Annotated in this window: 58 protein-coding genes and 1 riboswitch (1 of these 59 running past the window's edge); of the genes, 39 read left to right on the top strand and 19 right to left on the bottom strand. The window is 36.8% G+C overall.

Going from position 1 to position 57,671, the window contains the following annotated elements:
* The first annotated feature begins 48 nt into the window (after positions 1–48).
* Positions 49–1,896 (top strand): anaerobic ribonucleoside-triphosphate reductase, encoded by a 1,848-nt coding sequence (nrdD, locus tag ACFCT9_RS07055; RefSeq protein ID WP_412518092.1) that lies wholly within the window; start codon positions 49–51, stop codon positions 1,894–1,896.
* 2 nt (positions 1,897–1,898) lie between these two features.
* The gene (nrdG, locus tag ACFCT9_RS07050; RefSeq protein ID WP_412518091.1) at positions 1,899–2,426 is read left to right on the top strand and encodes an anaerobic ribonucleoside-triphosphate reductase activating protein; all 528 of its coding nucleotides are present in this window, start codon (positions 1,899–1,901) and stop codon (positions 2,424–2,426) included.
* A 71-nt stretch (positions 2,427–2,497) separates the two neighbouring features.
* Here the strand turns inward: nrdG and ACFCT9_RS07045 are convergent, their stop codons facing one another.
* A complete protein-coding gene (locus ACFCT9_RS07045; protein ID WP_412518089.1) occupies positions 2,498–3,118 on the bottom strand; it encodes a DNA-3-methyladenine glycosylase in 621 nt (206 codons plus the stop codon).
* Positions 3,119–3,377: 259 nt separating this feature from the next.
* On the opposite strand from ACFCT9_RS07045, the gene ACFCT9_RS07040 reads away from it, so the two are divergent.
* The 9 genes from ACFCT9_RS07040 to ACFCT9_RS07000 all read left to right on the top strand — a co-directional run bounded on the left by ACFCT9_RS07040 (position 3,378) and on the right by ACFCT9_RS07000 (position 10,101).
* On the top strand, positions 3,378–3,998 hold the full coding sequence (locus tag ACFCT9_RS07040; protein ID WP_412518087.1) for a DUF805 domain-containing protein: 621 nt from the start codon (positions 3,378–3,380) through the stop codon (positions 3,996–3,998).
* Positions 3,999–4,077: 79 nt separating this feature from the next.
* Positions 4,078–4,581 (top strand): DUF805 domain-containing protein, encoded by a 504-nt coding sequence (locus ACFCT9_RS07035; protein ID WP_412518086.1) that lies wholly within the window; start codon positions 4,078–4,080, stop codon positions 4,579–4,581.
* Between the two features lie 142 nt (positions 4,582–4,723).
* Entirely contained in the window at positions 4,724–4,930 is a 207-nt protein-coding gene (locus ACFCT9_RS07030; protein ID WP_412518084.1) for a helix-turn-helix transcriptional regulator, read from the top strand.
* On the top strand, positions 4,923–5,645 hold the full coding sequence (locus tag ACFCT9_RS07025) for a DUF3169 family protein (protein ID WP_412518083.1): 723 nt from the start codon (positions 4,923–4,925) through the stop codon (positions 5,643–5,645). The genes ACFCT9_RS07030 and ACFCT9_RS07025 overlap by 8 nt, the downstream gene beginning before the upstream one ends.
* 115 nt (positions 5,646–5,760) lie before the next feature.
* A complete protein-coding gene (locus ACFCT9_RS07020; protein ID WP_412518081.1) occupies positions 5,761–6,660 on the top strand; it encodes an ABC transporter ATP-binding protein in 900 nt (299 codons plus the stop codon).
* Positions 6,653–7,882 (top strand): ABC transporter permease, encoded by a 1,230-nt coding sequence (locus ACFCT9_RS07015; RefSeq protein ID WP_412518079.1) that lies wholly within the window; start codon positions 6,653–6,655, stop codon positions 7,880–7,882. The genes ACFCT9_RS07020 and ACFCT9_RS07015 overlap by 8 nt, the downstream gene beginning before the upstream one ends.
* 130 nt (positions 7,883–8,012) lie before the next feature.
* Positions 8,013–8,339 (top strand): YnfA family protein, encoded by a 327-nt coding sequence (locus ACFCT9_RS07010; RefSeq protein ID WP_412518077.1) that lies wholly within the window; start codon positions 8,013–8,015, stop codon positions 8,337–8,339.
* A 37-nt stretch (positions 8,340–8,376) separates the two neighbouring features.
* A complete protein-coding gene (locus ACFCT9_RS07005) occupies positions 8,377–9,393 on the top strand; it encodes an aldose epimerase family protein (protein ID WP_412521632.1) in 1,017 nt (338 codons plus the stop codon).
* A gap of 21 nt (positions 9,394–9,414) precedes the next feature.
* The gene (locus ACFCT9_RS07000) at positions 9,415–10,101 is read left to right on the top strand and encodes a ribose 5-phosphate isomerase A (protein WP_412518075.1); all 687 of its coding nucleotides are present in this window, start codon (positions 9,415–9,417) and stop codon (positions 10,099–10,101) included.
* A 102-nt stretch (positions 10,102–10,203) separates the two neighbouring features.
* Here ACFCT9_RS07000 and ACFCT9_RS06995 read toward each other — a convergent pair whose 3' ends face one another.
* Positions 10,204–11,172, bottom strand: coding sequence for a CPBP family intramembrane glutamic endopeptidase (locus tag ACFCT9_RS06995; RefSeq protein ID WP_412518073.1), 969 nt, complete (start codon positions 11,170–11,172; stop codon positions 10,204–10,206).
* Between the two features lie 340 nt (positions 11,173–11,512).
* On the opposite strand from ACFCT9_RS06995, the gene hutG reads away from it, so the two are divergent.
* Positions 11,513–12,442 carry a formimidoylglutamase gene (gene hutG / locus ACFCT9_RS06990; RefSeq protein WP_412518071.1) on the top strand — a complete coding sequence of 310 codons (930 nt, stop codon included), beginning with the start codon at positions 11,513–11,515 and terminating at the stop codon, positions 12,440–12,442.
* 52 nt (positions 12,443–12,494) lie between these two features.
* Here hutG and ACFCT9_RS06985 read toward each other — a convergent pair whose 3' ends face one another.
* Positions 12,495–13,376, bottom strand: a complete 882-nt coding sequence (locus ACFCT9_RS06985) for a LysR family transcriptional regulator (protein ID WP_412518069.1) — start codon at positions 13,374–13,376, stop codon at positions 12,495–12,497.
* Between the two features lie 496 nt (positions 13,377–13,872).
* Between ACFCT9_RS06985 and ACFCT9_RS06980 the strand changes: the two genes are divergently transcribed.
* The 9 genes from ACFCT9_RS06980 (at position 13,873) to ACFCT9_RS06940 (ending at position 24,544) form a co-directional block, all read left to right on the top strand.
* Entirely contained in the window at positions 13,873–15,198 is a 1,326-nt protein-coding gene (locus tag ACFCT9_RS06980) for a YjiH family protein (protein WP_412521631.1), read from the top strand.
* 56 nt (positions 15,199–15,254) lie between these two features.
* The gene (hutU, locus tag ACFCT9_RS06975; RefSeq protein WP_412518068.1) at positions 15,255–16,943 is read left to right on the top strand and encodes a urocanate hydratase; all 1,689 of its coding nucleotides are present in this window, start codon (positions 15,255–15,257) and stop codon (positions 16,941–16,943) included.
* Positions 16,936–18,177: an imidazolonepropionase gene (gene hutI, locus ACFCT9_RS06970; protein WP_412518066.1), complete on the top strand. Its 1,242-nt coding sequence runs from the start codon at positions 16,936–16,938 to the stop codon at positions 18,175–18,177. Before hutU ends, hutI begins: the two co-directional genes overlap by 8 nt.
* Before the next feature lie 129 nt (positions 18,178–18,306).
* Entirely contained in the window at positions 18,307–19,482 is a 1,176-nt protein-coding gene (locus tag ACFCT9_RS06965; protein WP_412518065.1) for a SulP family inorganic anion transporter, read from the top strand.
* Positions 19,479–20,594, top strand: a complete 1,116-nt coding sequence (locus ACFCT9_RS06960; RefSeq protein WP_412518063.1) for an amidohydrolase — start codon at positions 19,479–19,481, stop codon at positions 20,592–20,594. The genes ACFCT9_RS06965 and ACFCT9_RS06960 overlap by 4 nt, the downstream gene beginning before the upstream one ends.
* A 70-nt stretch (positions 20,595–20,664) precedes the next feature.
* Positions 20,665–21,546: an SDR family oxidoreductase gene (locus tag ACFCT9_RS06955; RefSeq protein ID WP_412518061.1), complete on the top strand. Its 882-nt coding sequence runs from the start codon at positions 20,665–20,667 to the stop codon at positions 21,544–21,546.
* A gap of 132 nt (positions 21,547–21,678) precedes the next feature.
* Positions 21,679–22,290: a flavin reductase family protein gene (locus ACFCT9_RS06950; RefSeq protein ID WP_412518059.1), complete on the top strand. Its 612-nt coding sequence runs from the start codon at positions 21,679–21,681 to the stop codon at positions 22,288–22,290.
* Positions 22,291–22,379: 89 nt separating this feature from the next.
* Positions 22,380–22,490, top strand: a riboswitch (SAM riboswitch).
* 68 nt (positions 22,491–22,558) lie between these two features.
* Positions 22,559–23,866 carry a Na+/H+ antiporter NhaC family protein gene (locus ACFCT9_RS06945; RefSeq protein ID WP_412518058.1) on the top strand — a complete coding sequence of 436 codons (1,308 nt, stop codon included), beginning with the start codon at positions 22,559–22,561 and terminating at the stop codon, positions 23,864–23,866.
* Between the two features lie 156 nt (positions 23,867–24,022).
* On the top strand, positions 24,023–24,544 hold the full coding sequence (locus tag ACFCT9_RS06940) for an SRPBCC family protein (RefSeq protein WP_412518056.1): 522 nt from the start codon (positions 24,023–24,025) through the stop codon (positions 24,542–24,544).
* Positions 24,545–24,624: 80 nt separating this feature from the next.
* On the opposite strand, the gene glpT is transcribed toward ACFCT9_RS06940, so the two are convergent.
* Together glpT and ACFCT9_RS06930 are read right to left on the bottom strand one after the other, a co-directional pair.
* A complete protein-coding gene (glpT, locus tag ACFCT9_RS06935) occupies positions 24,625–25,980 on the bottom strand; it encodes a glycerol-3-phosphate transporter (protein ID WP_412518054.1) in 1,356 nt (451 codons plus the stop codon).
* Positions 25,981–26,115: 135 nt separating this feature from the next.
* On the bottom strand, positions 26,116–26,652 hold the full coding sequence (locus ACFCT9_RS06930; RefSeq protein WP_412518052.1) for a hypothetical protein: 537 nt from the start codon (positions 26,650–26,652) through the stop codon (positions 26,116–26,118).
* Positions 26,653–26,855: 203 nt separating this feature from the next.
* Between ACFCT9_RS06930 and ACFCT9_RS06925 the strand changes: the two genes are divergently transcribed.
* Positions 26,856–27,488 (top strand): HAD-IA family hydrolase, encoded by a 633-nt coding sequence (locus ACFCT9_RS06925; RefSeq protein ID WP_412518050.1) that lies wholly within the window; start codon positions 26,856–26,858, stop codon positions 27,486–27,488.
* Between the two features lie 297 nt (positions 27,489–27,785).
* Here the strand turns inward: ACFCT9_RS06925 and ACFCT9_RS06920 are convergent, their stop codons facing one another.
* From ACFCT9_RS06920 to ACFCT9_RS06910, 3 genes are all read right to left on the bottom strand, one after another.
* A complete protein-coding gene (locus tag ACFCT9_RS06920; RefSeq protein WP_412518049.1) occupies positions 27,786–27,968 on the bottom strand; it encodes a hypothetical protein in 183 nt (60 codons plus the stop codon).
* Positions 27,965–28,318, bottom strand: a complete 354-nt coding sequence (locus ACFCT9_RS06915; RefSeq protein ID WP_412518047.1) for a hypothetical protein — start codon at positions 28,316–28,318, stop codon at positions 27,965–27,967. Before ACFCT9_RS06915 ends, ACFCT9_RS06920 begins: the two co-directional genes overlap by 4 nt.
* A gap of 68 nt (positions 28,319–28,386) precedes the next feature.
* On the bottom strand, positions 28,387–29,229 hold the full coding sequence (locus ACFCT9_RS06910) for a formate/nitrite transporter family protein (protein WP_412518045.1): 843 nt from the start codon (positions 29,227–29,229) through the stop codon (positions 28,387–28,389).
* Positions 29,230–29,883: 654 nt separating this feature from the next.
* Between ACFCT9_RS06910 and ACFCT9_RS06905 the strand changes: the two genes are divergently transcribed.
* A complete protein-coding gene (locus ACFCT9_RS06905) occupies positions 29,884–31,275 on the top strand; it encodes an amino acid permease (RefSeq protein ID WP_412518043.1) in 1,392 nt (463 codons plus the stop codon).
* Between the two features lie 47 nt (positions 31,276–31,322).
* On the opposite strand, the gene ACFCT9_RS06900 is transcribed toward ACFCT9_RS06905, so the two are convergent.
* Together ACFCT9_RS06900 and ACFCT9_RS06895 are read right to left on the bottom strand one after the other, a co-directional pair.
* On the bottom strand, positions 31,323–32,195 hold the full coding sequence (locus ACFCT9_RS06900) for a MurR/RpiR family transcriptional regulator (protein ID WP_412518041.1): 873 nt from the start codon (positions 32,193–32,195) through the stop codon (positions 31,323–31,325).
* 297 nt (positions 32,196–32,492) lie between these two features.
* Positions 32,493–32,837, bottom strand: coding sequence for a hypothetical protein (locus ACFCT9_RS06895; protein WP_412518039.1), 345 nt, complete (start codon positions 32,835–32,837; stop codon positions 32,493–32,495).
* A 100-nt stretch (positions 32,838–32,937) separates the two neighbouring features.
* Between ACFCT9_RS06895 and ACFCT9_RS06890 the strand changes: the two genes are divergently transcribed.
* Positions 32,938–33,654, top strand: coding sequence for a CPBP family intramembrane glutamic endopeptidase (locus ACFCT9_RS06890; RefSeq protein ID WP_412518037.1), 717 nt, complete (start codon positions 32,938–32,940; stop codon positions 33,652–33,654).
* Positions 33,655–33,680: 26 nt separating this feature from the next.
* Here the strand turns inward: ACFCT9_RS06890 and ACFCT9_RS06885 are convergent, their stop codons facing one another.
* Complete coding sequence (locus tag ACFCT9_RS06885; protein WP_412518035.1) at positions 33,681–34,367, bottom strand: helix-turn-helix transcriptional regulator; 687 nt, start codon at positions 34,365–34,367, stop codon at positions 33,681–33,683.
* A gap of 399 nt (positions 34,368–34,766) precedes the next feature.
* Between ACFCT9_RS06885 and ACFCT9_RS06880 the strand changes: the two genes are divergently transcribed.
* The 8 genes from ACFCT9_RS06880 to ACFCT9_RS06845 all read left to right on the top strand — a co-directional run bounded on the left by ACFCT9_RS06880 (position 34,767) and on the right by ACFCT9_RS06845 (position 43,410).
* Complete coding sequence (locus ACFCT9_RS06880) at positions 34,767–35,576, top strand: inositol monophosphatase family protein (RefSeq protein WP_412518033.1); 810 nt, start codon at positions 34,767–34,769, stop codon at positions 35,574–35,576.
* A gap of 64 nt (positions 35,577–35,640) precedes the next feature.
* Positions 35,641–36,597 (top strand): LCP family protein, encoded by a 957-nt coding sequence (locus tag ACFCT9_RS06875; RefSeq protein WP_412518031.1) that lies wholly within the window; start codon positions 35,641–35,643, stop codon positions 36,595–36,597.
* Between the two features lie 118 nt (positions 36,598–36,715).
* Positions 36,716–37,015 (top strand): hypothetical protein, encoded by a 300-nt coding sequence (locus ACFCT9_RS06870; RefSeq protein ID WP_412518029.1) that lies wholly within the window; start codon positions 36,716–36,718, stop codon positions 37,013–37,015.
* A gap of 564 nt (positions 37,016–37,579) precedes the next feature.
* Positions 37,580–40,537: a formate dehydrogenase subunit alpha gene (fdhF, locus tag ACFCT9_RS06865; RefSeq protein WP_412518027.1), complete on the top strand. Its 2,958-nt coding sequence runs from the start codon at positions 37,580–37,582 to the stop codon at positions 40,535–40,537.
* Positions 40,530–41,000, top strand: a complete 471-nt coding sequence (locus ACFCT9_RS06860; RefSeq protein WP_412518025.1) for a DUF1641 domain-containing protein — start codon at positions 40,530–40,532, stop codon at positions 40,998–41,000. Before fdhF ends, ACFCT9_RS06860 begins: the two co-directional genes overlap by 8 nt.
* Positions 41,001–41,125: 125 nt before the next feature.
* A complete protein-coding gene (locus ACFCT9_RS06855; RefSeq protein ID WP_412518023.1) occupies positions 41,126–41,377 on the top strand; it encodes a hypothetical protein in 252 nt (83 codons plus the stop codon).
* A 25-nt stretch (positions 41,378–41,402) separates the two neighbouring features.
* Positions 41,403–42,179: an N-acetylglucosaminidase gene (locus tag ACFCT9_RS06850; protein ID WP_412518022.1), complete on the top strand. Its 777-nt coding sequence runs from the start codon at positions 41,403–41,405 to the stop codon at positions 42,177–42,179.
* 106 nt (positions 42,180–42,285) lie between these two features.
* The gene (locus tag ACFCT9_RS06845; protein ID WP_412518020.1) at positions 42,286–43,410 is read left to right on the top strand and encodes an FAD-dependent monooxygenase; all 1,125 of its coding nucleotides are present in this window, start codon (positions 42,286–42,288) and stop codon (positions 43,408–43,410) included.
* A 117-nt stretch (positions 43,411–43,527) separates the two neighbouring features.
* Here the strand turns inward: ACFCT9_RS06845 and ACFCT9_RS06840 are convergent, their stop codons facing one another.
* The 4 genes from ACFCT9_RS06840 to ACFCT9_RS06825 all read right to left on the bottom strand — a co-directional run bounded on the left by ACFCT9_RS06840 (position 43,528) and on the right by ACFCT9_RS06825 (position 45,739).
* Positions 43,528–44,496 carry a 2-hydroxyacid dehydrogenase family protein gene (locus tag ACFCT9_RS06840; RefSeq protein WP_412518018.1) on the bottom strand — a complete coding sequence of 323 codons (969 nt, stop codon included), beginning with the start codon at positions 44,494–44,496 and terminating at the stop codon, positions 43,528–43,530.
* A gap of 87 nt (positions 44,497–44,583) precedes the next feature.
* Positions 44,584–44,898, bottom strand: a complete 315-nt coding sequence (locus ACFCT9_RS06835) for a DMT family transporter (RefSeq protein WP_412518016.1) — start codon at positions 44,896–44,898, stop codon at positions 44,584–44,586.
* Positions 44,898–45,230 (bottom strand): DMT family transporter, encoded by a 333-nt coding sequence (locus tag ACFCT9_RS06830; protein ID WP_412518014.1) that lies wholly within the window; start codon positions 45,228–45,230, stop codon positions 44,898–44,900. Before ACFCT9_RS06830 ends, ACFCT9_RS06835 begins: the two co-directional genes overlap by 1 nt.
* 128 nt (positions 45,231–45,358) lie before the next feature.
* Positions 45,359–45,739 carry a DUF4870 domain-containing protein gene (locus tag ACFCT9_RS06825; RefSeq protein WP_412518012.1) on the bottom strand — a complete coding sequence of 127 codons (381 nt, stop codon included), beginning with the start codon at positions 45,737–45,739 and terminating at the stop codon, positions 45,359–45,361.
* A 429-nt stretch (positions 45,740–46,168) separates the two neighbouring features.
* Here ACFCT9_RS06825 and ACFCT9_RS06820 point away from each other — a divergent pair, with 429 nt between their 5' ends.
* From ACFCT9_RS06820 to ACFCT9_RS06810, 3 genes are all read left to right on the top strand, one after another.
* Positions 46,169–47,239 carry an NAD/NADP octopine/nopaline dehydrogenase family protein gene (locus ACFCT9_RS06820; RefSeq protein WP_412518011.1) on the top strand — a complete coding sequence of 357 codons (1,071 nt, stop codon included), beginning with the start codon at positions 46,169–46,171 and terminating at the stop codon, positions 47,237–47,239.
* A gap of 23 nt (positions 47,240–47,262) precedes the next feature.
* Positions 47,263–48,681: a Na+/H+ antiporter NhaC gene (nhaC, locus tag ACFCT9_RS06815; RefSeq protein ID WP_412518009.1), complete on the top strand. Its 1,419-nt coding sequence runs from the start codon at positions 47,263–47,265 to the stop codon at positions 48,679–48,681.
* Between the two features lie 509 nt (positions 48,682–49,190).
* Positions 49,191–49,421: a hypothetical protein gene (locus ACFCT9_RS06810; protein ID WP_412518007.1), complete on the top strand. Its 231-nt coding sequence runs from the start codon at positions 49,191–49,193 to the stop codon at positions 49,419–49,421.
* A 227-nt stretch (positions 49,422–49,648) separates the two neighbouring features.
* On the opposite strand, the gene ACFCT9_RS06805 is transcribed toward ACFCT9_RS06810, so the two are convergent.
* Entirely contained in the window at positions 49,649–50,383 is a 735-nt protein-coding gene (locus ACFCT9_RS06805) for a CHAP domain-containing protein (protein ID WP_412518005.1), read from the bottom strand.
* A gap of 569 nt (positions 50,384–50,952) precedes the next feature.
* On the opposite strand from ACFCT9_RS06805, the gene ACFCT9_RS06800 reads away from it, so the two are divergent.
* Both ACFCT9_RS06800 and ACFCT9_RS06795 read left to right on the top strand, forming a co-directional pair.
* Positions 50,953–52,005 carry an LLM class flavin-dependent oxidoreductase gene (locus ACFCT9_RS06800; protein ID WP_412518003.1) on the top strand — a complete coding sequence of 351 codons (1,053 nt, stop codon included), beginning with the start codon at positions 50,953–50,955 and terminating at the stop codon, positions 52,003–52,005.
* Between the two features lie 13 nt (positions 52,006–52,018).
* On the top strand, positions 52,019–52,375 hold the full coding sequence (locus ACFCT9_RS06795) for a DoxX family protein (RefSeq protein WP_412518001.1): 357 nt from the start codon (positions 52,019–52,021) through the stop codon (positions 52,373–52,375).
* Between the two features lie 74 nt (positions 52,376–52,449).
* Here ACFCT9_RS06795 and ACFCT9_RS06790 read toward each other — a convergent pair whose 3' ends face one another.
* Positions 52,450–54,711, bottom strand: coding sequence for an ATP-binding cassette domain-containing protein (locus ACFCT9_RS06790; RefSeq protein WP_412518000.1), 2,262 nt, complete (start codon positions 54,709–54,711; stop codon positions 52,450–52,452).
* A 338-nt stretch (positions 54,712–55,049) separates the two neighbouring features.
* Here ACFCT9_RS06790 and ACFCT9_RS06785 point away from each other — a divergent pair, with 338 nt between their 5' ends.
* Positions 55,050–55,406, top strand: coding sequence for a transcriptional regulator, SarA/Rot family (locus tag ACFCT9_RS06785; protein ID WP_412517998.1), 357 nt, complete (start codon positions 55,050–55,052; stop codon positions 55,404–55,406).
* An 84-nt stretch (positions 55,407–55,490) separates the two neighbouring features.
* On the opposite strand, the gene ACFCT9_RS06780 is transcribed toward ACFCT9_RS06785, so the two are convergent.
* Complete coding sequence (locus ACFCT9_RS06780) at positions 55,491–55,925, bottom strand: very short patch repair endonuclease (protein WP_412517996.1); 435 nt, start codon at positions 55,923–55,925, stop codon at positions 55,491–55,493.
* A 166-nt stretch (positions 55,926–56,091) separates the two neighbouring features.
* Here ACFCT9_RS06780 and ACFCT9_RS06775 point away from each other — a divergent pair, with 166 nt between their 5' ends.
* Complete coding sequence (locus ACFCT9_RS06775) at positions 56,092–56,946, top strand: patatin-like phospholipase family protein (RefSeq protein ID WP_412517995.1); 855 nt, start codon at positions 56,092–56,094, stop codon at positions 56,944–56,946.
* Between the two features lie 103 nt (positions 56,947–57,049).
* Here ACFCT9_RS06775 and ACFCT9_RS06770 read toward each other — a convergent pair whose 3' ends face one another.
* Positions 57,050–57,671 carry the 3' portion of an urease accessory protein UreD gene (locus ACFCT9_RS06770; RefSeq protein WP_412517993.1) on the bottom strand. 218 nt of this gene lie beyond the right edge of the window, so 622 of the gene's 840 nt are visible here — the last part of the coding sequence; its start codon lies off the right edge, out of view — the gene reads right to left on this strand; it ends in the stop codon at positions 57,050–57,052.

Below are 57,671 nucleotides of genomic sequence, written 5' to 3'. Positions count from 1 at the left end.
GGTAACTTAATATTTAGAACACAAGATATAGTAGAAAAGGGGAATTCTATGTTGAAACTAGAAGAAAGTTTAAGTCGATTAATTAGTAAAGATCCAACAGTTGTTAATGAAAATGCGAATAAAGATAGTGAAACATTTACAACGATGCGTGACTTGACTGCAGGTGTCGTTTCTAAATCATATGCGTTAGAACATTTATTGCCTAAACATGTGGCAGAAGCGCATTTAAATGGCGATATTCATTTCCATGATTTAGATTATCATCCATTCCAACCCTTAACAAACTGCTGTTTAATTGATATTAAAGGTATGTTAGAAAGAGGATTTGAAATTGGCAATGCGCAAGTAGAGTCACCGAAATCAATCCAAACTGCCACTGCACAAATCGTTCAAATTATCGCGAATGTCTCAAGCAGTCAATATGGTGGTTGTACGGTTGATCGTATTGATGAAGTGTTAAGTCAATATGCACAATGCAATGCGCAAAAGCATCGTGAAATCGGAAAGAAATTTGTGTATCCTGATCAATTAGAAGATTATGTTCGAACACAAACTGAAAAAGATATTAAAGATGCGATGCAAAGTTTAGAATATGAAATTAACACATTATATACATCTAATGGACAAACACCTTTTGTAACTTTAGGTTTTGGCTTAGGCACAGATACATACAGTCGGATGATTCAAAAGGCTATTTTAAAAACGCGTATTCAAGGCCTAGGACATCATCATGTGACAGCAATTTTCCCAAAATTGGTTTATTCAATTAAAAAAGGGGTTAATTTTGCGCCAAAAGATATCAACTATGATGTGAAACAATTAGCGCTTGAATGTTCGACTAAACGTATGTATCCAGACATTTTAAACTATGACAAAACAGTTGAAATTTTAGGGGATTTCAAGGCGCCAATGGGATGTCGTTCTTTCTTGCCTGCATGGCAAAATGACAAGGGCGAGAATGAAAACAGCGGCCGTTGTAATTTAGGTGTTGTCACATTGAACATTCCACGTATTGCGATTGAAACAGAAGGAGACCTTGCGGCGTTTTGGAGATTACTTGATGAACGTATGACATTGATTCATGATGCGTTAGTCTATCGTATTCAACGCATTCAATCTGTTATCCCCAATAATGCGCCGATACTTTATAAAAGCGGTGCTTTCCATAAACGCTTGAATGAAGATGACAATGTGGTGGACTTATTCAAACATAAACGTGCTACCATCTCTATGGGTTATATTGGCCTTTATGAAGCAGCCACAATCTTTTATGGCCCTAATTGGGAAACGAATCCTGAAGCGAAAACATTCACTTTAGATATTTTAAGACGTATGAAAGATTTCCAATATCAATGGACAGAGGATTATGATATCTTCTTCAGCTTATACAGTACACCTAGTGAATCATTGACAGATCGTTTCTGCCGTTTAGACACAGAACGTTTTGGCTTAATTCCTAATATTACAGATAAAGGTTATTACCAAAATTCATTCCATTATGATGTACGTAAAGCTGTGTCTCCTTTTGAAAAACTTGATTTCGAGAAAGACTATCCGTTCCTCGCAAGCGGCGGCTATATTCATTATTGTGAGTATCCGAAATTGACACATAATACAAAGGCGTTAGAAGCAGTATGGGACTATTCATATGATAAAGTCAGCTATTTAGGTACAAATGCGCCAATTGATAAATGCTATGAATGCGGTTTTGACGGTGACTTTAAAACTACAGCACATGGCTATGAATGTCCGCATTGCGGTAATCATAATCCTGACACAGTAGACGTGGTTAAAAGAACATGCGGTTACTTAGGCAATCCAGTTCAAAGACCAACGATTGAAGGGCGTCATAAAGAAATAGCGGCACGTGTGAAACATATGAAAGGAAACGAATAACGATGTTATATGCACAAGTTGAAACAGGACAAGGGTATCTCGCAAAAATTGAAGAGGAGTCATTTGTGGATGGTGAAGGGGTCAGATGCAGTGTATATGTATCAGGATGTCCATTTGCGTGTGCAGGTTGTTATAATGTTGCGGCACAAAAATTTAAATATGGTACACCGTTTACAGATGATACTTTAACGCATATCCTTGATGCTTGTGCACCAGATTACATTGCAGGATTAAGTTTGTTAGGCGGCGAACCATTTTGTAATGTAGATATCATCCAACCGTTAATAGAGGCTTTCAGAGCTCGCTTTGGACATACAAAAACGATTTGGGTCTGGTCTGGCTTTATGTTTGAGAATTTAAAACATAACACACAAGCACGCAGACAAATCTTAAACCAAATTGATGTTTTAGTAGATGGTCCATTTGTGCAACAACTCTATCAACCGGGTCTAGCCTTTAAAGGATCATTGAATCAACGTGTCATCAATGTACCATTATCTCTACAAGCGAATACAATTATAGAAATTTGAAAAAAGTGGTTTCTCCTAAATAAAAGGAGAACCACTTTTTTATATGAAACACATTATTAAATTGCGCTCGTTTATTCGCTAGCTTTCCAAGTTTCATGCGCAGGTTTCATATCTGATTTACGCATGCGTGAAACATACGGATTGCCTGCTACTGTAAAGCGTAAAGGTTTATGTGTCCATTCACCTTTGTTTGGGATACCAACACGCGGACCTTCGACAATTTCAACGGGATAACGGCGATGTTCGGTATCTATAGTCAATGGGCCTTCATTTAATTTAAAGCCGTCTAAGTCCATTGACATATTAAAGGCACGTGTCCATTTGCCTGGTCCATTCGTTAATTCTATACCATCTTTACCATTTCGATTCTCTCTCATTTGATCAGTAATCGTTTCAGGTTCTATCGCACGAATCAACACACCTTGAGCAGTACCTTTGGGCTGTGTCACAAAGTTGATTAAGAGATGTGTATGCATGACATGCGCATAAATCGTGCCGCCATCTTTATACATGGATTGTACACGCGGTGTATTACGTCCATTATAGCTATGCGCAGCTTGGTCAATATCACCTAAATAAGCTTCAGTTTCAACGATGTAACCTGAAAAAGTTTGTTCGCCATCATTGAATTGTACTTTGACGCCTAACAAATCACGTGCGATTTCCTCAGTAGGACGATGAATAAAATCCATGATTTTCCTCCTCATCTAATTGATACAGTACTTTCTATTTTACGTAAAGAAAACACAGAATGACAATGTTATGTTTAAGCATACACTTTAAAGACTTTGTAGATTGTGTAAAGTTTGGAAATGGTATGCTAATTTTACTGTAAATCTGTTAAAATTAAAAAGAATAGTTTTGAATAACTATTACCTTTTAAAAGATTTAAATAAGAAGTTGTAATACATAAAAGTATCGTAAATTAGTAAGTAAGAGAGGAGGAAGGATATGATACGACGCGTTAGGTTTTTAGAAGCGTTTAAACTTTTCTGGAAGAATTATGCTAATTTTAAAGGAAGGTCGACACGCGCGGAATATTGGTTTGTGGCGTTATGGATGTTGATTTTATATGCGCCTTTAACCTTTGTCATGATTTTGGGAACCATTTTTTTAGTTGGAGGAGCAGCAGTTGATTCTGGTGAGCTGGCATTTATGGGTCTCATTTTATTCTTTATTTGTATGTTAGTTTACTTGTTATTTGCTATAGCAACTTTTATTCCTGCATGGGCCATAATGATTAGACGTTTTCATGATACTGGCAGAACAATGGTAATTCCGATTGTTATGTTCGTATTAAGTATTGTGATGAACGTGTTGAATTTTGTCATTAATAGTGATGCATCAACACAACTGACATTTGTTGGAATAATGTATTTAATCTTCAGCTTGGTTTATCTAGGATTATGGATATATGTGATTGTAGTACTATGTCTGCCGAGTCAAGATAAGGATAATAAGTACGGACGCATTCCATATGTACATCACATCAATCGCTCAGACTCTCATACATCTCATGCTCAATCGACAAAAGGTAATATGATCAATCATGATTCAGGTTCTGAAGTTTAAGTTAGCGGAGATTTGATGGGAAGAATATCTATTAGGAATAGTGTTCACATCGAATTCTAATGAATGGAGGAATAATACAATGCAAGAACAACAAAAAAAGAGTGTAGGATTTGTAGAAGCCTTTATTTTATTTTGGAAACGCTACTTCGATTTTAAAGGCAGATCACGTCGTTCAGAGTTTTGGTTTATGGTGCTTTGGACAATGATTATTCAAATTCCATTGAATGGACTTGATGCCTTATTAGGTTTAAATCAAAATTTTGACAACATATCATTTGGATTCACAACGGTTTATGAAATCGCAAGTTTTATCCCATGGATTGCTTTGCTTTCTAGACGTTTCCATGACACTGGCAATACAATGGTGGTCCCAATCATCTATGTGGCGATACTATTCATAGAACGTATCCTATCATTTGTAGATTTAGGAGAAAATACTTTAAGTCTGATTATTCATTCGGTTATCACTATTGGTGAACTTGTCTTTACGATTTATGTGATTGTTGTAGGTGTACAAAAATCACAAGAAGGACAAAACAAATATGGTCCAGAACCTATCGGACAGCGTTATAGAACAGCATAAAACCCAATATATAAATCATAATAAAGACGATACTTTTAAGTTGAAGTATCGTCTTTTTGTTTAGGATATGTGTCAAGTTGACTAATATACTTGTCAAAATGACTATTATCATATAGTATATGAGTTAACGGAGGTCAGGCTCATGAAAACACGATTAAAAGAACTGCGGGCACGAGATGGCTATAATCAAACGCAACTTGCCAAAAAAGCAGGCATTTCTCGGCAGACTGTCTCATTAATTGAACGGAATGAATTTATGCCTTCCGTTTTAACAGCTGCAAAAATTGCACGGATATTCGGAGAACGTATTGAAGACATTTTTATTTTTGAGGAGGAGGACTATGAGTAATAGCAAAAAGAACTGGAAATATGCCGGGAAGATTGCGTTAGGTGGACTATTTGGCGCATGTATCAGTCTATATTTCAGCTCACTGAGTAGTCACTCAAGATTACAATTCTTTGGACCAAATGAAACCATCCTTTCAACAGCGATAACGTTATTTTTGTCAATAGTTGTTGGCATTGTAATGATTCGTCAGTTATCTCAAGCGAAGCATTTCAAACAGTTATCGGAAGAAGATGAAACATTAGCTGATCATTATGATGCACAAGCCAATCAAAAGCAATTTTATGCTTCGATATTAAATCACGCTGGACTGTTCGTTGTGCTTTTGAACATCATTATCGTAACCATTTTTAAAACGAGTGATAATCATTGGGGAATTACGGTTATTCCATTTTTAGTCACATCTATTTTTAGTGTGTGGTATCAAATTTATTTACCTAAATTAGACGAAAGAATGCCTAAACCGAATGATGAGCATTATGTAGATAAATTGATTGAAGCGATGGATGAAGGAGAAAGATATATTACATTTTCATCATTATATAAGTTATTTCAATTCAATTTAACAGCATTTATGGTGATTATTTTATTTTTAGCATTCTACTCAGCAATAACAGGTCAGTCTCAAACATTAGCGTTAATCCTATTGTTTATGGCATTCGTCTATAATATTGTTTTTTATTACGCAAAAATCTATAAGTATTATAAAAGCAGATGATTGTAAAGAATTTGTGAAATTAATATGAATAATAGGATTTTAAAAGAAGTATGCAATAAAATAAATAATAATAATTAGGAAATGCACTAAAATCAAAGAAGAGGAGTGATGGAGTATGGCGTTAGTTTTACAAGATGTAACGAAACAATATGGTGAAAAGACCGTCGTCAATGATATTTCTTTAACACTTGAAAAAGGCAAAATGTTAGGTTTTCTAGGACGTAACGGTGCAGGTAAGACCACAACGTTCCGCATGATTTTAGGACTTACACCTTTAACGCAAGGCACAGTTACATATAATGGTGAGAAGATGGGTGAACATATGTTTAACCAAGTCGGTTACTTGCCGGAAGAACGTGGATTGCATCCAAAGATGAAAGTCGCAGATGAATTACGATATCTTGCGACATTAAAGGGGATGTCGAAAAAGGACTTTAATCAAGCATTAAACTATTGGTTAGAACGCTTTGAGATTACTGAGAATAGAGATAAAAAAATCGAATCGTTATCTAAAGGTAACCAACAAAAAATCCAACTGTTAGCCAGCTTGATTCATAAACCAGAGTTGTTGATTTTAGATGAACCTTTTAGCGGATTAGATCCAGTGAACGTAGAATTATTGAAATCTGCGGTTAAAGATTTGAACGAACAAGGGACAACGATAATTTTCAGTTCACATCGTATGGAGCATATTGAAGAACTATGTGACGACATCTGTATTTTGAATCATGGAGATTTAGTGTTGCAAGGGGATATTCAATCTATTAAAGATCAATTTGATATGAAGAAAATTGTTATCGAAACGGAAAATCCTTTAGAAGAGTTAGATGAAGTTGAAGGTGTGACACGTGTGGAACGTGCAAAACGGATGATTACAGTATCTGTAGAAAATCAAGAAGCGGCCAAACGGGTCTTTGATGTCGTAGCACAGCACGGCTTTGTGAAACGATTCCAAGTGCTAGAGCCTTCAATACAAGATATCTTTATTCAACAGGTAGGTGATATTCATGAATAAGTTTTTAGCAACGTTTAATCTGACGTATAAGAATAAAGTGAAATCACGCGCATTTATCATTATGACTGTTATTTTAGCAGTGATTATTATTGCGGCAGCTAACTTAAACAAGATTATCGACTTATTTGACAATGGTCCGGATAAAATCGGTATTGCATCGAATGAACCGCACATTGCGCAGATGGTCAAAGCACAAAGTAAACATATTGAGGACAAAGGTACAGAATTTAAAATCTTATCTAAAGAAAATGCGTTAAAAGAAGTTAAGAATGAAAAGTTAGATAAAGCTTATATTATTGAACTGTCAGGCCAACAAATTAAAGGTGAAGTCGTAGGTAAAGATGCACCTTCAGATGAAAGTGTTCAAAAATTAGAAAGTATTTTAACACCTATTCAAACACAAGCAGTCGCACAACAAATGAATCTAAGCTCAAAAGAGCTTTCTGATCTACAACAAAAAAGTAAAGTGACTTCAAAAGCAATCGGTAAAAATGGTGCAGAGACAACGAAAAGTAATAAATTCCTCAATTGGATTATTTTATATGCAGGAATTATGTTGATGTTCATTGTGATTATGAACTATGCCAATCAAGTGGCAATGGAAGTTGCGACTGAAAAAACATCACGAGTGATTGAAATGGTTATCACAAGTATTTCACCTGTTAAACATATCTTGGCTAAAATTGCGGCAATGATTTGTGTGGCTTTCACACAAGTTCTGATTTTAGTCATCATAGGCGCTGCAGCATTGTATTTCTCAGATGCGAAAGACTTAATGAAACAATTTGATATGACGATGACACCGACGACAACAAGATTGATTATTGTTGGTGTACTGTCTATTATTATCGGGGTTGTTTCTTATACAGTACTAGGTACGATTTTAGGTACTTTAACAACGCGTATTGAAGATTTAAACCAAGCAGTGATGCCGATGACAGTCATCAGTTTAATCGCATTTTATATTGCGCTGTTCAGCATGAATAACCCAGATATGCCATTCACAAAGATAGCAAGTTTCATTCCATTATTATCACCTTACTTATTATTTGTACGTGCTTCGACTCCAAATATAGAGTCATGGGAAATTATTGTCAGTATGGCATTATCCGTAGCATTTTTAGTGTTATTAGTTTGGGTTGCGGTGAAGAGTTATCGTGATTCAGTTTTAACGTTTGATAAGAATATCTTTAGAGCGTTGAAACGCGCACTTAAAAAATAATCGTGTCAATCTTTATAAAAAAGTTTCTAAATGGCGTGTGCTTTGCTAGATTCTATCTAGTAAAGCACGCGCCTTATTGTTAAAATATAAGGTAAGGAAAGTATTATTTATAATAGGTGGCAGTCAGTATATGATGTATCCAATTGCAATTTTTATTTTAGCAGGACTGTGTGAAATCGGCGGTGGTTATTTAATATGGTTGTGGCTGAGAGATACACAATCACCGTTGTTTGGGGTACTTGGAGGTATCCTGTTAATTACATACGGTGTCATCGCAACATTCCAAGTATTTCCAACATTCAGCAGAGTATATGCAGCATATGGCGGTGTGTTTATCGTCATGAGTATTATATGGGGATATGTTTTTGATAAACAGATGCCAGATAAATATGATGTGATCGGCGGCGTTGTATGTATTATCGGTGTCTTGATTATGTTGCTGCCTGATAGAGGCTGATGATTTCCATCGGTCAAGGAAAGGGTGTATTGAGTTGATGTTTACAGAAGTGGAGCACCAAAGAAACGGTTTGGATTTAATTAAAATTGATAATGACCAGGCAAAAATTATCTTTTCGAATTTTGGGGCGCGAATTGTGTCTTGGAAGTATGAAGATAATAATATTGTGCTAGGAAATGTGGTAGAAGCGGATGAATATTACCATGAAAATCCATATTACTTCGGCGCAAGTGTCGGTCGTTTTGGGGGACGTATTGAAGATGGACGTTTTGAGTTAGAAGGTAAAACTTACCAATTAGATCAAAATGATCCGCCGCATCATTTACATGGTGGTGCGCATGGAATTAATAAACACTACTTTGATTATGAAATTAAAGATGACAATGGTGGGTATATTCAAATTATCTTCACGACAACGGTCAAAGCGGCAGAGGATCATTACCCCGGCGATATTAAATTAAAGATTATACATACGTATGATATTGATAACCGCTGGACAATTGAATACAAAGCAGAAGCGACAGAAACAACATTGTTTAACCCGACAAATCATGTCTATTTCAACTTGAATCGTGATAACAAAGAAATTAATAATCACATTTTAACAAGTTCTACTTTGAAAATGCATTTATTGAATGACAAGAACTTACCAACGTTAGACAATACGATTGATTTAACGCAACTTTACGGCAAACAGTCAATTCCATTCAGAGAGATTTGCAAATCAACGGATGAACGTATTCATGCGCAAATCGAACGTTACCATGGCATTGATCATCCATTTACAATTGGTAATGAACTTACTGTCGAAAATAGTCAGTTCTTATTGAAAATGGAAACAGAAATGCCGCATGTTGTCATCTTTACGTTTAATGAAACAAGCAATTGGCAAAGTGACATGAACATTTATAAACCGCACTCAGGTTTTACTTTAGAAGCGCAATGCTTACCAAATGATATTAATTTATTAGGAGATCAAGCACCTTCTATCTTGCGTAAAGGTGAACCATTCTCTTCTAAAACGACATATCAAATTATAGAAAAATCTGAGTAATATATAGACAAGGAGTATTCAGTGATGGATGTTAAAGCGTTAAAATTACAAACTGTGAAAGACGCAGTCTCAGAAATTAAAGATGGGATGATTGTCGGTATTGGGACAGGCAGTACGATTGAACTTTTATTGCCGCATATCGCAAAATTATTAGAAGGCGGCGCTACAATTACTGGTGTTTGTACATCTAATAAAACCGCATTGCTTGCGAAAGAATTGGGAATTAAGATTGTAGATGTCAATGACGTAGACCATATTGATGTCGCAATTGACGGTGCAGACGAATTTGACCCGCAATTAAACTTAATTAAAGGCGGAGGCGGCGCATTGTTTCGTGAAAAAGTCATTGATGAAATGGCAGAACGCTTCGTAGTCATCGCAGATGAAACGAAACGCGTGGATTACTTAGGCCAAACATTTAAATTACCAGTAGAAGTAGATCGCTTCAACTGGATGTTAATCGCGAAAAAAATAGAAAAAGATACTAAAGCCAAAGTTTCACGTCGCAATGTTGAAGATATTACATTTATCACAGATAACGACAATTATATTTTAGATGTTGAGTTACCACCCAACACGGATCCATATGAAATGCATGAATACTTAATTCACTTAACAGGTGTTTTAGAAACTGGATACTTTTTAGACCTTGCAGACCGCGTGATTGTCGGTACACAACAAGGCGTTGAACTTATCGACAAGGTGTAAGCAAGCTGATTAATAATCATCGTCATAACAATAAAGAAGCGCTGACAGTTCATTTAATGAAAGCTGTCAGCGCTTCTTTAATATTCTAATATGATGACGAAGTTATTTTGGTTCGTCATGATGATTTAAATGTGTGTGTTCCTCGTCTTTAGATGTTGTTTCAGATTCATGTGCTTCTGTTACTGGTGTTTCTTCTTTGTGTGTCGTTTCTGTTGTTTCAATGGTTTCGTCTTCTTCATCTTTTGGATAATCAAGCGGATTATCAGGTTCAACTTCTTCTAATGAATCTTTCGTAAAGAAGTAGATGATTGCACGAATGATTAAGCTAAGTAAGATATAGACGGCACCGACAAGCGCTGTACTTAATGCGATGACTTTCATTGAGAAGACGTCTCCAAGTTCTTCACTGAAGAAGAAGACTAATCCGAATGACATTACAGCGTGGAATGCCACCGCAATGTAGATTGTACGTCCTTTAGTACCTCTGATTAATTCACCAATGATCATTGAGAATGCGAAATGATACAACAAACTATAGAGTGTGTATTCAAATGTATAAGTTGTATTCACATTCCATAAGGCATACAGAATACCAATTAGAATGGATGCGAATAATGTATTTGTTTTCGTTTCTACGACATTCTGCAAGTATGAACGGAACCCGAACTCTACAAAGAATGCCATTAAAATATGTCCGATTAAAATTGATGTGACAGACACAGATAAGTTTTTAGATTGTAAAATAATAAAACTGTCTGCGTAAGTATTAAAGGCAAACATACAAATAATAAAAATCACAAGTGGTAAGATTAAAGCTAAAATAATACGTTCAATGACTTTAAAACTGATTGTGAACTTTAAGCTGGCAAGCTGTGCGCGTTTATTTCGAAAAATAATTATGCAGATAATAGCTGCGATAAATGGCGCAAGTGTACTCAAATCAAAGACAAAGCGCTTGAATGGAACTTGACCTTGAAAATCCTTCAGAATCAATGGGAGTGCATATGCGAGTACATAGAAGACAAATATTGTCATAGCCCATTGGAAACCTGATATGCGTTTCGTGTTCATTGTGAAACCTCCAATAATTACGGCGATATCCATACATTTTTATATTAATTTCTATCATATAATACATTACAACTAGAGTGAACCCTTTAAGTATGTATTTTGAGTTTTAAGCGTATGGAACTACATAATAACCTAATAGTATTATACATCTCAACAATGCAGAAATAAATCACTTCCAAGAAATGACTTATAAATGAAATCTTGTTGTAAAGGTTGAATACAACTGTCTTGGGTGTAAGCGTTTTAGATTTTTTCAGATAAGGGTATGAAAAAAGTAGAATATTCTGTGATTCAATGTATATAATGATTCACAAGGTATGACTTAAGGAGGATGTGGAACATGTATAAGCAAGCCGACAAAGATTTGTGGACAGGCAGAGTAGATAGTGAAACAGATTCATCGCAATTCAGACACTTCCAAACCATTGAATTAAAAGATATCAATGAGACAAAGTTTGACCAAAAACAAGGCACGGGTATTTTAGGGTACGCGATAGATAAAGGGGTTGAACTCAATAATGGCCGTGTAGGTGCACAAGAAGGTCCGGATGCGATACGAAAAGCGTTTGCGAACTTATCAGTGTTAACGCCTTGCCCAGTTTATGACTATGGTAATGTCTATCATAATCATGACCACTTAATTGAAACACAAGAAGAATATGCAAACTTAGCTTCTAAAATGTTTAGCAATCATGAATATTCATTACTCATTGGCGGTGGGCATGATATTGCGTATGCGCAATATTTAGCCATGCGTCAGTCGTATCCGGATGCATCGATAGGAGTTATTAATATTGATGCACACTTCGATACAAGAAAGGCAGAATCATCAACGTCAGGCACAAGCTTCAGACAAATTTTAGATCAAGATGACAATGCGCATTACTTTGTCTTAGGTATTCAACCTGCAAGCAATACGAAGCATTTGTTTGATTATGCGCAAGAACGCGGTATTGAATATGTGACCGTCGACGAGATTCTTCATGAGATTTCACCAACAATCAAAGACAAAGTAGATCACTTTATTAATAAACACGACAAAATTATGTTGACGATTTGTATGGACGTTGTCGATAGTGCCTTTGCGCCTGGTGTCAGTGCACCAGCAGTCAATGGTTTAACACCGCACATTATTTTAGAATTGACGAGACGTATCGTCGGTCATGAGAAACTGATTTCAGTGAGTGTTGCGGAAACGAACCCATTACATGATGTAGATAACCGTACTGCTAAATTAGTTGCCTTGTTATTGCACAACTTCATTCATTAATAGATAACTTAAAGACGGATACGCCTTTACTTCTTGGCGTATCCGTCTTTATTTAATTCATCTTCCAATAATCAATACACGCATCAATCAATTGATTCGCAGGCTCAGAAAGCTTACGTTTTTCTAAATAGTTTAAATAAATCGTTCGTTCAATATTCGGTTCTAATTTGACCGCATTTAAATGATTGGCAGATGAAGATTGATAATAGAATCTTGGAATAATAGTATATCCTAAACCTCTGTGAACTAAAGTGGTGGCTGTTTCAAAGCGATCCACTTCAAGTACAATATTGGGATGGATATTCATGTGTTTAAAATATTCATCTACATGTTTTCTGACTTGGTATTGTCGGTTCGGCAAAATCAAAGGTAAGTGCTGTAATTCTTCTGTTTGGATACTTTGTTGATGATTAAATGTATCTCTTGGTGTAATCAATACATAAGGTTCTTGATAAAGCGGAACGGAGACAATACCTTCTCTTTGAATTTCTTCATTACATAACGCAAAAGATACATCAAAGCTTAATAAACTGGATATGATACGTTCTAGGCTATGTTGTTCAACAATTTGATAGCGTTGTTTATCAAAATGGCCATGATGTTGCTGAATGACCATTGCCATCCAAGCACTGGTAGATTCTAGAATGGATAATTTAATACGTGGTTCATCACTAATATTTAAGTCATACATTTGGTCTAGAGTGCGATGATACATTTCGACTAAGTCTTTCGCATGTTTATAAAATTGAATGCCTTTTTCTGTGATTTTTAGAGCTTTCGTTGTTCTGATAAACAATAAATAACCTAAATCATCTTCTATTTTCTTAATTGCGGTCGTTAATGAGGGCTGACTGATATGTAAATATTGTGCAGCTTTTGTAAAACTATTGTATTTAACCACCGCCAAAAAATATTCTAATTGTACGATTTTCATGCATGAATCCCCCTTAATAGCGCTGTTTGAAGTTATTGTATCATGGTTGGCGAACTTATTTATAGTCTTAAACTATAAATGATTAGTTTATTGATATTTGAAAGTTATAAGCGGTTAGACGTATACTTGATTTGTAATACAAGTTATACAAAAATTGTTTGAATCACATGATATCAATAGTTTGATTTCTGAAGATTCGATTAATTTTTAAAGTGAATAAACTGAAAATTATAACGATTTGTTTATGATCACAAGAAGCATACGTGTAACTTGTAAGAATGATGAGATGAAGTTGATACGCGAATTGGGGATACCTATAAGATGATGGGGATGATTTTGTAGGTGCGCGTGCAACGCTTACTTATCATTCAAACTTAATCACATGATGCTAAGCTTAAGTCATCTAGAGCCAGTCATTTAAAACAGCTTTGTCGTACTTGTAAAACAAAGGGGTGTGTCAAGTATGAAAACAGAAGCAGATTTGGTTTCTGGCGAAATGGAATTCCAACCTGAGCGTAAACCCGCTGACAAGCTGACGTGGGTCGGCATGTGGCGGTTTTACATATTCAGCATTATCGGAATTTTATGTTTCTTCGTACCAGTGACAATTAACGGAAAGAACACGATTATTGTTGATCATGTTCATTTATGGATTCGCGCAGCATTCGGTGTAGCGATGCCTTATGTGGCATTACTGATGATCATCATCGGTGCTACATTACCGATTATTCGTAAGGAGTACAAAAAGTCAGCAACTGATTTTGTGGTTGCACTTTTTAAAGTATTCGGTGCAGTAATCGGTATCATGTATGTCTTTAAAATAGGACCAGCATTATTATTTAATCCGAATTATGGTCCATTCTTATTCGATAAGCTGATGTTGCCTTTGAGTATTTTAATTCCAGTCGGTGCAGTCGCACTATCATTGCTTGTCGGTTACGGCTTGCTTGAATTTATCGGGGTGTTAATGCAGCCGATTATGCGACCGGTCTTTAAGACACCGGGGAAATCTGCAGTCGATGCGGTTGCATCTTTTGTCGGCAGTTATTCATTAGGTCTCTTAATTACAAACCGTGTGTATAAAGACGGGATGTATAACAAGAAAGAAGCTGTGATTATTGCGACAGGCTTCTCAACCGTATCCGCGACCTTTATGGTCATTGTCGCAAATACATTAGATTTAATGTCACATTGGAATTTATTCTTTTGGAGTACCTTAATTATCACATTTGTGGTTACAGCGATTTCGGCACATTTACCGCCGATTCGTAATGAATCAGAAGAATATTACGAAGGCCAAGAAGGCCAGAAGGAAGTAGAAGTTAACGGTAATCGTGTTGTTGCAGCATATGATGAAGCAAAACGTCAATCACATGATTCGTTACCTTTACTTAAAAATATTTGGGTGAACGTGAAAGATGGTTTTGAAATGACGATGGCGATTTTACCATCCATCTTATCTATCGGATTCTTCGGATTATTGCTTGCGAATTTCACGCCAGTGATTGATTGGTTGAGCTATATCTTTTATCCGTTTATCTATCTTTTCCCGATTGCGGATAAACCATTGTTAGCAAAGGCTTCAGCTATTTCATTAATAGAGATGTTCTTGCCATCTTTATTGGTTGTGAAGTCAACGATGGCAGTTAAGTTAGTGACAGCAATTACAAGTATTTCAGCCATTATTTTCTTCTCAGCGCTGGTACCTTGTATTTTAGCAACGGATATCAAAATTCCAATTTGGAAATTGGTGTTGATTTGGTTTATCCGTGTAGCTTTAACTTTACTGATAGCAATTCCGTTTGCATTATTAATTTTCTAAATTGAAATCTGAAATGGTGTTTTAAAAATCATAACTAAACAAAGGAGAGATTGATTATGACTAAAGATGTAGCAGCGAAAGGCAGACAAATCAAAGCGAAAAAAGGATTGGAAATTGAGTGTAAAGGATGGGAACAAGAAGCAGTTCTACGTATGTTATACAATAACTTGGATCCTGAAGTAGCAGAACATCCTGAAAAGTTAGTCGTTTACGGCGGGATTGGTAAAGCGGCACGTAACTGGGAAGCATTTGATGCGATTGTAGATACATTACGCCGTTTAGAAAGTGATGAAACGATGTTAGTTCAATCAGGTAAACCTGTAGCGGTATTTAAAACACATGAAGAAGCACCGCGTGTCTTATTATCTAACTCGGTACTTGTGCCTAAATGGGCAAATTGGGAACACTTCCATGAATTAGATAAAAAAGGCTTAATGATGTATGGTCAAATGACAGCTGGCAGCTGGATTTACATCGGTTCACAAGGGATTGTTCAAGGAACATACGAAACTTTCGCAGAATTAGCCAATCAACACTATGATGGTTCATTAAAAGGAACAATCACATTAACAGCTGGTTTAGGCGGCATGGGCGGTGCGCAACCATTAGCTGTAACGATGAATGAAGGGGTAGTCATCGGTGTAGATGTGGATCCATCTCGTATCGAAAAACGTATCGAAACGCGCTACTGCGATATTATTACTGAATCATTAGACGAAGCATTAGAAAAAGCACAAGAAGCGAAAGAAGCAGGCAAACCATTATCTATCGGTTTAGTCGGCAACGCACCGGAAGTATACGATGAAATTTTAAAACGTGATTTCAAAATCGATATTATTACAGACCAAACATCAGCACATGACCCATTAAACGGTTATGTACCTGAAGGTTATTCATTAGAAGACGCAGCGAAATTACGTGAAGAAAATCCAGATGAGTATGTGAAACTATCATCAGAATCTATGAAGCACCATGTGGCAGATATGTTAGAATTCCAAAAACGCGGTGCAGTCGCATTTGACTATGGTAACAACATTCGTCAAGTCGCTTATGATCAAGGTTTAGAAAATGCCTTTGATTTCCCAGGATTTGTACCTGCATACATCAGACCACTATTCTGTGAAGGTAAAGGACCTTTCCGTTTTGCGGCATTAAGCGGTGATCCAAAAGATATCGAACGTGCTGACCAAGCGATGCGTGAACTGTTCCCTGAAGATGAAAAGTTAATGCGCTGGTTAGATATGGCAAGTGAGAAAATCGCATTCCAAGGCTTACCATCAAGAATTGCATGGTTAGGCTATGGCGACCGTGCGAAAATGGGCTTAAAAATTAATGAATTAGTGCGTAATGGTGAAATCTCAGCACCGGTTGTTATTGGACGTGACCACTTAGACTCAGGTTCAGTGGCATCTCCAAACCGTGAAACTGAATCAATGAAAGACGGTTCAGATGCAGTAGGCGACTGGGCAATCTTGAACGCATTAGTGAACACTGCGGCAGGCGGTTCATGGATTTCAGTCCATCATGGCGGCGGTGTTGGTATGGGCTACTCATTACATGCGGGTATGGTTGTTGTTGCAGATGGTTCAGATCGTGCAGAAGAACGCTTGAAACGCGTATTAACGACAGATCCGGGTATGGGTGTAGTAAGACATGCTGATGCTGGTTATGATATTGCGATTGAAACAGCGAAAGAAAAAGGTGTCGATATTCCAATGTTAAAGGAGCAAGATTCTAATGAGTAATGATGTTGTTATCCAAAATATTGCACAATTAATTTTACCGAAGAAAACTGATAAGCCTTTAAAAGGGAATCAGTTAAATGAGTTGAAAGTCATTGAAAACGCAACATTAGTTGTGAAAGACGGTAAAGTCGTTTATGCAGGACCCCATACAGAGGAGTATGAAGCAGCAGAAGTGGTAGATGCGACAGGTAAAGTCGTATCTCCTGCTTTAGTCGATGCACATACGCATTTAGTATTCGGCGGTTCAAGAGAACATGAAATGGCCTTAAAACAACAAGGTGCGTCCTATTTAGAAATTCTTGAACAAGGCGGCGGTATCTTATCTACAGTAAAAGCAACACGTGAAGCAACGGAAGATGAACTGTTAAAGAAAACAGACAAATATTTACGTGAAATGATGGCCTATGGTGTCTTAACTGTAGAAAGTAAAAGTGGTTACGGCTTAGATAAAGAGAATGAGTTAAAACAATTGAAAGTGTCACATGCTTTAGAAGATAAGTATGGTATTACGATGAAACACACATTCTTAGGACCACACGCTGTGCCGAAAGAAGCGGAATCTAATCAAGCATTCTTACAAGACATGATTGATTTATTACCTGAAGTAAAAGCATACGCTGACTTTGCGGATATCTTCTGTGAAACGGGCGTCTTTACAGTAGATGAATCACGTGAATATATGAAAGCCGCAAAAGCACAAGGCTTTGATGTGAAAATTCATGCAGATGAAATTGATCCTTTAGGTGGTTTAGGGGTAGCCATTGAACAAGGTGCTATTTCAGCTGATCACTTAGTTGCTTCAAGTGAAGAAGACAAACAAGCATTAAAAGACAGCGATACAGTAGCGGTTGTTTTACCAGGAACAACATTCTATTTAGGCAAAGACCAATATGCAGATGCACGCGGTATGTTAGATAATAATGGCGCAGTTGCGATTGCTTCTGACTTCAACCCAGGCAGTAACGTAACGAATAACTTACAAATGGTTATGGCCATTGCAGCATTAAAATTAAAGTTAACACCAAATGAAATTTGGAACGCAGTGACAGTTAACGCTGCTAAAGCCATTGATGCAGATGCAGGTACATTAGAACAAGATGACCGTGCAAACTTCGTCATTTGGGATGTCCCAAATTATGAATATGTGCCATACCATTATGGTATTAATCATGCAGAATATGTTTATAAAGACGGTAAACTATTTATCGATAACCGTATCGATGTACAACAATAAGCTTTCATCATCAGTTAAAACAACTTTTTTCAGCTACACTTTTGGGAAACCATCAGTGTAGCTGTTTTTGCATCTTAATAGTCTGACAATTTATGTTAAGATAAATGCATAGAGAGAGCAGGTGAAAAAGTGAATCGTCAAATGTATGTGGATCAATGGAAAGGTGATATAAAGGATAATGTCCTTGCAGGTATATTAATCGCATTATCTGCATTGCCAGGCGCAATTGCCTATTCATTTATTGTCGGAATGAATCCGTCAATTGGTTTATTGAGTATGGGCATTATGATGATTGTGTTGAGTCTGACTGCAGGACGTACACTGATGATTACAGGACCAAGCAGCGGCATTGCATTAGTTGCGGCGCCGTTAGTAATGCATCATGGTGTCGGCTATTTAATTTGTGCCACCATCGTCATGGGTTTATTGCAGTTAGCGTTAGGTTTCTTAAATATAGGACGCTTGATTGAACGTATCCCTCAAGCAGTAGTCATTGGCTTTATGAATGCTTTAGCATTACTGTTAATGTCCTCACAAATTGATAATATATTCAACATTTCAATCGCTACATATGTCTTGGCGATTGCGTCATTTTTAATTATTTGGTTAGCACCGCGCTTCATTTCATTTATTCCAGCACCGTTAATCTCAATCATTGTCTTAACGGTTACGGCACATCTAATGCATCTGAAATTACATTATGTTAAAGACTTGGCAGAGATTTATGTTGTCTTGCCAAAACTGCAATTAACGCAGTTCCATTTATTTATGGATAGCCATGCGATATGGATTATATTAGGCTACGGTATAACCATGGCCATTGTCGGTACACTGCAGTCTTTGTTGACTGCACAAGCATTAGATGTCATGACACATGAACACAGTCGTTTGAATCAAGAATCAGCTGCACAAGGGCTTGCGAATTTAGCGGCAGGGTTATTTGGCGGTTTTGGCGGCAGTGCATTAGTCGGCCAATCTAAATTTAATGTGAAAGTCGGTGCCACTGCACGTTATGCGACTTTAGTCACAGCTGTATTTTTACTGTTGACCATTTATGTTTTAGGGCCAGTCATCGCATTGATTCCTATGGTCGTTCTTGCGACAGTTTTAGTTTCTATCGCACTTAATACATTTGACAGACGTACATTTCAAGCCATCAAAGCAGCACCTGTATTAAATACCGCAACGATTGTCGTTACGATGGTTGTCACGTTAGTAACCAATAATTTAGCGTTTGGCGTTGCGGCAGGCTCTGTGATTTATGTAATGATTGACTTGGTAAGTAAAGGAAGGGAAAGTCTATGAGTCATTTTGAACAATTAGTAAAATGGAGACGTCTATTTCATCAATATCCAGAAGTCTCTTATCAAGAATATGAAACAACCAAACGTTTAAAAGAAATTTTGACTGAAAATGAAATTAAAATGATGGATTATCCATTAAGTACGGGATTAGTCGCAGAAATTGGTCAAGGGGATACAATTGTCGCATTGCGTACTGATATTGATGCATTGCCTATCGAGGAACAAGCAGAAGGTGTGGTCACATCGCAAAATAAAGGTGCCATGCATGCTTGCGGACATGATATACATATGGCAAGTATTTTAGGGGCAGCGTTGTTATTGAAGGAAAGAGAAGCAGATTTGCCTGGACGTGTGCGTATTTTATTCCAAGCTGCGGAAGAAGTCGGCAGTGGTGCACAGCAAATGGTTGATGCAGGTGTCTTAGATGGGGTTAAAGCTGTGACAGGTTTCCACAATGATCCGACATTACCGGTTGGAACAATGGCGATTAAACCAGGTGCAATGACTTCAGCTGTTGATCGCTTCTTCATCCGCATCAAAGCCAAAGGCGGCCACGCCGCAAAACCTGAAGAAAGTAATGACCCGATGATTATTTTAGGCCAACTCTTAACCAGTGTGCAGTCTATCGTTAGTCGCAATGTTTCCGCATTTGATTCTGCGGTCGTAACGATTGGTGAAGTATCAGCCGGCAACACTTGGAATGTCATTCCTGACTCAGCCCAAATCCAAGGCACGGTCCGTACGTTCAATAATGAAACACGTACATTAGCACAACAACGCCTGAAAAGTATTTGTGATGGTTTAGCTGCAGCGTTTGATGCTGATATTGAATTAGAGTATATTCATTTACCAAATGCGGTCATGAATCATGAAGACCTGACACCACTTGCACAACTCGCTGCTGAAGAAACGGGGTATCATGTTGAACACTTAGAACAACCGAAAACCATTGGTGAAGATTTCTCTGCAATGAGCGATACAGTTCCAGGTGTCTTCAGCTTTATCGGTTCTCAATCAAACTATGATTTGCATCATCCGAAATATAATCCTAATGAAGCGATTTTAAAGACTGCACCTGAGTTTCTTGCGAATTTAGTTCAAAAATTATTTTAATTTGAAGATGAATGAAATATGAATTTTGTGGTATATCATGAGTGAGACAAAAATTGAGGAGTGATAGATGATGGCACCACAAGATCCACGTACAAAATTCTCAGATCAAGATTTTCCGAAACAAGAACAAGCATGGCCAGGTTTCCAAACAGATATGGAGCCTAAACCAGATTGCGGAGAAACGTCTTATCAAGGACATGGACGCTTAGAAGGATTAAAAGCACTTGTGACAGGCGGTGATTCCGCGATTGGCCGCGCAGTCGCAATTGCGTATGCACGTGAAGGTGCATCAGTTGTGATTAACTATCATCCAAAAGAAGAAGATGACGCACAAGAAGTTAAGAAAGTCATTGAAGATACAGGCGGCACTGTGTATTTAAAACCAGGTGATTTATCAGATGAACAATTTAATTATGACTTAGTAGAATATGCACATGAAACACTTGGCGGTTTAGATAATGTGACTTTAGTTGCAGGTCATCAGCAATATCATGAAGGCTTTGAAAACTTCAAAACAGAAGATTTCACACAAACCTTCACAACGAATGTCTATTCATTATTCTGGACGGTACAAAAAGCACTTGAGTATTTACAACCAGGAGCTACCATTACAACGACAACATCTATTCAAGGTTACGATCCAAACCCAATCTTGCATGACTATGCTGCAACGAAAGCTGCGATTATTTCATTAACGAAAAGCTTAGCAAAAGAGTTAATTGATAAAGGTATCCGTGTGAACTCAGTTGCGCCAGGGCCATTCTGGTCACCACTTCAAATTTCTGGTGGTCAACCGCAAAGTAAAATCCCTGAATTTGGACAAAGCTCTATGATGGGCCGCGCTGGCCAACCTGTAGAATTAGCAAGCACATACGTCTTGTTGGCTTCAGATGAATCTAGTTATACCACTGGCCAAGTATACGGCGTCACAGGCGGTAAACAAATTAACTAAATGATTAAGAGATGAAGCAGCGTTCCAGTTAAGATCGGAACGCTGTTTTTGTCATCAAACACATGATTCGCAATGTGAGGTGGAGTTTATTATGATAGGTATAATTAGTATAGTAACTGAGGAGGTAGCACGATGAAACATTTTAATCCTAAGGAATTAACACAAAGAGAAAATTATAAATTATTAAGTGGCAGTGTTTTGCCAAGACCTATTGCCTTTGTGACTTCTCAAGATGAAGCGGGGCATTTAAATGCGGCACCATTTAGTTTCTTTAATGTCGTCAGCAGTCATCCGCCGATGATTATGATTTCAACAGGACGTACCGAAGGGGTCCGTAAAGATACGGCACAAAATATTATTGATACAGGTGAATTTGTAGTTCACATTTCTGAACTTTCTATGATTGAAGGCATTAACAGTACCGCAGCACCGATTGAACGTGAAGCCAATGAATTAGAGCGCACGGATTTCAAAACGATACCTTCAGATGTGGTCAGTGTGCCAGCGGTAGAATGCGCACGTATTCGCTTTGAATGTAAACTAGATCGTGTCATTGAATTAGGAGACGAACATGCGGGCAGTGATTTAATTTTGGGTGAAGTGGTTCGTTATCATATTGATGATGATGTTTACATTGAGCCACATAAAATTGATGTGCAAGCCTTACATCCTGTCGGTCGTTTAGCTGGAAATGATTATGTGAAATTAGGACAAGAGTTTGTATTAGAAAGACCAACAGAATAATTGCTTAATGAAAAGTTAATACTTTGATGATTGACTAAATTATACAATCATGATAGGTTTAAAAAGATTCGAAAAACAAAAATAAATAGAGCTTATCAAGAGAGGTGGAGTGATGGGCACTTTGAAACCTCGGCAACATGGTTCGCAATCAGCGATGCGTGTGCCAATTCCCATAGCAATGTTTTGCTAAGAGATAAGAAAGTCAATGTATCCTTTTTTCTTAGCTGAAAAAAGGATTTTTTAATATCATGAGTGAGGTGTTTGAATCATGTCTGAACAAAGAGAAAAAGGCAATGCAGTCGCACTGATTCCTTTAATTCTATTTGTTGGTTTATTTTTAGGTGTTGGGATTATTACAGGTGACTTTACGAAGATGCCGCTAAATATTGCGATTACCATTGCGGTGATTGTGGCGTTGATTATGAATAGAAAAGAGAAATTCACAGATAAAGTTGAAGTTTTCACAAAAGGTGCTGGCCATTCAAACATTATTTTGATGGTATTGATTTTCGTATTAGCAGGTGCCTTTTCTAAAGTGACGGAAGATATGGGCGGTGTCAAATCAACGGTTAATTTAGGATTAAGTCTCATACCCGGCAACTTATTAATTATCGGTTTGTTTATCATCTGTATGTTTGTATCAATCTCTATGGGGACATCAGTAGGTACTGTCGCTGCGATTGCGCCAGTTGGGTTTGGTATCAGCGAAGCTACTGATATTTCTGCAGCGCTTGCGATGGCAACGGTTGTCGGCGGTGCAATGTTTGGTGACAATTTATCTATGATTTCGGATACTACGATTTCAGCAGTCCGTACGCAAAATACTAAGATGAGTGATAAGTTCAAAGTGAACTTCAAAATTGTGTTGCCAGGTGCCATTATAACAATGATTATTTTAGGTATCTTGACACATAGCGCAACCATCAGCAGTACGAAAGACTATAGTTTTGAATTGATTAAAGTCATTCCGTACTTACTAGTGTTAATCTTGGCATTAATTGGGGTTAACGTGATAATTGTGTTGATTGGCGGTACGGTCTTATCAGGAATTATTGGTTTAATCGATGGTTCATTTAATTGGATTGGTTTCTTGAAAGCTGCCTCAGAAGGTATGATCGGTATGGAAGATATTGCGATTATCGCTTTAATGATTGGTGGTTTAATCGGTATTATCCAACATAATGGCGGGATTACTTGGTTGCTTAACTTTGTGCGCAGCCGTGTAAAATCTAGACGTGGTGCAGAGTTTGGAATCGCAAGTTTAGTCAGTGCAGCGGATATTTCAACTGCGAATAATACGATTTCTATTTTAATGGCAGGTCCATTAGCTAAAAATATCGCGGATGAATATGATATTGATCCTAGAAAATCAGCAAGTATTTTAGATATCTTCGGCAGTTGTTTCCAAGGACTATTGCCTTATAGTCCGCAAGTGATTGCGGCTGCAGGGGTTGCTGGAATATCACCGTTTATGCTAGTACCGTATTCGATTTATCCGATCATTTTAGGACTCAGCGGATTAGCTGCAATTATCTTTAATTTCCCAAAACTAAATAAACCTCAACAAAAAGCATAGTTAATTTTTACTTTCTCACTTGAAAAATGTTAAAGTAATCTTGTTGTGAAATAACCAAAGAAGTATTGTGACGAAAGCGTTGAGAAGAGGATTGCTTTGGCTTATGCTTCTAAATGCGTTAAAATAATAAAGAGTGCGAAAGTAGGTGACGACAGAGTGGCAAGATATAACATTGAAAATGACGTCGTAGTCATTTCATTGGAACGTTTTATGCGTATCCCGCCGGAAATGATTTATCAAGCATGGACAGATGCGGATATCATGAGACGTTGGTTCATGACTTCTAATCGTTCAAATCAATCTATCGACTTGATTCCAGAAGAAGGCAGACGTTATGAAATTGTAGATGAACGTAATGGTAAAAAGAATAGAGTAACAGGGGTCTTCCAAGAATTAGAAGCACCTAACCGTATTGTTATGACAATCGGTATGCCTGAACTCAGCGATAAAGAAGATACCATTGAAGTAGAAATTTTCGAACGTGAACCAGGTTCAGACATGACACAAATGAATTTCCGATATACTGCTGTTGTTCCGAAAGAAAGACGTTGGACAACTTTGGAATACAAACAGCAGAAGAAAGAATATCATGATGCGACGGCGCATGGCTTTGAAAACATGTTCATTAAGCTTCAAGATATTTTAAGAGAAATGCAAGAAGACAAAGAAGAATTTTAATTGAAATAAGCGACACACATTGCTAGAAAGCAGTGTATGTCGCTTGTTTTTAATTTGTGTGCTTTATTTTGTTAGTGCTGTTAAACAGATTCTTGACCGCGTTTATTCCAAGTTAGAATAAAGCTTAATGTAGCTAGAATACTAATAATTGTCAACAAGATGAAACCTGCATCCCATCCCAATTGATCTACGATGAAACCAAGCACAATGTTTGCCATAACTGCCCCGAATAAGTAACCAAATAAGCCAGTTAAGCCTGCTGCTGTTCCTGCTGCTTTCTTTGGAACATAATCCAAAGCTTGTAAACCAATCAACATAACTGGACCATAGATCAAGAATCCAATCGCAACAAGTGCTAAATTATCAATCCATGGATGACCTGCTGGGTTTAACCAGTAGATTAAAACGAAAATCGTTACCCCTAGCATGAAGAAGAATCCTGCTGGGCCGCGACGTCCTTTGAAAACTTTGTCAGAAATCCATCCGCATAATAAAGTACCTGGAATACCAGCCCATTCATAGAGGAAATAAGCCCATCCTGATGCTTTCATGTCGAAATCTTTTTCTTCGCTTAAATAAACAGGTGCCCAGTCTAGTACACCATATCGAACGAAATAGACGAAGATATTCGCAAAGGCAATCGCCCAAACCCATTTATTATTTAAAACATATTTAAACAAGATTTCTTTAGTTGTTAATTCTGTTTCTAGTGTTGTTCTTGAAGCGGTCGGATAATCGTTTCGATACGCTTCAATAGGTGGTAGACCCTGTGATTGTGGTGTGTCTCTAATGAGTACATATGAAATGATTGCGATTATAATCGCAAGTAAGGCTGGATAAATGAATACACCTTCAAACCCTTTTAAATAACCAAAGTTATATAAGGCAGTCATCGAAATGCCCCAAGTAGCAATAGGTGCCATTAATCCGCCGCCAACATTATGGGCAACGTTCCAAATCGCAGTTTTACTGCCCCGTTCACTAACGCTGAACCAATGGACTAATACTCGTCCAGATGGCGGCCAGCCCATACCTTGGAACCAACCATTTAAAAATAGCATGATGAACATAATCAGAATACTTGAAGTGAAGAATGGAACAAATCCCAGTAACAGGTTAACGATTGCAGTTAAAATTAACCCTAATGTTAGGAACATGCGTGCATTACTTCGGTCGCTGACCGTTCCCATGACAAATTTGCTGAAGCCGTATGCAATTGAAACGGCAGAGAGTGCAATCCCTAATTGTCCTTTACTGAACCCTTGTTCAATTAAATCAGGCATTGCAAGTGAAAAGTTTTTGCGTAATAGATAATAACCTGCATAACCGATAAATATACCTAAGAAGACTTTCATCCTCAATTGCTTATATGTATCATCGACTTGATCTTTTGGCAGTGGCGTAATCGGCTTTGGTGGTTTTAGAAAGTTAAACAAGAAAGCGCCTCCTTTACAAATAATTAACCCTATCTTAATATTAAATTTACAAAATAGCAATGAAAAATTTTAATTATTAAGTTATAACATAAAAAAAGACATTCCGATATTGGAATGTCAATAGAGTACATCTCACTATGAGATTGTCGAATATTTATGTTGTGCGATACGCGGTCTATAGTTTGCCCCTAGCACATCAATGTTTTGTGTCGCAAGTGCATGAATGAGTTTAGATAATACATGTGGTGTACATGAAATATCAATATGATACGTAGTGAGTACATATTTAATATCTTCATGATGTTTAAGAAACTGCATAATATCAATAATTTTATCTTTGACAAACATATCTTGTAAACCGTCGATTTTGAGTTTGAAATGCATAGAAGCTTGAATGTTCGGTGCAAATTGATAAACGAAGTCTTTGTCTGCAAAAGGTAAAATCTGGTAGATAGGGTAGTTGTGATAACTTAAGAAACTGATGAAGTAAGGCAGGTTGCATTTAGGAATACGTACTTTTAAGACAGTTTGCTGTTTAATTCGAGTGAATTCTGCTTGCACAGCATGACTGCTTTGAAGCTGTCTGCATATTTTTAATAATTGTCTTCGCTTAAGCCATGTTGATAGATGCCCTAAATTAATAATAAAAGTGTCATATTTATCTATAAACATAGACAATTCCTCCAGAAGTATAGTTGGTATTTGAGTAGCATAAGATGGATGGATTGCGTGTTGATCAAATTCATTGTAAATTGTATCACGCTTTAAAAACTTTTTCACTAGGACTTTTGGACGAAATGAAGATAATTGTTAATTTTGTTATTTTTTCATTATAATGATTGTTATACATACAAAAGAAAGAGAGTGAATATATCGTGCGATATAGAGCGGTTGTGTTTGATTTTGACGGTACGATTATTGATACGGAACAACATTTATTTGAGGTCATAAATGAACATTTAATGACACATCAAAAAGATCCAATATCAGTCGAGTATTATCGTCAATCTATTGGAGGTGCGGCTAAAGATTTGCATCACTATATCACATCACAAATAGGAGAACAAGCGACAAAAGGTTTGTATGAAGCGCATCATTATAAGAGTCAGTATTTGCCGATGATAAACAATATCAAACGTTTGATGGAACAGTTAGAACAAAAACAGATTCCTTTTGCGATTGCGACGAGCAGCAGTCGCTTAGCAATTCAACCGGCACTGCAAGCATTAGGATTAGTAGATCGTGTTCCTGTAATTGTGGGAAGGGAAGATGTAGAAGCGGTCAAACCTGAACCAGACTTATATTTAACCGCAGTACAGCAAATGAATTTAAACCCGGTCAGTTGTTTAGCCATTGAAGATTCAGTAAATGGGGCAACTGCAGCACAACGTGCAGGATTGGGGCTCATTGTAAATACCAATCAAATGACAGAACATATGGATTTCAGCCATTTAAATTTAGAAGGTATGAATATGGATGCTGAAACGATTATGGCACAATGTTTCTAATTAAGCAGGTGACAACATGTTAATATTATTCTTTTTGGCAGGTCCTATGATTATTGGAATAGGCAACTTTGTACTTGCACCGCTCTTTAATAAGCAGGTGCCGATGAATGTGAGATTTCGCGCATTTATGATAGGTTCGATGATTTATTTGATATCTGCCTACATCGTCTATCAATTTGTTTTGAAAGGGCAGATGTGACTTCAAGCAGTGATTTGTGAGAGCAGTATAAATGAAATGACAGCATAAAATAAAACAGAGGATTCAAAAGTTTATAGCTTTTGAATCCTCTGTTTGGTTTATTTCATCATATATACAAGACCGGCAATCACTAAAACTAATAAAATCGCGTCTACTCCAATCATAAGTGCACGACGGTTGGCTTGTTCACCTTGTGCTTTCAAACGTTTATACATGAGATAGTTTGGTATGAGATTGATGATAAGGAGGACAATGATAATAATAATTAATGTAAGCTTCACTCTGATTCTCCTTTATGATTCTTAGATAGATAATCCCAGAGAAAGGCAATGACAATTCCTAGTACTAAGCCAAGACCAACTCCAAGTTTCATATGATTTGTAAAATGCCCGATAATGATACCGAGTATTACGGTAATCGGTAAGACGATTCCGACTTTCATCTTTTTAGCTGGAGAAGCCAATGCGCTAAACAATGCAACATAACAAACACCGAATACGATTGCCGCAATGATTGACATGACTAAAGTATGTGTCAGTGTTTCTTGGCTCGCTGAGCGGTTTAAGAAAAAGAATAACGCACCGAATATAAATGTATATAATAGTCCGCGTGAAACTAATTGTTTAGACAAGGTTGACGTCTCCTTTCAATTCAGTTCACTCAAATTATAACATAGTATATTGGTGCGTCGTATGCACATTATAAATCGTTCTTAAATTGTTTATGGTCGTTCAAGTAAGCATAGAACAGACCGATGATTAATCCGCCGCCGATATAGTTACCGATAAATGCGGCGATAATATTGATGACTGCAGGCCAGAAGTGTAATACATCTGATTGATAAATTGCGCCACCGATAAATAAACAAGCGTTATAAACAACGTGTTCATATCCCATGAAAGCGAAGATTGCGACACCAAACATCATGACAAACATTTTTGCTAGAATATCTTCAATCTGCATCGCAATAACTAATGAGATATTGATAAAGAAGTTGGCAAAAATAGCTTTGGCTAATATTTGAGTAAAGTCAGCTGTCATCGTTTTGTGATGAATTAAGACTTCTAATTGTTTCATCATTTCAGGTGTGACAACATCACTGAAACGTAAGATGACAAAGAAGGCTAGGGCACCTAACATATTACCGATAAAACATAACATAAAGATTTGGAACGCACGCCAAGGCGAAATAACTTTATAATACAAACCTACTGTGAAGTACATAAAGTTACTTGTCAGGAGTTCTGAATTGGTAAACAGAATCAGTACTAAAGCAAAACTGAAGGCCACTGATCCTACGATGTTGATAATTCCTGTGTTGATTTCTCCTGTATGTACTTCTTGTACAAAACCAGCTTTAATGGCTAATACAAAGACTGCGATGATACTGATAATAAAACCTGCCATCATGGCACGTAATAAGTAGCGCTTAAAATAAGTCGCTTGTAAGACGTCTTTCGTTTGGATAGTTTTAACAACTTCTTTTACCCATTTACGTCCATAGAATACATTATCCCAACGGATATACTTTTCACTGTTCATTCCTAAAATAACTCCTCGCTTCTAGCAAAATGTTTAATATTAATCAGGCTGAGAGGATAATCTCAATTTCTGTAATGCATATAGTATAATCGCATTTGTTAGTTTTGTGAATACTTTCACATGAACTTTTTTCATATTTATGTCTTTCTCGTGAAAAATATTGAAATTAAGACTTTGTGTATACATAAATGGTTGTGTGAAATGGACAAGTGTATATAGTATTGAGACAAAACTATCAGAAAATTATCAAAAGTAGATTGCTTATTTATAAAACTCCATGCTATAATGTTCAAATAATATGTATTTACTAAATGGACACTGTTCATTGTGTGTGTTTAAGAAATACAATATTTTGTTTGAGTGCGAAATGCATTAAAATGCGCGATGACTGCTTTTGTTGTATTTTAGGAAAAAATAAATGAAAGCGCATACATAAAAGTGTAATTTTTATGTTTTCATCTAGAAATTTTATAGTATAATAGCCTCAATGGGCTTGGAAAGTTACAAATCGGTTGAAAAAGGAAACATTATTGAATTTTTCGCAATCTTTCAAATTTTAGTAATTTGGGACGCTGAATAAGAGAGAGAAATGGGGCACATACCGACTCACTGTAACAAGGCCTGGAAATTATGAAAGAGAAGGGGTATTTTCTAATGGAAGAAACTCAATTACACAGGGGATTAAGTTCTAGACAGATTCAAATGATCGCACTCGGGGGTACTATTGGTGTAGGTTTATTTATGGGTGCGACAAGTACAATTAAATGGACAGGACCTTCTGTTATATTCGCATATTTAATTGTAGGACTATTTTTATTTTTAGTGATGCGTGCCATGGGAGAAATGGTTTACTTGCATCCAACAACAGGTTCATTTGCGAACTTCGCAAGTGATTACATTCATCCAGTTGCAGGGTATTTAACAGCTTGGAGTAATATATTCCAGTGGATTGTAGTAGGTATGAGTGAAGTAATCGCAGTCGGAGAATACATGAGATATTGGTTCCCTGAACTGCCAGACTGGATTCCTGGTGTTATCGTTATTGTATTATTAGCTTCAGCAAACTTAGTATCAGTTAAAGCATTCGGTGAATTCGAATTCTGGTTTGCGATGATTAAAATTGTCACAATTGTCTTAATGATTATTGCTGGTTTCGGATTAATTTTCTTCGGACTTGGCAATGGCGGCCATGCAATTGGTTTATCTAACTTATGGGCACATGGCGGTTTCCTTCCTAATGGATGGCTTGGATTCTTCTTCGCCTTATCAATTGTTGTGGGTTCATACCAAGGCGTAGAATTAATCGGTATTACAGCTGGGGAAACTAAGAATCCTCAAAAGAACATTAAAAAAGCAGTTAACGGTGTTATCTGGCGTATTTTAATCTTCTACATCGGAGCTATTTTTGTAATTGTTACAGTTTATCCTTGGGATGAACTTGGTTCAATCGGAAGTCCTTTCGTAGCAACATTTGCGAAAGTCGGTATTACAATTGCAGCTGGTTTAATCAACTTCGTTGTATTAACAGCCGCTATGTCAGGTTGTAACTCAGGTATTTTCAGTGCGAGCCGTATGATCTATACATTAGCGCAACATAAACAATTACCTAAATTCTTCTTGAAAGTTATGAAAAATGGTGTGCCTGTTTACACAGTACTTGCCATTTCAATCGGTATCTTTGTCGGTGTTATTTTAAACGTAGTTTTACCTTTATTTATTAAAGGTGCAGACAGCATTTTCGTATATGTATATAGTGCATCTATCTTACCTGGTATGATTCCTTGGTTCATGATTTTAATCAGTCATATCCGCTTCAGACGTTTACACCCGGAAGAAGCGCAAGGACATCCATTCAAAATGCCAGGTGGTCCAGTAGCAAGTTATATCACGATCTTCTTCTTAATCATTGTATTAATTGGTATGTTACTTAATAAAGAAACAGTTGTATCAGTTGTCATCGGTTTCCTATTCTTAGGCTTCATGACAGCATACTACTTCATCAGAGGATACGACAAATTACCATATAAAGATCAACACTTAGAATAATTTAATAGCACAAAGAAAAAGAGTTGGGCGATAGGCTCAGCTCTTTTTTAGTGTTCAAATTTAATTTTAGAAATGTGCTTCTTATAATTATTTAATGCCATTTTAGATTGAGTTATAGTGTCTAATGCGTTAGAAAAGTCCATAGATAAGTATCGGTAAAACAGCACATTAATCATAAAGAGTTGCGCTGTTAAAGAAGTGGTCGCAGCCATACGAAACTCATTTTCTTCTGATTCACTGTAAATCAGGTCAATTGCACTATAACGTGTAATCGGATTATGATGTGTCCCCATTAAAGTAATAAGGCATAGGTGATAATCAGAAGCTACGCGTGCAATGGCTTCTAATTCGTTATGTTCACCGCTGTTTGAAATTAGGAACAACGTATCACGTGCATCATGTGTCGCAATTAAATTGATTAAAGTGTGTACACTTTCAACGCATTGTGCGTTTAAACCAACTTTAGAGAGTTTCTGTGTTAAATCCATTGCTGAAATATAAGAGGCCCCAAAACCGAATAAGAAGATCGTACGTGAACGTTTCAAACGCATGCAGACTTGTTCAACTTGCTGCTCGTCGACCTCATCTGAAACTTTGCACAGTGTTTGTGTGCTGCGTGACAACATTTTACGCTTAATAGAATCAATCGATTCATTCGGCTGTAATTCGATAGGTTGGGGTTTGGTGCGTTTAGAAAGATATTTAGATATTTCGGTTTTTAATTCTTGAAAGCCGCCATCAGTGATTTTGTAGCCGAAACGGACAACAGAAGAAGCACTTGTATTTGTACTATGGGCTAATTCTAACGTTGTCATATCAATGACTTTTTGCGGCCGCTTTAAAATAAAATCTGCGATTTTCTTTTCGCTCTTGGTTAAAATATTATAATTTGATTCGAGTTTAAAAAGTATGTTTGTCATCATAATCACCTGCTCTATGAAAAAACAAAGCTGCTTTTTCATCTGTTTTGTAAATCATAGATAGCAGTAAACAGAACCCTTTGTTACTATTGTTTACTTTGATTATTAGTTGTACCGTCATTAAAGCATGCAGATAAACAAATAGTCTCCCAATTATAAGTTCATCTTGATAATGGTTTCTAGTGTACTATAGGATGAATGGTAACACAATTGAGAATGCTAAAATATATCTTACTAATAATATCATACCTAACTCATGAATATTTAAACGAAGATAGCTGAATTATTATAAAATCGTCATGATTTTGAATGATTCGCCAGTAAAGCAAGTAATGCCTCAATCGACTTTTGCCATGTGTTTATAATTGCTTGCGCATTGCCGGTATCAATGAGAACTAATGGCTGTAAAGTAAGCTGTGCTAATAAATCGCAATAGCGTTGTGTGATAAAAGAAGGGGCTGTTTCTATCCATGTTTGTGCTTGAAGGTAATTAGTGTTCAAGCATGTCTTGATTTCAGTTGCTGTCTGCTCAGCATGTTTGTGTTGATTTAATGTCAAATAATGGTGATAGGTATCACATAATGTTATTAAATGTACAAGTTGGACATACATATCAGTTTCAATCGTTTGTTTTTCCATCATGCATCATTCCTTTTTAAATGAATTTGATTTGTGATTTGAAAGCCGATAACTTAAGATAAATGCATGAGAATTTTAATTTATTTGTATAGAGGAGAATCTTATGGAGTTGAATCATAATAAACCAGCTTGGAGAGATTTAACGTTAATTCCGATTGGTTTTGTTTTAATCTTTCTATTTACTTTCATACAAACGTTAATTATCGCTAATTTTAATGTGCCAATTAACTTTGAAACGCTTATACCGATTTCAGCTATTGGGCAGATCAATACATATATCGCGATTTTAATCATTTACTATTATTATCACTATAGTGAAATGCCTTATAAATTGTCATCGGGTTGGCGTTATGTCAAACAACATTGGCTATTCTTATTGATTATGCTGCTGGTCGCAATGGGCGGGGAAACACTCTACAATCAATTAATGACATTCCTTCCTGAAAGTTTGCAATACACAGAAACACAAAATGAACAGGAATTAGACATGTTGTTTCACAATCCGGCATTTTTACCGTTTACGTTTATCTTCGTAGTACTGGTTGGTCCGGTAGTTGAAGAACTGTTCTTCCGTACGATTTTGATTGGAGAATTAGGTAAGAAGCTAAATTATATTGTCATGGCGATCATATCAGTTATCGGCTTTGCGCTGATTCATGTGACTGGCGCAGAATCTCCATTTGAAATCGGCGCATACTTAATTATGGCAATCGTTATTGTCTATGTATATTTCAAATCAGGTAAAAATACTGCAGCAACCATTGCTATTCATATGGCGAATAACTTTATTTCTTTTATTATGACATTATTTTATATGTAACGAAAAAATCCAACTGAGGACATTCCTCAGTTGGATTTTAAAAATTGTTGGTAATTATAGATGGTAATATCATGTGTCTTTAAGGTTTTATGGAAGGAATACGAAATGTCTTGTATCGCATGTATAGGAATTTCTTTCGTATGCCCATGTCCGATATCGAAGATGACTACGCGCCATTCTGCTTTGCGACAAATCAAACCGATAAAGATGACATTTTCTGTATAGGTTTCTTGGTCTAAATCATACTCAACTAACATCACATTACGTTCTGCACAATAAATGAGTAAATCTGAAAAGATTTGTGGAACTGGCTCATTTGGATTAGATTCGAATTTAATGTATCGATCCATGCGTTTTAAAATGCGTCGGATGTGTGTTGCTGGTTGGTTGAGACATTTCTTAATAATTTGGGCAATCTCTTTTTTATAAGGTAAACGAGAATAAGATTGGCTCTCATTTAAAGTCATAAATAAGGCCAGCATCTGTGCTTCGTTTAATTCAAGTTGAATCGGGACAGGATGGCTTTGAATTTGGTATCCGCCGAGCATGCCTTGTTTCGCAATAATCTGGACACCTTGTTTCTCAAGGTCTTGGATATCTCTTAATATCGTACGCTTCGAAACTTTAAGGGTTTGCGCAAGTTGTGCTGCAGTGAGCTGCTGGTTGGTTTCAATTGCTTGAACGAGTTTATTTTGACGTTCTATTTTATTCAATTAAGCCACCTCCGATATATTACATATTACAATCATTATATCATATCTCTTTAATTTTGATATTTATAGGTATTGTGTTTGAAGAAAAAATAAAAAAAGTCGAAAAAAATTCAAGTAAACGCTTACATTTTAGAGAATTATGTGCTAAACTATCATTAGTAACTAGGAGATAGCACTTAGTGAACAAAGGGGTAATGATAAATCATGTCGTGTGATTTATTAGAACGTGCAAATCACTAGTTAATTAACATCTTCAATATTATTACTTACTTTCCTTTCTATGCCGACTAGTTAAGCTAGTCGGTTTTTTATTTGTTTATGAATCACGTTAACAGTTCGCATAGGTTCCATGCTAGAATGAAACTATACATAAGAAAAATAAAGAATGAGGTGTGAAGTTTGAATCGTAATCAATTGCTTCAATTAGACCAAGCAATCAGACATTGGTTGAAAGGATTGGATGAAATCATTCCTAAACTGATTGCCGACATGCATACAGAAACAAAATTGAATCAGTTTGATTTAGTAACGAATGTGGATCAAATGATTCAAAATAAATTCGACGCATTTTTAAAAGCACATTATCCTGCACATGAACTATTTGCGGAGGAAAAGAATAACGATTTAGTAGATGCTAGACATGGCGACGTGTGGGTGATGGATCCCATTGACGGCACTGCGAATTTAGTGAAACAAAAAACAGATTACTGTATTATTTTAAGTTATTTCTCTGAAGGACAACCGATGCTTGCATATATTTATGATTACCCGCATCACACACTTTATAAAGCGATTAGAGATGAAGGGGCATATGAAAATGAAGTGCGCATGCCTAAAGTGGCACCTTTAGATATAGGAGAAACCATTTTATCTTATAATCCTTATGTGTTAAATCATCATACACAAGAGGATTTAAAGGCTGCGGCGTTTAGTTACCGTTTAATCGGTGCGTGCGGTTTAGATTCTTTACGCGTGATGAAAGGCCAATTTGGTGCACACATTAATACTAATGCGAAACCGTGGGATATTTCAGCACAATTTTTATTTGCGCGAGAACTCGATTTGAAAATGACGAATCTGAATAATGAACCGATTGATTTTGCGGTCGGCGGACCTTTTATTATTAGTAATAAAGGGTGTCATGAAGCAGTACTTGAAATTCTGAATCAAAAAGGCGGTTATCAAGTAAATCGTGTGACTAAGACTTAAGCACCATGTGAGTTAAAATCAGTTATAATATAATAGATTGAAATGAATAATGAGGAGTGGTTGGGTGAAGAGAACAGATAAACCTGGTCGTAAAATGGGGCTAGTACCTAAAATATTATTATGGGCATTTGGAATTTTAATCATACTTGCATTAGTTGCGGCTATTTATTTAGCTGTGAAAATTTTTGCGGTCGGCGGAAAGATACATAATCCGTTAGACAGGGACAAATCAGAACTCAGAAAAGAGAAAGTAGATTTAAATAAAGGAGATCCTTTCACTATTGCGTTATTTGGTGTAGACAGCAATGCGAAACGTCAAAGTGAAGGCGATGGACAACGCTCTGACTCAATCATGGTGTTATCTATTAATCCTGATAAAAAAACAACTGAGATCGTCAGTATCCCACGTGATACACAAGCAGAAATTGTTGGTCATAATTCAGTAGAGAAAATCAACCATGCATACGCATATGGTGGTCCAGACATGGCGGTTAAATCACTAGAAAAATTATTAGATGTACCGATTGATCATTATGCGACTATTGATATGGATGGTATTAAAGGAATGGTCGATGAAATCGGCGGTGTCGATGTAGTCAGCAATGCGACATTCAGTTACAGCGGCTACAACTTCATCCAAGGAGAAAAAACACATCTAGATGGAGACAAAGCTTTAGCTTTCATCCGTTCACGTAAAGAAGAAGGTGCCGGCGGAGATTTCGGCCGTCAAGAGCGCCAACAATTAGTGTTACGCGGTATTGCGAACGAATTAACAAGCTTTAAATCGATTACTAACTTTAATGGTGTGGCGGATCAAATCCAACAAAATGTCACAACAGATTTATCACTTGGCGAATTGAATACAGTTCGTTCTAAATATCAAAAAGCAAATGAAAATGTGAACCGTTTAGAGCTGCAAGGTGGCGGCGGTATCCAAAGTGATGGCGTTTATTACTATGTGCCAGATGACAGCTCATTAAATAATGTATCGGATGCTTTAAGACAAAATTTAGGGTTATAAATAAAAACCAAGGCAGAGTTAATAACTTTGTCTTGGTGTTTTTTTACTTAAAAAATTAAAATAGTATATAAATAAAATGTGTGAATTGGGGTAAGTACTAACGGAGGGGGAATTTTTTATGACAAATAATAAAGATCAAAATAAAGTAGACGAACAAGAAGTGCAAGATGTATCTGAAATGGTGGATGAAGGCGGCCTAGGTGCAGATAACTATTATGGTATTAATGAATTCCAACAAAATGGTAATACTGTTGAAGTGGGTATTGACCAATTCAAATTGAAAATCGGTGAATATAATGATGCTGATTTAGTCAATACTTTAATCGCACATGCAGATGCGAATCACAATGAAGAAAAATTCGATGATGCGATTAATGTGATTAAGAAAGAATTATTAGACAGATTACATGATAAGTAAGCAAAATACCGGCATAGTCTATGTCGGTATTTTTTTAAAGAAAGATTAAAGCTAATATAATGTTGAAAAATTTTCATTTGTGATACTAATTCCTTGAATTTGGCACCAAAAAAAGAAATCTATAAATAAAAAGTTTAATATGTCAACTTTAGAGAGAATGTATCAGTATAGGGCTTAACATTTAACATTAAAAGTAATAGAATTAATAGTAAGACTATTTTTTTATTGCGTGGGGCAAAAAAGACTAGTCTTCAATAGTATTTACGGTGTATATAAAATAAATAGAGGTTTAGGAAATGAGTTAAATCTTTAGAGGCTGAAAGTTTCTAAAGGAAGTGAGATGCAACCGCAAACTTTGTTGCAATGTTCATCTAAAGATTGCTTAATTTCAATGGATATTAATGTGATACATACATTCGTATCTGAGACATAAGCGTGACAGCAAGGACTATATGCGACTCTTATACTGTTCTTTTGACCCTCATCAATCAGGACGCAGTATATCTGTCGGTATGTCATCAGCTTAAACACATTGACAAAACCTCAGAATATAGGGGTGATTACATGCAAGACCATCTTGTCCTTACTTTAGACGGGAAAGACTATCTTGTGGAACCAGGTACGAATCTTCTCCAGTTTATTAAATCTAGAGATACATTTGTGCCGTCAATCTGTTATAACGAATCGTTAGGGCCGATTGAAACTTGTGACACATGTGCAGTAGAAATCGACGGAAAGATTGCGCGTGCATGCGGCACAACAATCGATCGACCAATGGTCGTTAATACGACAAACAGCGATGTGAAAGCATCTCAAAAAGAAGCTTTAGATCGCATTTTAGAAAAACATATTCTATATTGTACAGTTTGTGACTACAACAACGGCGATTGTGAAATCCATAATACTATGGATGAATTCGGTGTTCAGGAACAATCATATGAATATAAAGACAAAGGTTATGAAAAAGACTTCGGTCCTTTCTATCGCTATGACCCAAGTCAATGTATTCTTTGCGGTCGTTGTGTAGAAGTTTGTCAAGACGTTCAAGTCAACGAAACATTATCAATCGACTGGGAACGTGAACAACCTCGTGTTATCTGGGATAATGACGTATCAATCAACGAATCATCATGTGTATCTTGCGGACAATGTGCGACAGTATGTCCATGTAACGCAATGATGGAAAATCACATGGTCGGTGAAGCGGGTTACATGACTGATACTGAACCAGGTACACTAGCAGACATGATTGACTTAACTAAGAAATCAGAACCTGGTTACGGTCCATTATTCGCAATTTCAGATTCAGAATCCGCATTACGTGAAGAACGTATTGAGAAAACGAAAACAGTATGTACATACTGTGGTGTGGGATGCTCATTTGACGTATGGACAAAAGACCGTGAAATTCTTAAAGTTCAACCGCAACATGATTCTCCAGCAAACCGTATTTCATCTTGTGTGAAAGGTAAATTCGGTTGGGACTTCGTCAACTCTGAAGAACGTATTACCAAACCTTTAGTACGTAAAGGTGACGAATTCGTTGAAGTAGAGTGGGAAGAAGCATTGAACGTTATCAGTGAAAACTTCTTACGTATTAAAGAAGAAAAAGGCTCAGACGCGTTATCATTTATCGCATCATCTAAAGGTACAATTGAAGAATCTTACTTGATGCAAAAATTAGCACGTCAAATGGGTACAAATAACGTCGACAACTGTTCACGTTATTGCCAAGCACCTGCGACAAAAGGTTTATTCAGAACTGTTGGTCACGGGGGTGACTCAGGTTCAGCGGACGATTTAATGAAAGCTGGCATGGTGGTATTAGTAGGTACAAACACTGCTGAAGCGCACCCAGTTATTGCGTCTAAAATTAAACGCGGTCATAAAATCTACGGCAACAAACTTCATGTCTTCGACATTCGTCGCCATGAAATGGCTGAACGTGCTGATAAGTTCTATCAACCAAAACCAGGTACAGACTTAGCATGGTTAGCTGCAGTGACTAAATACATCATTGATAATGACCTTCACGATAAAGCATTTATCGATGAATGGGTAGATCATTTCGATGAGTACTACAAATCATTAGCACCATTCACATTAGAATTTGCGGAAGAAACAACAGGCATTCCTAAAGATGACTTGATTCATTTCGCACATGAAATGGTTGATTCTAATGGCGTATGTATCGCTTGGGCGATGGGTGTTACACAACAAGACATCGGTAGTGATACAAGTACTGCCATCTCTAACTTACTATTAGTAACTGGTAACTACAGAAAACCAGGTACTGGTGCTTATCCATTACGTGGACACAACAACGTACAAGGATGTAGTGATGCCGGAAGTATGCCGGATAAATTCCCTGGTTACCAAGATGTAACGAATGATGAAGTACGTGCGAAATTTGAAAAAGCATGGGGTACAAAACTACCAGCTGTTGCTGGACGTGACAACCATCAAATGATGGAAGGTATCCATAATGACGAAATCGACGCAATGTATATCTATGGTGAGGATACAGGTATCGTAGATGCGAACATCAACTTCGTACAAGCAGCGCTTGAAAAAGTTGGTTTCTTAGTTGTTCAAGATACATTCTTGACACAAACTGCGCGTTTCGCAAACGTAGTATTACCAGCAAGTCCATCACTTGAAAAAGATGGTACTTTCGCGAATACAGAACGTCGTATCCAACGTTTATATCAAGCAATGAAACCATTAGGCGACTCAAAACCTGACTGGCAAATCATTCAATTGATCGCAAACAAAGTTGGCTTAGACTGGAACTATTCACACCCAAGTGAAATCATGGATGAAATGGCAAGCTTAACACCATTATTCGCAGGTGTAAGTTATGATCTTTTAGAAGGTTACAATTCATTACAATGGCCTGTACATGAAGACGGTACAGATGAACCGATCTTGTACTTAGAAGGCTTCAACTTCCCTAATAAACGTGCCAAATTATATCCATTAACATTCGACAACTTCTTCAAAGAAGATGAAGAGTATGATATTCATGTCAACAATGGTCGTCTATTAGAACACTTCCACGAAGGAAATATGACGTACCAAGTGCCTGGTATCAAATATAAAGTGCCGAATGTTTACGTTGAAATCTCACCTGAACTTGCGGAAGACCGCGGTATTCATGAAGGTGCAGATGTCCGATTAATTTCTTCAACAGGTCAAATTGAATTAGTCGTTCATATTACAGACCGTGTTAAAGGTAAAGAAATTTATATTCCAATGAACAACAACGCAGATGCAGATGGTACAGCTGGTGCTGTCAACATGCTGACAAACAGTGATGTTGATAAAGATACGGATACACCATCTTACAAACGTACATCAGCACGTATGGAAGTGATTACAAGAAGAGGTAAGTCACCGCTTAACCCTTCAAACTTCCGTGTAGATACAGAACGTAATCCGCAATACAGTGTTCAAGTTCAGAAAAAATGGGCACGTCCAGACTACGTGTTCCCAGGAAATCAGGTGAGACACGATGGCTGAAAACATTAGAAAAATCAAACGTATGGAAATTTCACAAGAAGAGCAAAAAGCGAAAGATCTTGCGGAGGTTACAGATGCCATTTCAGAAAACAAAGATGTCATCATCAAAGCCATCCGTTTAATGCGTGTCTTAGATGATGCGAAAATCTTAGACGCTGGTATCGGTGCAGTTGAAAAACGTGGCTTCATTACGAGCAAGATCACAAAAGAATTGAATAAAGAGCAGTATACAGGATTGTTAAACAACCTGGCACCGCTTGTATTCATGCTTGGTAAAATTGATGTTGCTGGTACAGAGGAATTGTTAGCTAAGTTGAATAAAGGATTGAAAAATGCGAATGCTGCGAGTCCAAATCAACGTACAACAATTTCTAGCTTAGTCGGCTTATTAAAAGACGACGAAGCAAACAGAAGTATTACGTATTTCGTAAACTTGCTAAAAGGCATGTCACGCGAAGACTAAATGTTCCTTTTAAGAGCTGTTCACTTTAGAACGGCTCTTTTTTTATGGTTTGAATCTATCTGCCTAGAATGATTGAAATATGATAAACTTTAATAGAATTTAATACATAGCTATTAAGAAAGTAGGTGTTGACGATTAACCCGAATCTATTAAAAGTGCTCGCATTGATTTCCAATCTTTTTGTAGTGCTTGGTTTTATTTTCTTGATTATGATGAAAGCCGTTCTTGCGATTACGATGTTTATGATTGGTTTAGTGATTAGTTTAATGATGTTTAATGTTTTATTTCGTGATAGAACAGGAATGAAGATTATTATCAATCTTTCTTTCACAATTGTGATGATTGTGGTGATTTTGGCATACTTCATGTTGAAATAGAAAAAACATATGAGGAGTTCACACAATGAATCGTAAACAAAAAACGCGTATTTTCAGGCTGTTTGTCGGCTTGATTCTTTTAACTTTCATCATTCTTTTTATCATTAATGAAACCGGCTGGTTCAAAAACGACAAAAATTATACCTTTGATGAAGCAGTTCAGCTTCAAACTTCAAAAGGTGTATTGAATACTAAAGAAGATAATGGTCAATTTGTGAATGCATCGAAAGCGGATGTGGAACAAGCCATGGCTATTAAAAAACAGAATCACAATATCAGCTATATGGATATTTCAGAACCTGTCTCAATGGATGAAAAAGAAGTGAATCAATTATTAAAAGGCAAAGGCGTGCTTGAAAATAAAGGGGACGCATTTTTAAAAGCGCAAGATAAATATGAAGTTAACGTGCTTTATCTTGTCAGCCATGCATTAGTAGAAACAGGACATGGCCGTTCTGAGTTATCAAAAGGCATCAAATACAAAGGAAAAACGTATTATAATTTTTATGGTATCGGTGCGTTTGATGAAGATGCGATGAAACATGGTCATAGTTATGCGAAACAACAGAAGTGGACCTCACCAGAACGTGCCATTATGGGTGGCGCACGATTCGTAAGAAAAGACTTCTTTGATAAAGGACAAATCTCTCTTTATCAAATGCGTTGGAACCCAAGCCAACCCGGGCAGCATCAGTATGCGAGTGATATTGGCTGGGACCAAAATATAGCAGGAATGATGGATACGTATTATCAAAAGTACGGCATTAAAAAAGATGATATCCGTAAAAGCTTTTATAAATAATCAAAGAGGGCATCAGCCCTCTTTTTATGATATTTGGCTAGATACATAGGAATTAGGGAATATGATAAAATAAATAGGAAGTGTTAAAAAGAGGTGGATTATTGAGATGAAAATAGCAATTGTCGGCGGCGGCATCGGCGGACTTACCGCAGCTGCCTTACTACATGAACAAGGTCATGAAATATATGTATTTGAACAACAAGATGAAGTTAAAGAAATCGGTGCAGGTATTGGCATCGGCGGCAATGTACTAGACAAACTTGGCAATCATGATATGGCTAAGGGCATTAAAAATGCAGGGCAAGTCATCAAAACTATGGAAATTTTAGATGACAAAGGGCATGTATTAAACAAAGCAGTGATGAAAAAAGGGACAGTTAATTTAACACTCCCAAGACAAGCTCTATTAGATATTATCGCATCTTATGTGCCAGAAGCATCAATCCATACAGGAACTAAAATAGTGAAACTTGTTCAAAACAGTTCAAAAGTAACGCTAACAACGGAACAAGGTGAAACACATCACTTTGATTTATGTATTGGTGCAGATGGGGTACATTCTATCGTTCGTGGACAAGTTAACCCTAAAGCAACAGTTAACTATCAAGGCTATACATGCTTCAGAGGTATGGTAGAGGATGTGACATTAAATGATTCGCATACCGCAAAAGAATTCTGGGGCGCTAAAGGTCGTGTCGGTATTGTCCCAATGTTAAATAACCAGGCTTATTGGTTTATTGCGGTGAATGCGAAAGAAAATGATCCTGAATTTAAAAAGTTCACAAAACCATATATCCAAGCGTATTATAATCATTATCCAAATGAAGTCAGACGTATTTTAGATCAACAAAGTGAAACGGGTATTCTGCATCATAATATTTATGACTTAACACCCCTTCAATCCTTTGTCTATGGCCGTACATTATTGCTTGGTGATGCGGCACATGCGACGACACCAAATATGGGACAAGGTGCAGGACAAGCCATGGAAGATGCGATTGTCTTAGCCAATTGTTTAAACACTTATGACTTCAGAGAAGCATTAACACGTTATGACACACTACGTGTGAAACATACTGCGAAAGTGATCAAACGTTCTCGCAGTATTGGTAAAAAAGCACAATATCAAAATGGCTTGATGATTGGGTTACGTAACTTCGTATTAAAACGTACGCCGTCTAAGCTGATTTCTAATCAAGCGAAGTTCTTATATAAAACAAAATCAGTTTAAAATACTGTCATTTAAAACGATAGTAATTGGAGTAAGCATCGATAAAAAACAATATGAAATACAAAAATGAGGTTAGGGAAGAAAATCCCTAACCTCATTTGTATTTTAAATCAATGATTATTTCACGTTATTCACTACGTATTGTGGTGCTTTATCGTCTTTTAGAACATCTACTGTGTTATTTGCGACGATTTCAGCCATACCGTCACGCGCTTCAAATGTCGCGTTACCGATATGTGGTGTAATCACAACGTTATCTAGTGATTTTAAGTCTTCAGTGATTTTTGGTTCGAATTCATAAACGTCTAGTGCTGCACCTTCGATGACTTTATCTTTCAATGCATCTGCAAGTGCTTGTTCATTTACAATCGGACCACGCGCAGCATTGACTAAATAAGCTGTCGGTTTCATTTGTTTGAATTGTTCTGTATCGAATAAATGGTGTAAATCAGGATTGTAAGCTGCGTTGATTGTGATAAAGTCTGACTCTTTTAATAATGTGTCAAAATCAACATATTTCGCACCTAATTCTTTTTCTTTATCTTCTTTACGATGCGGACCTGTGTACAAGATATCCATATCGAATGCTTTGGCGCGTTTTGCGACAGCGTAACCAATGTTACCTAAACCAAAGATACCGATTGTTTTACCTGAAACTTCACGGCCTCTGAAGAATAATGGTGCCCAGCCATCAAAGCCTTTCGTACGTGAAAGTTGATCACCTTCAGCAATACGGCGTGCCACTGCTAGGACTAACGCAAATGTTAATTCTGCAGTAGAGCGTGTTGAAACACCTGGTGTGTTCGTCACATAGATACCTTTTGATTCAGCGTAATCAATATCTACGTTATTAAAGCCAGCACCATAGTTTGCGATAACTTTTAAGTTTTCGCCTGCTGCGATGACATCTTTATCGACGTTTGTAGATAAAATACTGATTAATGCATCAGCATCTTTCACACCATTTTTTAATGTTTCTTGATCTACCACACCTGGGCCATCATACATATCTACTTCGATATTATTATTCTCAAGTATATCAAGTCCTACTTGTGGGATAGGGCCTGCAATATAGACCTTAGCCATACAAAACACTCCCTTTTCTAGTTTATATATCAATTATATTAAAAGGAAGAAGGAGAAACAATGAATACACCGTAAGCGCATGCATGATTATGAAATCAGTTTCAAACCGACTGAAGAAACGACGATTAACCCGATACAAAGAATCCGCCAGATATTCTTGGATTCATTGTAAAATATCATACTGATAATAGCACCGCCGCCAGTGCCAATGCCTGTCCAAATTGCGTACGCTGTCCCCATAGGGATAGATTTCATCGCAAGAGACAGGATACTGAAACTGAATATAAATGCGATTCCGAGCAATATGATATAAAACTTCTTGCCTGTTCGATTTAATTCATTTAATAGGATAACACCTAGAATTTCAAAACAGCCTGCAATCAATAAATATAACCAAGCCATCAGTGGGAACCCTCGCTTTCTGTTTCATCTGTTGAAAGTTTTAAGCCGATAATACCTATCAACAATAAGATAATGAAAAAGAGTTTAGTAAAGCTGAAAGGGTCACCGTAAACGACCATATCTATTATAATCGTACCCACTGTCCCAATACCGACGAATATCGCATAAGCAGTTCCGACAGGCAATGTTTTACAAGCATTGATGACTAACGCAAAACTGATTGCAATCATGATTAAGGTCAGTCCCCAACTCAGTACGGAATCTGCATTTTTAATACAATTCACCCATATGATTTCAACTAAGCCAGCTAAAATGACTTTGAACCAACGCATATCCATATGCCTCCTTCTTAATAATTCAGCACTGTCTATTTTCTCAAATTAACTACAGGGACACAATAGTTGTGTTTTTGAAGAGAAGTTAATAAAAAAACACACAACGCTGTGGTTGTGTGCAGGTATTAGTTGAAGAAGCGGATCGATAGTGGGATGAGATATTCTTCACCATTATAAGCTTTGACAGCAGCAACAACGGTGAAAACAATCACGAGTATACCTAGAATCGGTAAGATGATTAATCCAATCAATACTAGGCATAACAATAATGCGACAAACATCCAAATCGTATATGAAATGAGGAAATTAAAATAATTTTTAGCAGTCTTATTCACAAAATAAGATTCATTGCCTTTGATTAACCAAATAATTAAAGGACCAATAATACTTACAAAAAAACTTAAGACATATATTAAACATGCGAATAAGCGTGCATCTTCTGTTGGAAATTGTTGATAAACTTCAGTGTGCTCGGTGGCTTGTTCGGGTTTTGGTTCCTGAGTCATAGCGTTCCTCCGATATTTAAGATTACTTTAAATATATCAAGAATAATCAATAAATGAAATACAACAGAGCAATTTTCAATATTTATTACCTTTTTTGACCTGGAACAAAAATAATAAAAAAAGAGAAGTAGGGTATGAATGATATGTGTATTATTGTTAATAAGTAAGAAACAAATTTTTATTTTATTATTTGTCTAATCGTGTTACGATAACTATAATACACTATTTGATGGTCGCAGAAAGCTGTAACGGTGCGTGTTCAAGCATACACAAGTTTCTTTGTTTTCTGCCTTGTTTTATATTAGACGGTCAAATAGATGAAATGATATTTTCACACTTCGAGAGACCGTACATCACTTTATTTCTAGCAATAAAGCTATTGTACGGTCTTTCATAATCATGACTAAATAAAGAAAGAAGGTATGAAGAATGAAAATAGCAATTATTGGTTCAGGGAATGGGGCAGTGACAGCCGCTGTTCATATGACAAGTAAAGGGCACGATGTCAAACTTTATTGCCGAAATGCTTCTATTGAAAAATTTGATAAAGCGATTGAACAAGGCGGCTTCCATTTTAATAACGAAGGTGAAGAAAGCTTTGTGAAATTCACACAAGTCAGTGATGACATTGAAGAAGTATTAGAAGGTGCAGAAATCGTTCAAATGATTATTCCTTCAACATTTATTGAATATTACGCACGTATTATGGCGCCATTTGTCACAGATAATCAAATTATTTTCTTCAACATGGCAGCAGCGATGGGTTCAGCACGATTCTTAAATGTATTAGAAGATGAATATATTGATGTTTGTCCACGTTTTTGCGAAGCAAACACATTAACTTATGGGACACGTGTAGACTTCGAAGAAGGTGTGGTTGATTTATCACTTAACGTACGTAAAGTATATTTCACTTCATACATTCAAGAACATTTAAGTGACGATTTTGAAATTGTTGAAAAGATTTATCCTCAAATTATTAAAGAGGAAAACTTGTGGAAAACGAACTTAGAAAACGGAAACCCTGAAGTACATCCAGGACCTACATTGTTAAATGTTGGACGTATTGATTACTCTGGTGATTTCTCATTATATAAAGAAGGGATTACCAAACATACAGTACGCTTGCTGCATGCGGTAGAGCTAGAACGACTATCACTTGGACGTCGTTTAGGATTCGAACTGCAAACCGCAAAAGAAGCACGTATCCAACGTGGTTACTTAGAAAGAGATCGTGAAGATGAACCGTTAAACCGTTTGTTCAACGAAAGTCCTGTCTTCTCACAAATTCCAGGACCTAACCACGTGAAAAACCGTTATTTAACAGAAGATATTGCGTTTGGATTAGTATTATGGTCAAGCTTAGGGCGTGAAATTGGGGTAGAAACGCCGAACATTGACGCGATCATTGTGATTGCTTCAACGATACTAGAACGTGACTTCTTTGAAGAAGGTTTAACCATCGATGAGTTAGGCAGAGATAAAGTTGGATTAGATTAATAATTAAATAAGGGGGACATATTATGAAGAGAATGCCGACATTACTTGAATCCATTTCAACAATCGTTGTGATGATGTTATTAGTTATTGTTGGATTTGTGGTATTTGGAATTCCAGTACAACCATTATTAATTCTTTCAGCAGCTTATGCGTCAGTGATTGCCTGGCGTGTAGGCTTACGTTGGAAAGACTTAGAAGAGGGGATTACACAACGGCTGAGTACAGCAATGCCTACGATTTATATTATTTTATGCGTAGGGATTGTAGTTGGGACATGGATGTATTCTGGAACTGTACCTGCTCTGATTTATTATGGGTTGAAATTATTGAATCCAAGTTATTTCTTGGTCTCTGCGTTTTTAATTTCAGCAATTACATCTATGGCAACAGGAACTGCATGGGGCTCTGCATCAACAGCAGGGATAGCGTTAATTGCGATTGCACATCAACTACATATTGATGCGGGTATGGCTGCAGGTGCGATTATTGCAGGTGCCGTATTCGGTGATAAATTATCACCATTATCTGATACGACAAACTTAGCAGCTATGGTGACGAACGTAAATATTTTTGCGCATATCAAAGCCATGTTATGGACGACGATTCCAGCATCGATCATTGGTATGATTGTCTGGTTCTTTGCGGGATTAAATCATAAATCGAGTGCGGATAAAAGCCAAATTAATGCTTTGTTACGCCAACTCGACAATGTTTATCAAATTAATTTCGCAGTATGGATTCCAGCCATTATTATCATTGTTTGCTTGCTGTTGCGTTTTTCAACCGTACCGGCGATGCTGGTTTCGTGTGTCGCGGCGATATTTGTCGGCGCTTGGAATCATGGCTTCAAACTAGCAGATGGTTTCAAAGCAGCCTTTGATGGTTTTAAACCGGATATGATCGTACAACAAGTAAACTTAAATGATAAAGCGACCACTTTGCTTGAGCAAGGCGGCATGATGAGTATGACCCAAGTCATTGTAACTATCTTCTGCGGCTATGCTTTTGCGGGGATTGTTGAGAAATCAGGCTGCTTAACAGTGATGTTAAATACGATAAAAGACAAAGTAACGTCACCAGGTACATTAATTCTAGTCACAGTTGTGTCTGGGTTAATCATGGTGTTAGCGGCAGGTGTCGCATCTGTAGTCATTATCGTTGTCGGAATGTTGTTATATGATATGTATGATGAAATGAAGTTATCACGTACGAACCTATCACGAACGCTTGAAGACTCAGGTACAATGATTATTCCATTGATACCATGGGGAACATCAGGTATTTATTATACGCAACAATTAGGTGTAAACGTCTATTCTTACTTTATTTGGACGGTACCTTGTTATTTATGTGTGATTTTCGCCTTATTCTATGCCTTTACAGGCTGGTCAATCAAAAAGGTCAAATCACCAGACACAACACATTATACGCAACACGGTTAATGATGAACTGCCTCACACATAGAAGTGGGGCAGTTTTTCTTTGACTTTTTATAATTTTTCAGGTTTTACACATTAAACCTTCAATTAAGGGGTATAACATACTAATGGTGGAACAATTAGAGTTATCAAAGAAGGATTAATTGCAATTCCAATCATTATTGTTAAAAAATTAATATTTATAATGTTTAGTTGTGCACTAAAACGGTTATTAAATATTATATGAATGAGGTGATTCCATGCTATATGTAGTAATACTTGTAGCGATATTACTATTGTGTCTAGGAATTCATCGATACTTCAATTTAGATAATTTAACTGTAAAATATCCTTCTATTATCTATTTAGTAATCAGCTTTATATTGTATTTTGTAGCGATTTTGCAATATAGAGTTGATTCTTCTATGTCGGAATTTTTAGCACATGAAATGTTAATGACGTCGATCTTCGGGTTATTAATATTTTGGACACTTTCCCAAAGCAACAAAACGAAGGACACGGTAGTTTATACTGTGATGATAATTATCTTATCACTGATTGAAGTCATGACGATCAGTCCGCAGCTTGGGATTAATGCCACAGTAGAAATGTACGTGGTACGTATGGTCCTAACAGCCGGTATGGCTATAGGTTTAGGAGGCTATGTTCTATATAGACAGCTTAAGCGTCCAGTATCAGAAAGTTTCCCACTATTATATGTGTTAGCTTTCGCATTCTGGATTATGGTCGCATTTTGGTTATAACGTTGTAAATAGATAAAATAGCCGGCAGACTTAGGTTAGTATACCTAGGTTTGCCGGCTATTTCATTTGTTTCAAGTGAAGTATCATCGCGTTTAAAGAGAAAATAAAGAGAAGAGACAAGATACAAGATACATAAAGAAAAAGGAAAGTTAAACAGAAAAAGATAAAAGACAAAAAGAAAACCAACTGATTGTAGCGAATCAGTTGGTTTATAGTATATCTATAAATTAGTGAATGTAGTTGTAACCACTTGCTTGGCTAGCTGAGATTGTACGTGAAGTAACAACGCCAGGGCCTTGACCGTAGTTCATTTCAGAAACGTTGATTGAACCGTCGCTGTTTACATTTTCAACGTATGCAACGTGACCGAATGCACCTTGGCTAGTTTGTAAGATAGCGCCAGCTGAAGGGTTGTTGTTTACTGTGTAACCTGATGCTGCAGCTGCGTTAGCCCAGTTATTAGCGTTGCCCCAAGTTGAACCGATTTTACCGCCAACTTTGTCGAATACGTAATAAGTACATTGACCAGCTGTGTAAAGGTTCGCACCTGATGATGAACGGTTAGCGAATGTGTTAGCGCTTGATTTTGGTGCTGAAGTTGTTGTTACTTTAATGTTGTTGTCTGAAGTTGAGTATGAAGCACCTAAACCGCCAGTACGTGGAGCAGTTGTTTGTGTATTGTAGCTAGCATAGTTTGTGTAGTTATTGTTAGCTGTGTTGTTGTTATTGTATTGAGCGTAAGTACCATAGTAGTTATTGTATTGATTAGATTGGTTCCAGTTACCTTCCCAAGTGTAGTGGTAGTTACCATCTTGGTCAATTGTGTATGAGTAGCTGTAAGAATAAGGATCGTTAGGGTTGTATCCGTTATTTTGTGCAGCGTCTGCATCGTGATTAGATAAAGTTAAAGCAGCGATTCCTAAACCTGCTGTAGCGATTGTAGTAGTAGCGATTTTATTCATGATAAAATATCCTCCTAAAGATAATAAGCTAAATTATTTTTTAAGTCTCGTGACTGGATTAACATTTACTAAGATTTTTTAATTTGTTTTTCGTTCTTTTAACGACAAGACTTACTCTATCAAAAAAATTCCAGCTTGTGTGGGTTGTTATCGTTTTGTAATTTAGTTCTAATAATTATGTATTTGGATGTAATAAGCATGGAAGTAGGCCCATAGTCTTAGAATATTGATATTATCGCTTTTTTAACAACTTTAATTAATTGTAAAGCTTGTTAATATTACAGGCTTGTAATATAACAGAAAACTTCGAAACATAATTTCAAATGAATATATGTTGCGTTTTAGTTAATCTGAAGATTGTTTCATTTTAAAAATCGGTCGAATAGATAGTCATCTAATTAAACGCAATGTATAGGTGTGAAGTATTAATTGAATGTAAAATTTGGCGTTTCTTCATTATATGGAGGGAATTTTGTAACTTAATTCAGCTCGAGTTGAAAGTATTGACTTCACTTATAAACAGCTGTATTATTTAAGTATAAAAATTATACCTAGAGAGGTGAAGAAAAGTGAAAATCGAAATTGGAATGACATCCTTTGCAGACAACACGAATATCTATACAGAAAATGGCGTTCAAGAAAAACTCACAGCAGCAGAACGTATTCAAAACATCGTAAAAGAAATCCAGCTGGCTGATGAAGTTGGTCTAGATGTTTATGGTTTAGGTGAACATCATCGTTCAGATTATGCAGTTTCAGATCCAGTAACTGTTTTGGCTGCTGCCGCAACTACGACAAAGCATATTAAACTTTCATCTGCAGTAACGGTTTTATCATCAGATGATCCCGTACGTGTCTATGAACGCTTTGCGACATTGGATGCAGTTTCTAATGGCCGTGCTGAAATTATGGTAGGTCGAGGTTCATTTATCGAATCATTCCCATTATTTGGCTACAATCTTGATGATTACGATCAATTATTCATTGAGAAGCTTGAATTGTTGAAAAGAATCAACCAACATGAGATTGTTAAATGGGAAGGCGGTTTACGTCCAGCTATCAACAATTTAGGAGTATACCCGAGAGCGGTTCAAAAGGAAATTCCAATTTGGCTCGCAACAGGAGGCACGCCAGAGTCTTCAATGAGAGCTGCAGAGTTCGGTTTACCGATTACTTATGCGATTATTGGCGGTAATCCTAGACGCTTCAAACGTAACATTGCCGTCTATCGTGCAGTTGCTGAAAATAGAGGTTATCGTGCAGAAGATATGCCTGTCGCTGTACATTCATGGGGCTATATTGCAGAAACGGATGAAGCGGCACAACGTGAATTTTATGCGCCGACGAAAGTTGCACATGATATTATCGCTAGAGAACGCAACTGGCCGCCATATGATCTTGCACATTTCCAACGTGAAATCAGTGATGAAGGCGCAATGTTTGTGGGAAGTCCAGAAACGGTTGCTCACAAAATGATCAAGGTAATCGAAGAATTGAACTTAAATCGCTTTATGATTCACCTCCCAGTAGGGTCTATGCCGCATGACCGTGTAATGAACGCAATTAAATTATACGGAGAAAGGGTAAAACCTATTGTAGAGGAATATTTTAATAATAAATAAAGGAGATTGTACTATGTTATTACGTTACTTAAACAATATTAAAATCGCTAAAGAATTATTACAGGCTTCAGAACCTAAATTAAAAGGGGACGCAGGCATGAAAGATACTTTCACTAATGTGTTCGGCCTTGATGAAAAATGGGTAACTGTGGCAGGTGCTCTAGAAGCAGCAAGTGGCTTAATCTATTTAGTTAGTTTCGGCAACAAAAAAATGACAAATGTGGCTTCATTATTAGCTGCAGGTGTTTTAGGTGTTGCTATCTACAAACACTTCGAAGCAGGCCATGGTAAAGCAGGCGCTAAACATGCGACTGACTTATTAAAATTAGCTGCATTATCATCAGCTGATACAATTTGCAGTAAAAAATAATTTGAACTGATATAAATCAAACATTATGGTCATAGAAATAAGGCTCAACCGCATTTTTTGGTTGAGCCTTTTCATTATGCATTGATATAACGTTTTAAATGCTTAGCAGTTAAAGTATCTGTTTCTAAGAAGTCTTTTGGCAGGCCGCTGAATAAGATTTGACCGCCTTCTAATCCTGGACCTGGTCCAACATCAATCATCCAATCCGTTTCACACATCATCGATAAGTTATGTTCTATAAGAATCACAGTATTACCAGCTTCAATTAGATCATTAAATCGATTCAACAAGAGCGGAATATCTTCTTCATGCAATCCTGTAGTCGGTTCATCAAAAACATAGACATAATCGGTAGTGGGATTGACTAAATGCTGACTTAATTTAACACGTTGAATCTCTCCGCCAGATAAGGTATCTAGCGGTTGACCGAGCGCCATATAATTTAAGCCAGTTTGACTGAGTGACGCTAACGCATTTTCAATATCTGAATGTCCTTTAAAGAAGTCTAACCCTTCATCAACCGTTAAATTTAAAATATCTGAAATATTATAACCATCAACGGTTGCGTCTAACACTTCTGGTTTATAACGTTTACCGTGACATACTTCACAAGTCTGTGAAAAATCTGCCATAAACGCAAGTTCAGTCTTAATATAGCCTTTACCGCCACAATTAGGACAGGCACCTTTAGAGTTGTAACTAAACATGGCTTTGCTTAATCCTGTTTGTTTGCTGAAGAATTGACGTACTTGGTCAAAGACGCCTAAATACGTCAGCAGATTAGAACGACTAGAACCTTGTACTGCTTTTTGATCGACAAAAATTGTATGTTCATGGTCTTCAAATCCTTTTTTAATTAAAGTACTTTTACCTGAACCTGCTACGCCGGTCATTACAGTCATGACGTGTTTCGGCAAATCGACTGTCGCATTTTTTAAATTGTTTTCTGTAATGGGGCCAAGGTGGAAATAATCTGCAGGTTTTCGTACGGCTTCTTTAAGATGATGTTGCTTTCTTAATGCTTGGCCTGTCGCTGTTTCAGATTTCAACAAGGATGCATAATCACCTTCAAATGTAATTTGGCCGCCGTTTTTGCCAGAACCTGGTCCCATGTCTATGACATGATCGGCTGCTTTAATGACATCTGGATCATGTTCAACAATTAATACAGTATTGCCTTTTTCTTTAAGAGATTGTAAAATAATATTGATTTTTTTAATATCTTCAGGATGCAGGCCGACACTCGGTTCATCAATAATATAAACTAAATCAGATAAAGGACTGTTCAAATGACGGATTAATTTGAGACGTTGTGCTTCACCGCCAGATAAAGTGGTAGTGACACGATCAAGTGTTAAATAACTTAATCCGATGAAGTCCAAGGCTTCAAGTTGTTTTCGAAGCGGCGCAATAATAAATTCGGCAGTAGGTTGATTCAACTGATCCAAGAATGCCAAATTTTCTTTAATTGTCATTTTAGTAAAATCTGAAATGTTATAGCCGTTGATTTTACAACTTAATACCTTTTGATTTAGTCTTTGTCCTTCACAAACAGGACATGTTTTAGTTGTAACGACGTGTTTTAAATGGCGTGCATAACGTTTTTTGGCGAACGTTTTATCACCCAAAAAGATTCGACTGAAACGCGGAATCAATCCCACATATTTCGCAGATTTTCTCCATTCTTTCGGCGGATTTTTAAGCTTCATAGGCTGTTGATATAAAAATAAATCGAGTTCTTTTTTGGTAAAGTCTTTTAACTTTTTATTATTATCAAACAAACCGCTATCACGATATGCTTTTCCTCTTTCTTTATTTGGACCGAAAGAAGGGAAGTCGATAGCACCTTCATTTAACGATTTATCCCAATCTAACAATTCATCTAAATTAATTGATTCAATATACCCTAAGCCTTCACATGCTTCGCACATGCCTGAAGGGCTATTGAATGAAAAGACATCAGAATACCCTACAAAAGGTGTGCCGATACGTGACCATAATAAGCGTACTGAGGCATAAATGTCTGAAATCGTGCCGACGGTTGAACGGGAATTTCCGTTATAACGTTGTTGGCTGATTGTCATCGCAACAGGCAGATGGTCGATATGCTCGACGTTAGGTCTAGGTTGCTGATTAAGGTGAAACTGTATGTAACTTGAATAAGTTTCGTTTAAGAGGTGCTCTGATTCAGCTGCTAGCGTGTTAAAAACGAGTGAAGACTTTCCAGAACCAGAACGGCCTGTAAATACAGTGATCAAATGTTTTGGAATGTCTACATCGATGGATTTTAAGTTGTTCTGTGTCGCGCCTTTGACACGAATATATGTTTGTGTCATCGTTTATTCCTCCTTGTTTGTGTATGCCATACACATTCATTATGACATTGATTAATTGTATTCCCCAATATTCATTTATTACTACTTTTATCGCATTTGATTTTTTAAATAGACAGTCATCCTATTGAACCAATTAACCGTAATGAAAACTATACAGTCAACCTGACTGATTTTATTATTAGGACGTTTACTATTTTGATTTTTTTAGGAACAAAAATAGATTGTTATTTAATGAGAAATGTAATAAAATTAGTTTATGTGAGGGGTTCACTTGAAATTTTCAGAATAATTCACTAAACATCTTCGAAAAACAACTTAGAAGGAGTGAATTCATAATTATGAACAATAAAAATATAATCAACGATTTACCAAAATTCGTAACTGTGGCACAAAAAGTAAGAGAGGTCAGTGCGACAATTAAAAGTGAGTTTCAAATCACTTTTGAAGAGCTCTTCATTTTAAACTATATTCACAGCAGCGAAAAAGAGCGTACAGAGTTCAATGTAAAAGAAATCATTCAACTATCCAACTTAAAACCATACTTTATTTCTAAAGCGATTCAAAAGCTTAAAGAGCGTAAACTCTTAACTAAAAAAAGAAATAAACACGATGAAAGAACCGTGATTTTAGTAGTTGATCCAGAACAAAGAAAAGAAATTGAGGCGCTTTGTAAAGCGGTCAGCAAAGTATTTTAATCATAGGAGAAGTTGGGGAATTTAAGATTATTTCAAGGGGCACAAATAACAGTAATAAAAAAGTGAGTTATACATCGTTATAGCTCACTTTTTTATTTTGGCTTTATTTGTTTCAATGGCTGCTAATACTTGGTTCACACAAGCTTCCATATCATGAAATACCTCGTGTTTCTCCCAAAAGCGCAGCACAGTATACCCCATCGCTTCTAATTGTGCATTAACTTCTTGATCGCGTTCGATATTTCGTTCTAACTTCGGAATCCAATAGGAGCGGTTGGTATGGATTCTTGTCTGTTTGACATGTTCCCAATCATAACCATGCCAAAATTCTCCATCTACAAATACGAGTACCTTATATTTAGTGATGGCGATATCTGGTGATCCGGGTAATTTCTTATAATTCCTAAAATAACGCACACCTTGATGCCATAAAGCTTTCGCGAGTTGTGTTTCAGCTTTGCCTCCGGTGCTTTTAATTTTAGACATCATTTTAGAACGGTACGCTTTAGATTCTGACATATCTCATTCACCTCATCTTAATTATATTATTCCCAAGAAAGTGCGTGGTTATGCAGCGCTGTGCAGCTATCCTATAAGCATAGTGATACATGTCATCTTATTTTAAAGGGTAAAATAAGGAGTGTAATGAATTAAATTAAATAAATGGAGGTAGAGGAGTGATTGTATGGCAACAACATCAGTCATTTTAGGTGCCGGCGGACAATTCGGTATGGCATGGGAAATCGGCTATTTAAGAGGCTTGGCTGAGAAAGGTTTGGATTTAAGAACGGCTGACGAATTTGTCGGTACATCTGCTGGTGCACAAGTCGGTGCAGTGCTCGCTTCAGAAGCAGACTGGGAAACGATTTGGGAAGAACAATTAGAATATCAAAGAGAAGCTGAAAATCCCTTAACAGATGAAGACTTAACTGATATCTTTGCGCAGTTTGATCAATTAGAACGTAATGCGCGTACAGTTGAGGAATGGATTGACGGTATGAGTCAAATGGCTATGCATCCTAAAGTAGAATTGCCTGAAACAGAACGTCTCAATATGATACGCAATAGTTTAGGTAAGGCAGTAACGGGGTGGACACCTAAAATTAAAATTGTAGTTACAGAAGTGGAATCCAATCAACGCAAAGTTTTAGACGAAAATTCAGATGTGCCGTTAGTTAAAGCTATCGCAGCAAGCGGTGCTTTCCAAGGTGCCTATCCAACAATTCAACTGCATAATAAACATTATTATGATGGCGGTTCTTATTCTATGGATAATCCTGATGTGAGTGAAGCCGATAAAGTCGTCGTCTTGGCTGCCAACTTACCAGTGAAATCACCGTATGCCTTGTCAGATTTAGTTGAAAACATGACAGAGCGTGGACAAGCGGTTCATACGGTTAAACCAGATGAAGCAGTCATGGCTATTCTAGAGAAATATGATTATAATACGATGAATGGTGCATTGCGTAAAGAAGTAGCTGAAGCGGCGCGTCAACAAGGGCACCATGAAGCAGAAACGATTAAAGCATTTTGGCATTAACTAAGCACAAGTAGTTATAGAATAAAGTATATAAAAAGGACGGTTATCCATATTTGGTAACCGTCCTTCATTATGCAATCAAATTGTTAGATAGGATTGTCTTTTAATATTTTCTTAAGAAATCGACTGCTCTGTCATAGTGCTTCTTAACGAGTTGTTGTTGTACGTCGTTTAAAATGTCTACGATTAAATCTGTTTGGTGAGCAAGAATTCGAATGCTGATGCCGTGTGTTGCGAGTTCAGTAATACCGATTCTGCAATCTTCTTGTTTCGCATAAGGTGCCATGATGTCATAAAGTTCTTCTACTGTTTCTTTGTTTACATCTGGATGGATGAAATAACAAGAACCAAGGTGAGAATAACCTTCCATATAACCTAAAGCATCTACACGATTTTTATTTGGATCTAACAACATATTGTCATATACAACTAATTCACCGTCTACAAAGATTTCGTTAAGCAGGTGGAGATAGTCATACGTAAAGTGTGCCTCATCTGGTGAATAACCAGGTGTTAGGATGTCGGTATAAAACATCGCGCCGCTGTTGGCAAGATGATATTGGTTATGCTGATAAAATTTTGCGTTTTTATAAGCAATAATTGGATCACCGACATATTCCATATAGGCATTATCTTCAATCGTGAACGTTTGATATTGTTCAACATGATCTTTCAATGTTTTGTAGATTTTTGTTGCACCTTGCGATGTCAGCGTGGTTGCCGCA

Source organism: Staphylococcus simulans, assembly GCF_047037175.1.
Classification (GTDB): domain Bacteria; phylum Bacillota; class Bacilli; order Staphylococcales; family Staphylococcaceae; genus Staphylococcus; species Staphylococcus simulans_C.
Note: the sequence above shows the minus strand (reverse complement) of the source record. Positions and strands in the feature narration are given on the sequence as shown.

Bases quoted from the DNA above. Each gene is read 5' to 3' on its own strand.
- ACFCT9_RS06840 (WP_412518018.1), bottom strand. From the start codon at position 44,496: ATGGCTAAGGTCTATATTGCAGGCCCTATCCCACAAGTAGGACTTGAT.
- ACFCT9_RS07010 (WP_412518077.1), top strand. From the start codon at position 8,013: ATGATGTATCCAATTGCAATTTTTATTTTAGCAGGACTGTGTGAAATC.
- hutU (WP_412518068.1), top strand. From the start codon at position 15,255: ATGACTAAAGATGTAGCAGCGAAAGGCAGACAAATCAAAGCGAAAAAA.
- ACFCT9_RS07045 (WP_412518089.1), bottom strand. From the start codon at position 3,118: ATGGATTTTATTCATCGTCCTACTGAGGAAATCGCACGTGATTTGTTA.
- ACFCT9_RS06980 (WP_412521631.1), top strand. From the start codon at position 13,873: ATGGAATTCCAACCTGAGCGTAAACCCGCTGACAAGCTGACGTGGGTC.
- fdhF (WP_412518027.1), top strand. From the start codon at position 37,580: ATGCAAGACCATCTTGTCCTTACTTTAGACGGGAAAGACTATCTTGTG.
- ACFCT9_RS07030 (WP_412518084.1), top strand. From the start codon at position 4,724: ATGAAAACACGATTAAAAGAACTGCGGGCACGAGATGGCTATAATCAA.
- ACFCT9_RS07005 (WP_412521632.1), top strand. From the start codon at position 8,377: ATGTTTACAGAAGTGGAGCACCAAAGAAACGGTTTGGATTTAATTAAA.
- ACFCT9_RS06960 (WP_412518063.1), top strand. From the start codon at position 19,479: ATGAGTCATTTTGAACAATTAGTAAAATGGAGACGTCTATTTCATCAA.
- hutI (WP_412518066.1), top strand. From the start codon at position 16,936: ATGAGTAATGATGTTGTTATCCAAAATATTGCACAATTAATTTTACCG.
- ACFCT9_RS06845 (WP_412518020.1), top strand. From the start codon at position 42,286: ATGAAAATAGCAATTGTCGGCGGCGGCATCGGCGGACTTACCGCAGCT.
- ACFCT9_RS06775 (WP_412517995.1), top strand. From the start codon at position 56,092: ATGGCAACAACATCAGTCATTTTAGGTGCCGGCGGACAATTCGGTATG.
- ACFCT9_RS06930 (WP_412518052.1), bottom strand. From the start codon at position 26,652: ATGTTTATAGATAAATATGACACTTTTATTATTAATTTAGGGCATCTA.
- ACFCT9_RS06870 (WP_412518029.1), top strand. From the start codon at position 36,716: ATGACAAATAATAAAGATCAAAATAAAGTAGACGAACAAGAAGTGCAA.
- ACFCT9_RS07040 (WP_412518087.1), top strand. From the start codon at position 3,378: ATGATACGACGCGTTAGGTTTTTAGAAGCGTTTAAACTTTTCTGGAAG.
- ACFCT9_RS06955 (WP_412518061.1), top strand. From the start codon at position 20,665: ATGGCACCACAAGATCCACGTACAAAATTCTCAGATCAAGATTTTCCG.
- ACFCT9_RS06785 (WP_412517998.1), top strand. From the start codon at position 55,050: ATGAACAATAAAAATATAATCAACGATTTACCAAAATTCGTAACTGTG.
- ACFCT9_RS06780 (WP_412517996.1), bottom strand. From the start codon at position 55,925: ATGTCAGAATCTAAAGCGTACCGTTCTAAAATGATGTCTAAAATTAAA.
- nhaC (WP_412518009.1), top strand. From the start codon at position 47,263: ATGAAGAGAATGCCGACATTACTTGAATCCATTTCAACAATCGTTGTG.
- ACFCT9_RS06945 (WP_412518058.1), top strand. From the start codon at position 22,559: ATGTCTGAACAAAGAGAAAAAGGCAATGCAGTCGCACTGATTCCTTTA.
- ACFCT9_RS06820 (WP_412518011.1), top strand. From the start codon at position 46,169: ATGAAAATAGCAATTATTGGTTCAGGGAATGGGGCAGTGACAGCCGCT.
- ACFCT9_RS06790 (WP_412518000.1), bottom strand. From the start codon at position 54,711: ATGACACAAACATATATTCGTGTCAAAGGCGCGACACAGAACAACTTA.
- ACFCT9_RS06905 (WP_412518043.1), top strand. From the start codon at position 29,884: ATGGAAGAAACTCAATTACACAGGGGATTAAGTTCTAGACAGATTCAA.
- ACFCT9_RS06860 (WP_412518025.1), top strand. From the start codon at position 40,530: ATGGCTGAAAACATTAGAAAAATCAAACGTATGGAAATTTCACAAGAA.
- ACFCT9_RS06895 (WP_412518039.1), bottom strand. From the start codon at position 32,837: ATGATGGAAAAACAAACGATTGAAACTGATATGTATGTCCAACTTGTA.
- ACFCT9_RS06795 (WP_412518001.1), top strand. From the start codon at position 52,019: ATGTTATTACGTTACTTAAACAATATTAAAATCGCTAAAGAATTATTA.
- nrdG (WP_412518091.1), top strand. From the start codon at position 1,899: ATGTTATATGCACAAGTTGAAACAGGACAAGGGTATCTCGCAAAAATT.
- ACFCT9_RS06950 (WP_412518059.1), top strand. From the start codon at position 21,679: ATGAAACATTTTAATCCTAAGGAATTAACACAAAGAGAAAATTATAAA.
- ACFCT9_RS06890 (WP_412518037.1), top strand. From the start codon at position 32,938: ATGGAGTTGAATCATAATAAACCAGCTTGGAGAGATTTAACGTTAATT.
- ACFCT9_RS06850 (WP_412518022.1), top strand. From the start codon at position 41,403: ATGAATCGTAAACAAAAAACGCGTATTTTCAGGCTGTTTGTCGGCTTG.
- ACFCT9_RS07015 (WP_412518079.1), top strand. From the start codon at position 6,653: ATGAATAAGTTTTTAGCAACGTTTAATCTGACGTATAAGAATAAAGTG.
- ACFCT9_RS06995 (WP_412518073.1), bottom strand. From the start codon at position 11,172: ATGAACACGAAACGCATATCAGGTTTCCAATGGGCTATGACAATATTT.
- ACFCT9_RS06910 (WP_412518045.1), bottom strand. From the start codon at position 29,229: ATGAACAGTGAAAAGTATATCCGTTGGGATAATGTATTCTATGGACGT.
- ACFCT9_RS06805 (WP_412518005.1), bottom strand. From the start codon at position 50,383: ATGAATAAAATCGCTACTACTACAATCGCTACAGCAGGTTTAGGAATC.
- ACFCT9_RS07020 (WP_412518081.1), top strand. From the start codon at position 5,761: ATGGCGTTAGTTTTACAAGATGTAACGAAACAATATGGTGAAAAGACC.
- hutG (WP_412518071.1), top strand. From the start codon at position 11,513: ATGTATAAGCAAGCCGACAAAGATTTGTGGACAGGCAGAGTAGATAGT.
- nrdD (WP_412518092.1), top strand. From the start codon at position 49: ATGTTGAAACTAGAAGAAAGTTTAAGTCGATTAATTAGTAAAGATCCA.
- ACFCT9_RS06825 (WP_412518012.1), bottom strand. From the start codon at position 45,739: ATGACTCAGGAACCAAAACCCGAACAAGCCACCGAGCACACTGAAGTT.
- ACFCT9_RS06830 (WP_412518014.1), bottom strand. From the start codon at position 45,230: ATGCGTTGGTTCAAAGTCATTTTAGCTGGCTTAGTTGAAATCATATGG.
- ACFCT9_RS07035 (WP_412518086.1), top strand. From the start codon at position 4,078: ATGCAAGAACAACAAAAAAAGAGTGTAGGATTTGTAGAAGCCTTTATT.
- ACFCT9_RS06985 (WP_412518069.1), bottom strand. From the start codon at position 13,376: ATGAAAATCGTACAATTAGAATATTTTTTGGCGGTGGTTAAATACAAT.
- ACFCT9_RS06900 (WP_412518041.1), bottom strand. From the start codon at position 32,195: ATGACAAACATACTTTTTAAACTCGAATCAAATTATAATATTTTAACC.
- ACFCT9_RS07025 (WP_412518083.1), top strand. From the start codon at position 4,923: ATGAGTAATAGCAAAAAGAACTGGAAATATGCCGGGAAGATTGCGTTA.
- ACFCT9_RS06835 (WP_412518016.1), bottom strand. From the start codon at position 44,898: ATGGCTTGGTTATATTTATTGATTGCAGGCTGTTTTGAAATTCTAGGT.